The organism is Paenibacillus sp. Y930, assembly GCF_056786375.1.
In genome coordinates this window covers 576,713-634,383 of record NZ_JBXCIX010000003.1, presented here as the reverse complement: position 1 = coordinate 634,383, position 57,671 = coordinate 576,713, and the positions used below count along the sequence as shown (strand labels likewise).

The 57,671-nt window shown below is 40.4% G+C and carries 50 protein-coding genes (2 of these 50 running past the window's edge); 40 read left to right on the top strand and 10 right to left on the bottom strand.

The genetic code is table 11. The annotated features are described in order from the left end of the window. The 9 genes from AC1TO5_RS11705 to AC1TO5_RS11665 form a co-directional block, all read left to right on the top strand. A protein-coding gene (locus AC1TO5_RS11705; protein ID WP_482062978.1) for a carbohydrate ABC transporter permease crosses the window boundary here: on the top strand, window positions 1-355 show its 3' portion. 557 nt of this gene lie to the left of the window's left edge; the window shows 355 of its 912 coding nt (coding positions 558-912); its start codon lies beyond the left edge, outside the window; its stop codon occupies window positions 353-355. Window positions 356-358: 3 nt separating this feature from the next. Next, entirely contained in the window at window positions 359-1,213 is an 855-nt protein-coding gene (locus tag AC1TO5_RS11700; protein ID WP_482062977.1) for a carbohydrate ABC transporter permease, read from the top strand. 65 nt (window positions 1,214-1,278) lie between these two features. Next, window positions 1,279-2,277 (top strand): L-glyceraldehyde 3-phosphate reductase, encoded by a 999-nt coding sequence (gene mgrA / locus AC1TO5_RS11695; RefSeq protein WP_482062976.1) that lies wholly within the window; start codon window positions 1,279-1,281, stop codon window positions 2,275-2,277. Between the two features lie 5 nt (window positions 2,278-2,282). Then, window positions 2,283-3,404 carry a M24 family metallopeptidase gene (locus AC1TO5_RS11690; protein ID WP_482062975.1) on the top strand — a complete coding sequence of 374 codons (1,122 nt, stop codon included), beginning with the start codon at window positions 2,283-2,285 and terminating at the stop codon, window positions 3,402-3,404. Window positions 3,405-3,485: 81 nt separating this feature from the next. Next, complete coding sequence (locus tag AC1TO5_RS11685) at window positions 3,486-4,439, top strand: uroporphyrinogen decarboxylase family protein (protein ID WP_482062974.1); 954 nt, start codon at window positions 3,486-3,488, stop codon at window positions 4,437-4,439. A 51-nt stretch (window positions 4,440-4,490) separates the two neighbouring features. Continuing rightward, window positions 4,491-5,819 carry a Sapep family Mn(2+)-dependent dipeptidase gene (locus tag AC1TO5_RS11680; protein WP_482062973.1) on the top strand — a complete coding sequence of 443 codons (1,329 nt, stop codon included), beginning with the start codon at window positions 4,491-4,493 and terminating at the stop codon, window positions 5,817-5,819. A gap of 38 nt (window positions 5,820-5,857) precedes the next feature. Beyond that, on the top strand, window positions 5,858-7,024 hold the full coding sequence (locus AC1TO5_RS11675) for a trans-sulfuration enzyme family protein (protein ID WP_482062972.1): 1,167 nt from the start codon (window positions 5,858-5,860) through the stop codon (window positions 7,022-7,024). Between the two features lie 598 nt (window positions 7,025-7,622). Continuing rightward, entirely contained in the window at window positions 7,623-7,793 is a 171-nt protein-coding gene (locus AC1TO5_RS11670; RefSeq protein ID WP_482062971.1) for a GyrI-like domain-containing protein, read from the top strand. A gap of 187 nt (window positions 7,794-7,980) precedes the next feature. Next, window positions 7,981-8,856 carry a DMT family transporter gene (locus AC1TO5_RS11665; protein WP_482062970.1) on the top strand — a complete coding sequence of 292 codons (876 nt, stop codon included), beginning with the start codon at window positions 7,981-7,983 and terminating at the stop codon, window positions 8,854-8,856. A gap of 125 nt (window positions 8,857-8,981) precedes the next feature. Here the strand turns inward: AC1TO5_RS11665 and AC1TO5_RS11660 are convergent, their stop codons facing one another. The 4 genes from AC1TO5_RS11660 to AC1TO5_RS11645 all read right to left on the bottom strand — a co-directional run bounded on the left by AC1TO5_RS11660 (window position 8,982) and on the right by AC1TO5_RS11645 (window position 13,100). Next, the gene (locus tag AC1TO5_RS11660; protein WP_482062969.1) at window positions 8,982-10,442 is read right to left on the bottom strand and encodes an MFS transporter; all 1,461 of its coding nucleotides are present in this window, start codon (window positions 10,440-10,442) and stop codon (window positions 8,982-8,984) included. Between the two features lie 185 nt (window positions 10,443-10,627). Then, window positions 10,628-11,083 carry a DUF5412 family protein gene (locus AC1TO5_RS11655; RefSeq protein WP_482062968.1) on the bottom strand — a complete coding sequence of 152 codons (456 nt, stop codon included), beginning with the start codon at window positions 11,081-11,083 and terminating at the stop codon, window positions 10,628-10,630. Between the two features lie 274 nt (window positions 11,084-11,357). Further along, window positions 11,358-12,092 (bottom strand): SDR family oxidoreductase, encoded by a 735-nt coding sequence (locus AC1TO5_RS11650; RefSeq protein ID WP_482062967.1) that lies wholly within the window; start codon window positions 12,090-12,092, stop codon window positions 11,358-11,360. Window positions 12,093-12,212: 120 nt separating this feature from the next. Beyond that, window positions 12,213-13,100, bottom strand: coding sequence for an SMP-30/gluconolactonase/LRE family protein (locus tag AC1TO5_RS11645; protein WP_482062966.1), 888 nt, complete (start codon window positions 13,098-13,100; stop codon window positions 12,213-12,215). A 217-nt stretch (window positions 13,101-13,317) separates the two neighbouring features. On the opposite strand from AC1TO5_RS11645, the gene AC1TO5_RS11640 reads away from it, so the two are divergent. Together AC1TO5_RS11640 and AC1TO5_RS11635 are read left to right on the top strand one after the other, a co-directional pair. Next, window positions 13,318-14,352, top strand: coding sequence for a hypothetical protein (locus tag AC1TO5_RS11640; RefSeq protein ID WP_482062965.1), 1,035 nt, complete (start codon window positions 13,318-13,320; stop codon window positions 14,350-14,352). Window positions 14,353-14,431: 79 nt separating this feature from the next. Then, the gene (locus AC1TO5_RS11635) at window positions 14,432-14,992 is read left to right on the top strand and encodes a hypothetical protein (RefSeq protein WP_482062964.1); all 561 of its coding nucleotides are present in this window, start codon (window positions 14,432-14,434) and stop codon (window positions 14,990-14,992) included. A gap of 76 nt (window positions 14,993-15,068) precedes the next feature. On the opposite strand, the gene AC1TO5_RS11630 is transcribed toward AC1TO5_RS11635, so the two are convergent. Then, a complete protein-coding gene (locus AC1TO5_RS11630; protein ID WP_482062963.1) occupies window positions 15,069-15,950 on the bottom strand; it encodes a LysR family transcriptional regulator in 882 nt (293 codons plus the stop codon). A gap of 125 nt (window positions 15,951-16,075) precedes the next feature. Here AC1TO5_RS11630 and zwf point away from each other — a divergent pair, with 125 nt between their 5' ends. The 3 genes from zwf to fsa are packed head-to-tail and all read left to right on the top strand — an operon-like array spanning window position 16,076 to window position 20,284. After that, window positions 16,076-17,617 (top strand): glucose-6-phosphate dehydrogenase, encoded by a 1,542-nt coding sequence (gene zwf, locus AC1TO5_RS11625; protein WP_482062962.1) that lies wholly within the window; start codon window positions 16,076-16,078, stop codon window positions 17,615-17,617. Next, window positions 17,598-19,592, top strand: a complete 1,995-nt coding sequence (gene tkt / locus AC1TO5_RS11620; protein WP_482062961.1) for a transketolase — start codon at window positions 17,598-17,600, stop codon at window positions 19,590-19,592. Before zwf ends, tkt begins: the two co-directional genes overlap by 20 nt. Window positions 19,593-19,618: 26 nt before the next feature. Beyond that, on the top strand, window positions 19,619-20,284 hold the full coding sequence (gene fsa, locus AC1TO5_RS11615; RefSeq protein ID WP_482062960.1) for a fructose-6-phosphate aldolase: 666 nt from the start codon (window positions 19,619-19,621) through the stop codon (window positions 20,282-20,284). A gap of 68 nt (window positions 20,285-20,352) precedes the next feature. Here the strand turns inward: fsa and AC1TO5_RS11610 are convergent, their stop codons facing one another. Next, window positions 20,353-21,561, bottom strand: a complete 1,209-nt coding sequence (locus AC1TO5_RS11610; protein WP_482062959.1) for an ROK family protein — start codon at window positions 21,559-21,561, stop codon at window positions 20,353-20,355. Window positions 21,562-21,736: 175 nt separating this feature from the next. Between AC1TO5_RS11610 and AC1TO5_RS11605 the strand changes: the two genes are divergently transcribed. Beyond that, window positions 21,737-22,393, top strand: coding sequence for a chromate transporter (locus AC1TO5_RS11605; RefSeq protein WP_482062958.1), 657 nt, complete (start codon window positions 21,737-21,739; stop codon window positions 22,391-22,393). Between the two features lie 10 nt (window positions 22,394-22,403). Further along, window positions 22,404-22,952, top strand: a complete 549-nt coding sequence (locus tag AC1TO5_RS11600; RefSeq protein WP_482062957.1) for a chromate transporter — start codon at window positions 22,404-22,406, stop codon at window positions 22,950-22,952. Window positions 22,953-23,161: 209 nt separating this feature from the next. On the opposite strand, the gene AC1TO5_RS11595 is transcribed toward AC1TO5_RS11600, so the two are convergent. Then, complete coding sequence (locus AC1TO5_RS11595) at window positions 23,162-23,509, bottom strand: winged helix-turn-helix transcriptional regulator (RefSeq protein ID WP_482062956.1); 348 nt, start codon at window positions 23,507-23,509, stop codon at window positions 23,162-23,164. A 170-nt stretch (window positions 23,510-23,679) separates the two neighbouring features. Here AC1TO5_RS11595 and AC1TO5_RS11590 point away from each other — a divergent pair, with 170 nt between their 5' ends. Then, a complete protein-coding gene (locus AC1TO5_RS11590; protein ID WP_482062955.1) occupies window positions 23,680-24,309 on the top strand; it encodes a nitroreductase family protein in 630 nt (209 codons plus the stop codon). Between the two features lie 104 nt (window positions 24,310-24,413). On the opposite strand, the gene AC1TO5_RS11585 is transcribed toward AC1TO5_RS11590, so the two are convergent. Then, window positions 24,414-24,779, bottom strand: coding sequence for a PH domain-containing protein (locus AC1TO5_RS11585; protein WP_482062954.1), 366 nt, complete (start codon window positions 24,777-24,779; stop codon window positions 24,414-24,416). 215 nt (window positions 24,780-24,994) lie between these two features. Between AC1TO5_RS11585 and AC1TO5_RS11580 the strand changes: the two genes are divergently transcribed. Continuing rightward, window positions 24,995-25,333 carry a hypothetical protein gene (locus AC1TO5_RS11580; protein ID WP_482062953.1) on the top strand — a complete coding sequence of 113 codons (339 nt, stop codon included), beginning with the start codon at window positions 24,995-24,997 and terminating at the stop codon, window positions 25,331-25,333. 140 nt (window positions 25,334-25,473) lie between these two features. Further along, window positions 25,474-26,304 carry a DegV family protein gene (locus tag AC1TO5_RS11575; protein WP_482062952.1) on the top strand — a complete coding sequence of 277 codons (831 nt, stop codon included), beginning with the start codon at window positions 25,474-25,476 and terminating at the stop codon, window positions 26,302-26,304. A 116-nt stretch (window positions 26,305-26,420) separates the two neighbouring features. Here AC1TO5_RS11575 and AC1TO5_RS11570 read toward each other — a convergent pair whose 3' ends face one another. Together AC1TO5_RS11570 and AC1TO5_RS11565 are read right to left on the bottom strand one after the other, a co-directional pair. Further along, window positions 26,421-27,383 (bottom strand): YbjN domain-containing protein, encoded by a 963-nt coding sequence (locus tag AC1TO5_RS11570; protein ID WP_482062951.1) that lies wholly within the window; start codon window positions 27,381-27,383, stop codon window positions 26,421-26,423. Window positions 27,384-27,408: 25 nt separating this feature from the next. Further along, window positions 27,409-29,496: a hypothetical protein gene (locus AC1TO5_RS11565; protein WP_482062950.1), complete on the bottom strand. Its 2,088-nt coding sequence runs from the start codon at window positions 29,494-29,496 to the stop codon at window positions 27,409-27,411. 212 nt (window positions 29,497-29,708) lie between these two features. Between AC1TO5_RS11565 and AC1TO5_RS11560 the strand changes: the two genes are divergently transcribed. The 21 genes from AC1TO5_RS11560 to AC1TO5_RS11460 form a co-directional block, all read left to right on the top strand. Beyond that, window positions 29,709-31,040, top strand: a complete 1,332-nt coding sequence (locus AC1TO5_RS11560) for a hypothetical protein (protein WP_482062949.1) — start codon at window positions 29,709-29,711, stop codon at window positions 31,038-31,040. 28 nt (window positions 31,041-31,068) lie between these two features. Beyond that, window positions 31,069-34,035 carry an MFS transporter gene (locus AC1TO5_RS11555; RefSeq protein ID WP_482062948.1) on the top strand — a complete coding sequence of 989 codons (2,967 nt, stop codon included), beginning with the start codon at window positions 31,069-31,071 and terminating at the stop codon, window positions 34,033-34,035. A 191-nt stretch (window positions 34,036-34,226) separates the two neighbouring features. Beyond that, window positions 34,227-34,658, top strand: a complete 432-nt coding sequence (locus AC1TO5_RS11550) for an ATP-binding protein (protein WP_482062947.1) — start codon at window positions 34,227-34,229, stop codon at window positions 34,656-34,658. 47 nt (window positions 34,659-34,705) lie between these two features. Next, a complete protein-coding gene (locus tag AC1TO5_RS11545; protein ID WP_482062946.1) occupies window positions 34,706-35,050 on the top strand; it encodes an STAS domain-containing protein in 345 nt (114 codons plus the stop codon). Window positions 35,051-35,064: 14 nt separating this feature from the next. Further along, window positions 35,065-36,426: a PP2C family protein-serine/threonine phosphatase gene (locus tag AC1TO5_RS11540; RefSeq protein ID WP_482062945.1), complete on the top strand. Its 1,362-nt coding sequence runs from the start codon at window positions 35,065-35,067 to the stop codon at window positions 36,424-36,426. 139 nt (window positions 36,427-36,565) lie between these two features. Continuing rightward, window positions 36,566-38,794 (top strand): AAA family ATPase, encoded by a 2,229-nt coding sequence (locus AC1TO5_RS11535; RefSeq protein ID WP_482062944.1) that lies wholly within the window; start codon window positions 36,566-36,568, stop codon window positions 38,792-38,794. 5 nt (window positions 38,795-38,799) lie between these two features. Beyond that, the gene (locus AC1TO5_RS11530) at window positions 38,800-39,375 is read left to right on the top strand and encodes a Pvc16 family protein (protein WP_482062943.1); all 576 of its coding nucleotides are present in this window, start codon (window positions 38,800-38,802) and stop codon (window positions 39,373-39,375) included. A gap of 108 nt (window positions 39,376-39,483) precedes the next feature. Beyond that, window positions 39,484-41,172 carry a phage tail sheath subtilisin-like domain-containing protein gene (locus AC1TO5_RS11525; RefSeq protein WP_482062942.1) on the top strand — a complete coding sequence of 563 codons (1,689 nt, stop codon included), beginning with the start codon at window positions 39,484-39,486 and terminating at the stop codon, window positions 41,170-41,172. Window positions 41,173-41,210: 38 nt separating this feature from the next. Continuing rightward, complete coding sequence (locus AC1TO5_RS11520; protein WP_482062941.1) at window positions 41,211-41,648, top strand: phage tail protein; 438 nt, start codon at window positions 41,211-41,213, stop codon at window positions 41,646-41,648. Between the two features lie 445 nt (window positions 41,649-42,093). Continuing rightward, window positions 42,094-42,471 carry a phage tail assembly protein gene (locus tag AC1TO5_RS11515; protein WP_482062940.1) on the top strand — a complete coding sequence of 126 codons (378 nt, stop codon included), beginning with the start codon at window positions 42,094-42,096 and terminating at the stop codon, window positions 42,469-42,471. Window positions 42,472-42,491: 20 nt separating this feature from the next. Then, the gene (locus tag AC1TO5_RS11510) at window positions 42,492-42,656 is read left to right on the top strand and encodes a DUF6760 family protein (RefSeq protein WP_482062939.1); all 165 of its coding nucleotides are present in this window, start codon (window positions 42,492-42,494) and stop codon (window positions 42,654-42,656) included. Between the two features lie 30 nt (window positions 42,657-42,686). Next, the gene (locus AC1TO5_RS11505) at window positions 42,687-43,127 is read left to right on the top strand and encodes a phage tail protein (protein WP_482062938.1); all 441 of its coding nucleotides are present in this window, start codon (window positions 42,687-42,689) and stop codon (window positions 43,125-43,127) included. 69 nt (window positions 43,128-43,196) lie between these two features. Continuing rightward, entirely contained in the window at window positions 43,197-46,319 is a 3,123-nt protein-coding gene (locus AC1TO5_RS11500; RefSeq protein WP_482062937.1) for a hypothetical protein, read from the top strand. 85 nt (window positions 46,320-46,404) lie between these two features. After that, a complete protein-coding gene (locus AC1TO5_RS11495) occupies window positions 46,405-47,034 on the top strand; it encodes a CIS tube protein (RefSeq protein ID WP_482062936.1) in 630 nt (209 codons plus the stop codon). Window positions 47,035-47,052: 18 nt separating this feature from the next. After that, window positions 47,053-48,153 carry a phage late control D family protein gene (locus tag AC1TO5_RS11490; protein ID WP_482062935.1) on the top strand — a complete coding sequence of 367 codons (1,101 nt, stop codon included), beginning with the start codon at window positions 47,053-47,055 and terminating at the stop codon, window positions 48,151-48,153. Between the two features lie 2 nt (window positions 48,154-48,155). Then, window positions 48,156-48,872: a phage baseplate assembly protein V gene (locus tag AC1TO5_RS11485; RefSeq protein WP_482062934.1), complete on the top strand. Its 717-nt coding sequence runs from the start codon at window positions 48,156-48,158 to the stop codon at window positions 48,870-48,872. 20 nt (window positions 48,873-48,892) lie between these two features. Continuing rightward, the gene (locus tag AC1TO5_RS11480; protein WP_482062933.1) at window positions 48,893-49,294 is read left to right on the top strand and encodes a GPW/gp25 family protein; all 402 of its coding nucleotides are present in this window, start codon (window positions 48,893-48,895) and stop codon (window positions 49,292-49,294) included. Window positions 49,295-49,313: 19 nt separating this feature from the next. Further along, window positions 49,314-52,445 carry a baseplate J/gp47 family protein gene (locus AC1TO5_RS11475; protein ID WP_482062932.1) on the top strand — a complete coding sequence of 1,044 codons (3,132 nt, stop codon included), beginning with the start codon at window positions 49,314-49,316 and terminating at the stop codon, window positions 52,443-52,445. 15 nt (window positions 52,446-52,460) lie between these two features. Then, entirely contained in the window at window positions 52,461-54,617 is a 2,157-nt protein-coding gene (locus AC1TO5_RS11470) for a baseplate J/gp47 family protein (RefSeq protein ID WP_482062931.1), read from the top strand. A gap of 441 nt (window positions 54,618-55,058) precedes the next feature. After that, window positions 55,059-57,128 carry a phage tail protein gene (locus AC1TO5_RS11465; protein ID WP_482062930.1) on the top strand — a complete coding sequence of 690 codons (2,070 nt, stop codon included), beginning with the start codon at window positions 55,059-55,061 and terminating at the stop codon, window positions 57,126-57,128. Between the two features lie 22 nt (window positions 57,129-57,150). After that, window positions 57,151-57,671, top strand: partial view of a hypothetical protein gene (locus AC1TO5_RS11460; RefSeq protein WP_482062929.1) — the 5' portion only. It continues 1,150 nt past the right edge of the window; the window shows 521 of its 1,671 coding nt (coding positions 1-521); the start codon lies at window positions 57,151-57,153; its stop codon lies beyond the right edge, outside the window.

Genomic DNA, 57,671 nt, shown 5'->3' with positions numbered 1-57,671 from the left:
GAAGCAGGTTCCGATATCGTTGTATGAAGCTGCTGATATCGATGGAGCAGGTCGTTGGCTGAAATTCAGAAAAATAACATTGCCTCTGCTCAGTCCCGTATTATTATTTAATCTAATTATGGGCATTATTAGTGGCTTCAAAGTATTTACGGAAGGTTTGATTGTAACGGGTGGAGGACCATTCGATAAAACCTTGTTCTATGTTCTCTATTTGTATGAGAAGTCATTCAAGTATTATGAGATGGGATATGGCTCAGCGATGGCTTGGATGCTGCTCATTGCAACTGGCATACTTACAGCGATCGTCTTTCTTACTTCTCGTAACTGGGTATTCTACGAATCGGGGAGGAAATAAGCGATGTCGATTAAGTTGAAAAAGTTCAAAAAGATTCGTAGTGTTGTAGTACATTTACTCGTTTTCATGGCGGCATGCGTAATGATCTATCCGGTTCTGTGGATGCTATCGAGTTCACTCAAGGAAGGTAAAGATATTTTCGTTAATGCACATCAATTGATACCAACCGTCTTTACTTTCGATAATTATATTCAAGGATTTAAGGGGTATTCTGGCCAAAGCTTCAATGTGTTTTTCAAAAATTCGCTTATTGTAACACTATCTTCGATTGTTGGTACAGTATTATCTTGTACGGTAGTAGCGTATGGATTTGCTAGAATTCACTTCAAAGGGGCAGCATTTTGCTTCGCATGTATGATGATGACGATGATGCTGCCAGCAGAGGTATTAACTATTCCTCAGTATATTTTCTTTCAGAAGATTGGTTGGGTCAATACGTTCGCTCCGCTAATCATTCCAGCTTTCTTCGGCTCTGCGTTTTTCATATTCTTGCTTGTACAGTTTATTAGAGGGCTGCCGCATGAACTAGATGAATCGGCGAGAGTAGATGGATGCGGACATGGAGGAATTCTGCTGCGGATTATGCTTCCATTGCTTTTGCCACCGATTATTACAGTATCGATTTTCAAATTTTATTGGACATGGGATGATTTCTTTAGTCCGCTTCTATATTTGACTAAGCCAGAGACGGCGACTGTAGCCTTAGCATTGAAAAATATGTCAGACAATTCATTCGGTACGAGCTGGGGTCAAGTGTTCGCGATGTCAATTCTATCACTAGCTCCTGTATTTCTGATCTTTCTAGTCCTGCAGAAATATATCGTTGAAGGGATCAGTACGACAGGTATGAAGGGATAACAACGGTTGTAATAAGATAAGTTGCGACTTCCTACTTTACAAGAATGGAAAGGAAGAGATATATAATGACAATCTATCAAGCGAATGATCAAAGATATGAAACGATGAACTACCGTAGAAGCGGAGCATCAGGGTTAAAGCTACCGACACTATCACTAGGGCTATGGCATAACTTTGGCGATGTGAATACTGTTGAAAACTCTAGACAGATGGCTCGAAGAGCCTTTGATCTAGGTATTACTCATTTCGACTTAGCGAATAATTATGGACCGTCGGCGGGTTCGGCGGAAGAGACATTTGGTCAAATTTTAAAAAAAGATTTGCATGCTTATCGGGATGAACTCTTGATCTCGACTAAAGCGGGCTATTATATGTGGCCTGGCCCCTATGGAGAATGGGGCTCACGCAAAAGTATGCTGGCTAGCTTGGATCAGAGCTTGAAGCGGATGGGATTAGATTACGTTGATGTTTACTATTCTCATCGTCCAGATCCCAATACTCCACTAGAAGAAACGATGGGAGCACTGGATCATGCAGTCCGTCAAGGAAAAGCATTGTATGCAGGCATCTCGAATTATAGTGTAGAAGATACAAAATCTGCGATCAAAATTTTAAAATCATTGGGTACACCGCTGCTTATCCATCAAGCTTCTTATTCGATGATGAATCGTCAGATTGAAGATGGCTTATTGGATGTACTCGGCAATGGTGGTGCTGGATTCATCGCCTTTAGTCCACTAGCTCAAGGTATGCTGACTGGTCGTTATCTAGATGGCATTCCGCAGGATTCACGTGCTGCAAGTACAAGTAGTCCATTTTTGAAGACTGGTGATATTACAGAGGAAAAGCTGAATACGATTCGGGATTTGGGCAAAGTGGCATCAGATCGGGGTCAGACGCTTGCTCAGCTTGCACTTAGTTGGGTACTGCGCGATGAACGAGTGACTTCAGCTATTATTGGTGCAAGCAAAGTTAGCCAGATTGAGGAAAATATTTCAGCAGCTCAGCAGTCAGTCTTCTCAGATGAAGAGATATTGCAAATTGAACGGATATTAGGATCTTAAGCGGAATGGGTAACAATTACGGTGTTGAACATAGTAGCACGAGGCTACATGCTTTGCTGGCTGAAATGAGAAAGCGGGGTTTGATGTCAGCTTGGATTACTGCTCCGGCAAACGTATATTATATAACGGGTTGGATGTGTAATCCACATGAACGCTTCTTAGGTTTATATGTGGACGCGATAAAGCTAGAGGCAATATTGTTTGTACCTGCGTTGGATTACGAGTCAGCAGCTTATGCGGTGTCGGCAATAAGTAAAGTAGTTGCGATATCGGATGAGCAGGAGCCATTTGCAGTGATCGGGAGTGTTCTCGGTGAAGGCAGCAGCGGAATTATTGGCTTGGAGAAACGTCATGTGAATGTAGAACGCTTTGAAAGTTTCATCGCTATTCATCCGAAATCGACGTTTGTGGATATGAGTAACATTTTAATGGGTTTGAGAATGATCAAGGACTCTAGTGAAGTAAGACATCTAGAAATGGCGGTTCATATAGCAGAGAAAGCGCTGACTGCTTCACTTGGCTATATACGTGTGGGCATAACAGAGCTGGAGTTGGCAACGGAAATAACTTATCAGCTGCGTGAAGCAGGTTCTGAGAAAGTGTCTGCTCCAATGGTGCTCGCGGGTGAAAACAGCGCACTGCCACACGGTCATACCGACCATTATTGTTTACAGGAAAATGATTTTGTGATGATAGATTTTGGGGCCTATGTACAGGGTTACGGCTCTGATCTTACCCGCACATTTCTGTTAGGTGAAGGAACGAAGGAGCAAGCGAGGATCTATGAAGCCGTCCTCGAAGCTAATCAACGAGCTATTTTATCTATTGCCGTAGGCAGTCCCTATTTCGTGGTGGACTATGCGGCAAGACAATGTATTGAAGAACAGGGTTACGGAGCTTACTTCACGCATCGGACCGGTCATGGGCTAGGTATTGAGATGCACGAGGAGCCATCGATTCATGGAGCGTGTGAACAACGAATTGCGCCAGGTCATTTGTTTACAGTGGAGCCTGGTATATACGTTCCTGGGTTAGGGGGCGTAAGAATCGAGGACGATGTATATATACAAGCATCTGGCCAGGTTCGAGTGTTGTCGAATCTCTCGAAGGAGCTGCAAAGATTGTAGAGACGCTCCATTTTTTCGACTTTTGAAAGGCTACTTTTTGAACATGTACGATCAACTAAATGACAAAGGACTGTGATTACATTGGATAAAAAGAATAGAGTATTGCATGCACTCAACAATCAACCCGTAGATAAGGTCCCGGTAGGCTTTTGGTTCCATTTTTCTGATGAAGAGGCTGAAGGGCAAGCATGTATTGATGCACATGTTCAGCATTATAAAGATAGTGATATTGATTTCATCAAAATTATGTGCGATGGCTACTTTCAGTTTCCAATCTCTGTTGACATTCAAGAAGCTTCGGATTGGCGCAAGCTTAAGCCGCTGAGCAAGGATCATCCTTATATGAGAGAACAGGTAGCAAGAGCGAAAGGGATCAATGAAGGATTGAATGGTGAATGCTGCACCTTTTATAATATATTCGCTCCGTTCTCCTGCATCCGCTTTGGCAGCTCAGACGAAATTGTTATGCGTCATTTGAAGGAAGACCCTGAAGCTGTTATGTATGCTTTGAATGTTATTGCTCAAGATCAAGCGACATTGGCAGAGCTTATTATTAAGGAAGGTCAATGTACCGGTATTTATTATTGCCTGCAGGGTGGGGAAGTGGATCGCTTTACTTACGAGGAGTATAGACAATGGATTACACCAAGTGATCGCTACGTACTAGACCATGCTAATCAAATTAGCGATAACAATATGATCCATTTATGCGGCTGGGCAGGTATCAAAAATCGGATGGAATGTTGGCAGGACTACCCAGCTAAGGCGTATAATTGGGCCGTATTTATTGAAGGATTAAGTCTGAAGGATGGGATGGAATTCTTTGGAGGCAAAGCTGTTCTAGGAGGGTTTGATAATCGAGGATCTGGCGTGTTAACAAGAGGTAAGAAGGAAGAGGTTATCCAATTTACAACTGAATTAATTAAGGAAATTAACGTACCGGGACTTATTATAGGTGCTGATTGTTCGCTGTCCTCGGATATTGATAAGCAACGTATCCAATGGGTCGTAGAGGCAGTTGAAGCGTTGAAATAGTTGGGCAGGAGAAGAGATAATCAATAATCAGGTCGGGAGTGTGATAAGGGCATGCTAATTGGGGATTCGGTTCGGCAGTACAAGAATGAAATTATTCATCATATACAACGGCTTATTCAGATTGAAAGTGTGATCGATGATCCAAAGCCAGGCATGCCCTATGGCGAGGGTGTACATCGTGCTCTGCATTATATGTTGGATTTGGCTTCAGAGTTAGGATTTCAAACCAAACATGTGAATGGATATGCAGGGCATGCTGAATTTGGCTCAGGTGAGGAAATCGCCGCTGTCGTTACTCATGTTGATACTGTACCGCTCGGTGATGGTTGGAATTATCCTCCGTTAGCTGCAATGATTAGTGATGGTAAAATCTATGGTCGAGGTGCATCTGATAATAAGTACGCAGTAGTTACAGCACTTTATAGCCTCTATACGTTGAAGCAGGCAGGTATCATCCCGGAACGCAGACTTCGGGTCATCTTCGGAACGAACGAGGAGAATGGCATGTTCGATCTGGATTATTACTTTGAGCAAGAACCACTCCCAGACTTAGCATTTGTTGCAGATGGTGGATATCCGATATCGAATGCGGAAAAAGGCACGTTGACGATTACTTGGGAGCAGCAGTTTGAATCCGATGGTAATAACAATCAATTGGAGATTATAGGTGGTGGTGCTGCCAATGTAGTGCCAGATCTATGTCATGCTAGATTGCTTACAGCTGATGGCATTCAGCTTAGTACATGGGAAGAAGTCGGTAAGTCAGTACATGGCGCTTGGCCTGAGAACGGAATTAATGCGATCACATATATGATTGATAAGCTAACAAAGTCGATGCCTTCTGCTGGGCTAGTGGCAGAGCCTTTCATAAACTTTCTTCAAAGGCAGATAGGTTTGGAGCTGGATGGAGCTTCTCTAGGTATTGCCTTTGAAGAAGAGATACATGGGGCTGTTACAGTGAATTTGGCTAATATTCATCTGAATGGCGAAGGAGCTATCGTAACCTTAAATATTCGCTATCCGATATCGGTGAACGGGGATGAAATTATCGCTGCACTTACTGAAATGGCGAGCGAAGTAGCAATTAAGACGACTGTAATCAATCATATGCCCGCATTGTATATGCCCCCAGAGCATCCATTGATCGGGATGCTGAAGAGGGCCTATGAAACAGTGACGGGAGAACCAGCTTATCTTGTCTCCATGGCAGGAGGGACCTATGCGAAGAAGCTGCACAATCGTGGGGTCACATTCGGTCCTGGTTTCCCGGGTGCTCCGGACACTCGTTTTCACCAATCAGATGAAAATATCGGAATCGCTCAAGTGATGCGTCACGCCGAAGTTTGTACACAGGCATTGTATGAGCTGTCAAGGAAATAAAAACTACTTCATAAATTGACCTGAGAGGGGACATTCGAATGTACTCACAGAAGAGCCAGCTACCATATACGTTTGTTGCCCACGATGAACATGATGAGCGGCATCAAGGAGCAATAACCTTCCCAATTTATCAGAACACCTTATTCTCCTTTGCTAGGAGTGATGAGCCAGGAGCATTCAAGTATAGTCGAATGGGAAATCCAACGGTTCAAGAATTAGAAAAAAGATTAGCTGTACTGGAAAAGGGAGAGAAAGCTCAGTGCTTTGCTTCTGGTATGGCTGCGATATCGGCAGCTATATTATCTACTGTACGGGCTGGTGATCATGTCATTTGCATCGATCAGGTGTATTTTGGCACTAGAGAGTTTCTAGAGTTTTTTTTAGCTCGGTACGGTGTGGAAGTCACTTATGTAGATGGCACGTCTGTAGATACAATAAAGGAAGCTATTCGTGACAATACAACTTTAATCTATCTAGAGAGTCCGACTAGTTATTATTTTCAGCTACAGGATCTGACTGAATGTGTACGATTGGCAAGAGCACGTAATATTACAACGATTATCGATAATACATGGGCATCACCTTGCTATCAAAATCCGCTCCCAATGGGTATTGATCTAGTTGTTCACTCGTTGACGAAATATGTTGGTGGCCACAGCGATGTTCTTGGTGGTGCTATTATAGGGTCGGCAGAGCTAATTGATAACTTAAGTCGCATTGACCATCAGCTTTTGGGAGGAATAATGACACCACATACCGCTTCATTGATGCTGCGGGGAATGAGAACTCTTCCATTACGGATGGAGCGATTGAGTAAGTCAGCGAATGCAATAGCGGAATACATCGATACGATTCCTTGTATTCGCAAAGTTAATTTCCCAGGTCTGTCTACGCATCCCCAGCATGAGTTAGCCAGTTCGCAAATGAGTGGCAGCGGCAGCTTAATGTCCATTGAGTTGAAGGGTACGCTGGAACAAGCTAAAGCTTGGGTTGATCAGCTTCGTTATTTTAGAATAGGACTTAGCTTTGGGGGTTACGAAAGTCTCGTTCTAGTCGTCGGCTTAGTTCCAGATACGTTGCAAGATAATCCAGTTACCTTAATTCGATTGAATATCGGGCTAGAGGATCCGGTTGATTTGATCGAAGATTTGAGCAGTATTCATCAATTCTTTCCGCTGAATATGAGGCATGACAAATTTGGGTGATGGAGGAGGAAGTCTCAAAGTATAAGTTTCTGGGGGGAGCTGAAGGCTTCCCCTATTTAACTTTTTTGTTAGATGAGGGACGGACATATGGTACGCTAATTAGCTCAAAACGAGCATTTTGAGATGTAGGCGGACATACGATGAGCTATTGATAGTATAGGGTTGAAAATTCACTAATGAACGAGCGAATAAGGACGACTATGTCCGCGAAAACTTGATATAAGCGGAAATCGAAGGAATAACGTTTGTACGGTCCGCTAGTTTCGCGGATCGGTTCGCAACAAGCAGACTTTGATAGCGAGGTGATATAGGTAACATCGAATGCTGCTTGAAAACGACTGGAACTACACGGGTACGAGAGCTATCCCATCAGCTACTCTTTTTCATGAGTCTATTGAACAACGGCAAAGAAAGCCTGGCCCTGAGTGGTGGCCACAATATGAGGAAAAATTTTTGTTGGAGCTGCAATCTGTTGTCAAAATTAATGCGCTAAGAGAAGTGTATAAGCGATTATTAAGAGGTGAAAATCTGGTACTCGTCTGTTTTTTTTACATATCCTCGTATATCCTTTCAAGTTTCGATTAAGGGAGCTGATGAAATGAATTATAAAATTGTTGAGAAAGAAGCATTTTCTATTTTTGGAGTTGAAGCCATTGTTACTACTGAAAATGGAGAAAATCTTAAAGAGATCCCTGAAATATGGAATAGAGCCTTTGCTGAAGGTACAATTGACCGGATCCTTTGCATGTATGATGACATGAAGTTATAATGAGATACAAGGAAAAGTAGATAGTTGCTGAACCTCAGCTTAGCACTAGGCGTTCAAATATTTCGAAGTAAAGAGCTTTCGTAATATGATCGAATACAGACCGCGTACCTTGGAGCAAGGGGCGGTCTTTTTTGTGGTTTTGCAGCTGATAGAGAAATACAACTATATTTTAAGGAGGGAAATGTTGATGTTTAGAGCTTATTTATGGCTAACGTTATGCGTAATCATATGGGGAAGTAATTTCGTGTTTGGAAAGATTTTAGTAGAAGATTTCTCTCCATCTTTGTTAACATCGTTAAGACTTTTATTTATTGTCATATTTTTAATTGGATTATCGTCTTATAAGAAAGGTTTCCGACGAGTCAATAAAAAAGACTTACTTTCAATTTTATTATTAGGTGTTATCGGTGTGTTTATCAATCAATGGTCCTTTTTTGCTGGTTTACAAACTGCTGATCCGACAACATCGGCGTTAATATTAGCAACGACACCTATTTTAACAGGCTTTTTGGCAGCCGTTTTCTTGAAAGAAAAACTTACGATACGAATGCTGCTAGGCTCCATTGTTGCTATTCTAGGTATTTATTTTGTTGTAGCAAAAGGTAGCTTATCTTCTGTGCATTTGGATAAAGGGTTACTGTGGATTGTTGTAACGATGGTAACTTTTGCAATTATGATTGTTATAACGAGAGTACTGTCGCAAAGAGTGGATCCATTAACGATTACTTTATATTCGAATGTAGTAGGATTTATTGTCTCTATACCATTTGTATTTTTACTGGATACTCCTATACGAATGAGTACTGATAGTTATGATTGGGCTCTGCTAATCGGAACAGCCATAGTTGTACACGGTATAGCAGCACTTATTTGGAATAACAATATACGACATGTTGATGCCTCGAAAGCTTCGATGCTATCTAATTTAGAGCCTTTTGTAGCAATGATTATGGGATTGATCTTATTGTATAAACCAATCGCTGGAGTAGAAATATTAGGCTCCTTGTTCATTATTAGCGGAGTTGTGTTATCTACGTATCAGCGAAAAAAGCACTTCGGCTAATATTGAAGCAACGCGGGAAGCTTGATCAGCATCGAATATGAAGCAACGAGCTCTATTATAATACAAAGGGATATATATAAAGTCTAAGTAGCGACTTTGTACATATCCCTTCATTTTGTAAAGACTTAATAATTCAACGCAATATCCTTTTTCTTATTAACGATGATATATGCAGCAAATAGTAGTAGTAAAATTCCGGTAAATATAAAACCTTCGATTATAGATAAAGGCAGCCAGCCTAATACGGAAGAGCCAGCAACAACACCTAGTGAGAAAGCGGCATAGAAATAGCCGTAAGCTTTTCCGCGAAGCTCCGCTGGGGTAGCTTTAATGAGCATCGTATTAATAGATGGGAACAATAACGCAAAGCCTATGCCATATAGAGCTAATACGCCATGAAGTGCTAGCGTCGTCGTTGATTGGCTAATAAGTAGCTGACTTACCCCCATAAGGCAAATTCCAATTGCCATCGTAATAGATGGGGCAATCCGATCGAAAATTCGATTAGTCGGCAGTACAAAGATTAGTACAGCAATAATTCCGAATGTACTCAGCAATGTACCACTTAATCTTGAATCATATCCGAGTGTTTGCACATGTAATGGAAGTAAATAAGCGATTACGCCTTGTGAGAACATTAAGAAAAAAGCTCCTAAATAAGCTTTTAATACTCCTGCATTGAACATTGAGCCAGATACCTGCACACTAGTCTCAGCTTTATCTTTTTTAGTTAATTTATAATTCCGAAGAAAAATAATTGATAGTATCGCTAGTAAAAGGCCTAGTATAGCTACGCATGTAAACACGAACGGAACGGATTTTTTGCTTGCTACTATACCACTGAAAGCTGGACCGATGATGGCAGCTAGTCCGACAAATGTACCGGTAAAGGCTACTTTTTTTCCTTGTTGTCCATTGATCGCAGTATTGGCCGAGAAAGTGAACGCAGCAGGAACAATGAGACCAGCGACAAAGCCATGAATAATTCGTACAATAATTAATAATGCAGGCGAATCGACGAATTGATAAAGCAGTAAAGCAATGCTTGTTAAGAGCAAACCAATCATCATTATTTTGAAGGGACCAACTTTATCGGTCAAAACTCCAGATAAAATATTTCCGAATGTATTGGTCAAAGAGTATAGCCCTACGATAAATCCGACAAGAAACGTACTAGCGCCAACCGAGGCAGCAAAGGTACTCATGACGGGAAGCTGGGCGAACAAATCAATAAAAGAAAAGAATACAATACTATAGACGATTAACGCATAGTTGAATGGCTTTACACTATATTTTACTTGTGCTTGTTTGAGCTTCCATTCCAGTATAAAGTTAGCGAATGGTATAAAGGCTGCCACCATTGCAGCAGCAGGCCAAAGCAAGCTCCACTGCACTCGAATGACAGTCAGTAAAATAGCTAGTAAATATAATACAAAAATCCCACCGTGAATACTGCCCATAATCGTCACTGCTTGGTCTATTCCCCAAATGTATTTCAAGGGCATAGCGATACCTAATAATATAAGTAATGAAATACCGTCTAGCAGACCAGTTATACGTAAAAAGTAAATCGGATGTACTTTCACTTGATATGCTCCTAATATATATTAAACTACAACTTCTATTCTAACATTGGATGATGGCTGTAGAATAGAGAAGATTGCAGATCTTTAAGAACATACTCTGAACATAATTTGAACTTATGATGAACGATATCAATCTGTAACGTACTAGTTCAATGAAGGAATATGGGAGCGTAGACTCTATTCGTCTAATTAATCATAGGAATGTTATTAGATTTTTTACTGTAACAAGAATACTTCTTACTGATCTTATATTTGGAACATGCTTTTCCGGTCTCATCGTAGATATCTTTACCAATAGTCAGTATTATACTTCGATCCTCATCTCCGCTTACATTTTTAACATATAGCTTGTTGTTCTCTGTCCAATCGATACTGAATTTTGATTTTGCATCACTATAATATACGGTACTCTCAACATTGTTTTCAGTGTGAGAAATAATGTTTACATAAACATTTACACCACCAGCAGCTCCACCGTAATAATGAAAATATACCTGGGCAGTATAGTCTCCAGAAGGTGAGACCAACTCGGTATCTTTAATTCCTTTATCAAAATTAAACTCGTAGCTAAGATTTTTATAAACTAGAAATGAGAAAATAAAAACTAATCCGATGAAAATAACAACAACTGTCTTTTTCATTTATACCATCACCTTTCAGGAAAATTTGAATTCTTAGCTTAATAATAATATAGATTCATGAAAAAATGATAGAAAGAGCGCATGATGGTTAAACCGAAATTGTCGGTATGTTCCTTTTACAAAAATCAAAATTCAGAACTATTTTATCTCGATTCTAAAGCAGCTTATTTTGACAATATTACTTCTCAACAACCCAAAAAAAATTAACAAAGGGTTGTTGAGCTTCTTCTAGTGGAATAAGAGTTTTGTTAGACACGGCATAATGTAACAATAACTAACTGTGCTTCAAGATACGTTCTGCAAGTGCAGGGGAAATACGATTAATTATTATTAGCCATTTCACTTTGCCAATCGGAATTTCCAATCGATCTTTCTTGAAAAATGTAAGGAATTGAGCTGCAAGCTGATCTGGTGAAATTTTGTTAGATTCTCTGCCTTTTGTCATATTGGTATCGACAACAGGTGGAATAATCTCAAATACTTTTATATTCGTATGTTCTAGCTGATAACGCAATGCTTTAGTGAAGATATGCAGTCCTGCCTTCGTTGCGCAGTATATGGGGGCGGATTTTTTCGGGACGAGCGCTAATCCGGAGGTTATATTAACGACTGCGGCTTCACTCTGCGAAGCAAGTAGCGGAAGTAGCTGCGAGGTTAGTTTAATGGGAGCATTCAAATTAATAGCTATTTCTTCGTCCACTTGCTGGGAAGTATGAGTACCATCTATAGCAGCATAATTATATTGGATACCTGCATTGTTAATAATAATATTGAGCTTAGGATGGTTGTGTTGCAGTTGGTCGATGAGCAACTGCAAATCCGCCTCTATTCCAACATTACAAACATAAGTCGTGATGCTCGGATATTGTAATTGTAATTGAATCAACTTATGTTCATCTCTGCCGACTACGATAAGCTCGTTATTATATTGAATAAATTGTTCTGTTAACGCTCGCCCAATGCCAGAGGCACCACCGGTTATTAAAATAGTATGACCTGTAAGCTTCAAAAAAATCTCCCCTTTCTCTACTCAAATGTAGAGGATAGAGGAGTTTTTTTCATTAACCTATGTTAATTTTCCGAGGATTCAACTTAACGCGACAGGAGCCATTCCGAGATAGGATACGCTTTAACCTACAAACATAGTAGACGATGTACCTTTAATACCGAGCTTTATACTGAATAGCCCACCAGCATTTGGTTGTTTTATCAGTTCTTCCTCACTAAGCCCAACACGAGCGGTAGTAATATATAAAGTGTCCAGTTCAGTTCCGCCAAATGCGCAAGAAGTAACTTGGGAAGCGGGAACAGCAACAGATTGCAGTAATTGTCCGTTCAGAGGATTCCATCTTGTCACGCACCAGCCACCCCAATGTGCAACCCATAGCATTCCTTCAGCATCGATAGTCATACCGTCGGGAGAGCCAGGCTGATCTCCGATATCTACGACAACTCGTCGATTACTTATATGCCCAGTATCTAGATTATAGTCAAACGCAACTACTTTTCTCGTTGGTGTATCGATAAAGTACATTGTATTGCCTTCGGCAGACCAAGCTAGTCCATTGGAGATGCTGACATCTGTTAGCAGCGTCTCAACATTGTGTGCGCTATTCATACTATAAAGTGAACCTTTGGCTTGTTGATTAGACAGAGACATCGTACCTGCTAGATAACGACCTCTAGGGTCACATTTACCATCATTGAATCGATTATCTGTTAAATTAGCTTCCACTTCAGCTAGAAGCGTTAATTTTTTTGTTGCTAGATCATAGCTATAGAAACCATCCTGTAGCGTTAATACGATACCGCCTGATTGTCTTGGAGCAAGAGAACTGATATAGGGCTCGATCGTAATCATTTCATCATCCTGCGGCTGATCGGGATGATGGATATGTAAGCGATGTCCTAAAATATCAAGCCAATATAGCTGGTTCGTTGCTGTATTCCAAACAGGTCCTTCTCCAAGTGATGCCTTCGCATCGCATACTAAAGCAACATTCGTCGACGTGCTCATTAATAACCCCTCATTTCAATTATAAAGTTATATGTACATCCAATTGTGCAATAGATTGAATGAACATACAATACCAACCACGTTTTATGTTTATTTCAAATTATTGGAACAAAAACAAATGCTGCATCGTCTAATTTATGTATTCTGCAATAGGTTTGGCTTTCGAAGCAGCTTTGAATTGCTGGGTAATCATTTGAAAGATGTAGGAGGGATAGTTTTGCAATTATTTAGAAGTAATAAATTTTGGTGGATGCTTGCGATTTCTATTGTTTTATGTGGTTGCATAGTGTGGATCGTCATACAAAATGATCAGAGTAAATTAGTGAGCGATGAAGCTGAGCTTGGAGCAACACCGACAGTTGTTCTTACTGATAATAATGAGCAGTTGGACGAAGATGCTACTAACGGGCCAACGGAGGTAGCTGACACTACTACACCGACGCCAGCAGATGAGTTTGCAGCGCAATATTTAACAGGTCCACTTAAGGATGACCCATCTTATGATTCAGAGAAGATTGAGTCAATTACTGTACAGTATGGAAATGATCAACCGTTCACCTTACCTAGAAATAGAGAGTATGTCATCCTCCAATACTTGTATCGGCTGGATTTAGCAATTGCTAAGGCAGAGGATCAAACGATATTAGATGATAATATTATGATCCATATTAATAGCGCCGATAAAGTGATTGCCGTCCCGTACAACATTACCCAAAATACGTTCCAGCTAGGTGAGGAACTGTACTATGCTAGTGATGAAGTGGCAAAGCTGATGTATGGACAGTTCAGGCAAGATTCACAATTAGCGATGATAGATCGAATTTACGCTGTTGCGGGGGAAGAGTCTAGAGAAAGTGAAGCCAGAGTCGATGAAAGCTTTCGATATGATTTTGATCAATTAAAGATCGATAATATGGATTTCCATGGGTGGAATAAGTATTTAATGGAGACTGCTCACAATGTTAATATCGCTAACTATTATGATGATGGAACGTATACAGTTTCTAGCATTAGATATTACGAAGATATTGCAATCGTATCACAGCGTGAAGTTTTGTTTACATCAGATAGCGTAGCAACAAAGGATGGCATTAAGATTGGACTAACGAAAGAAGAGGTGCTGACAACACTCGGCAAATCGAATTTGGAACGCGAATCTAAATGGAGCTACATTATCGGCGACTATTTGAAATTCCATCTTTATTTTGAAGATAATAAAGTGGTGTTTATTGGTCTTACATTGCCGCTGTAAATTTTTTCCGAGATTAGCCGATAACATTGGTATCAATTGGAATATTACAAATGCGAAACTAATATGATGAGGTGAAACTATGTGGATCGCAAATTCAACAGAGAAGCATACGAAGCTAGACATGGTTAATGTCGTTAAAAATAAGTATACAGCAAAGGAAACAGGGAAAAGTCAAGCAGCGAGCAAGGAAAGTGGATTAGGCAGTGAAGAGGCGGCGACGCTAATTATTTCTGACGCAGCTAGAGATATTTGGAATAATGGAAAGATAGCAGATAACGATAAGCAGCCAAAAGATAGTATGGAGGCATACGCTGAGTTAGTGCAGGGGTTAAAACAAGCAAAGGAAGCGGGCGACGGAGCGGCAGATAGCTTTAAAACGATGGCGAAATGTATTGCGATTGCGATGCGTATCGTTCAGGGTGATAACGTGCCTTCAAGTGATGTACAATTCCTTGCAGAAAATGATCCTGATCTATTTTCGATGGCGATCAATATGCGCATGGTTAAGGAAGACCCAGAAGATTGGAAAAGTGTATTAGAGGATGAAGAGGAAAATTCTGAACAGATAACTACAGATGCAGGACCACCAGTACAAGCAGAAGATAACACATCTGAAGCTGGAGAACCAGAATCGACATAGGCTTGAATATTTTGTTACGAGTAGCTCCATGGACATCGTATTTACTGTCTATGGAGCATTTTTTTGTGAATGATAGTTACTTGATAAGCTCAATAAAAACACTTGCTGCACTCGAAAGTGGCAGATTACGCATAATCATTAAGCCTACTTGAGATGGAGGTAGGTGCACATCTAATTGTATCTCAAATAGTGATCCATCTTCTAGCTCCTTCGAAACGAATTCCCTCGTTACATAAGATATGCCAATTCCTTTACGGGCAAACTCGATTAAGAGATCGACACTTCCCACTTCGATCGCTGGTTTGAGCTCATAGCCGTACCCTTGCATTAATTCGGTAATCGCCATTCGTGCCCGACTATTTCGTGAAAATAGAATAAGCGGGTATTGAATAAGCTTATCTAGTGAAAGTACGACATCCTTAAGCTCAGCATAACTAGCACCCGCCACAAAGCAATCCTGTAGCTGAATCCCTTCCTTAAGCTCCAGCTGTGGATCGACGATTGGCATGCGGACAACGCCTAAGTCGATTTTTCCTTCTTTCAGAAATGCAATAATTTCTGGTGTCGTTCCATGAATCAAATGGAGCTTAATAGCAGGGTGATCACGGTGGAATTGTTCTAAATAAGCGAGTAGATAATGTTTGAACAAAGAATCACTTCCGCCAATTCTTAATTCTCCACTCTCCAAATTTTTCAGTGCAGCTAATTTTTCTTCTGCTAATGTAATTAGAATTTGAGATTGTTCAATATAAGAATAAAGGACGCTACCTTCTGAAGTCAGCGTAACCCCTTTAGAAGTTCGATAAAACAAAGTCATCCCAAAGCTATCTTCAAGCTGTTTGATTGCATGACTAACGCTAGGTTGTGTAATATATAGCAGCTTACCAGCTTTAGTAAAGCTACCTGTTTTCGCAGCCCAGTAGAAAACTTTATACAGCTCATAATTGGTCATAGACATGGTCTATAGCTCCTGTCCGATATATTGATTACTTGTATAGGTGTTATTTGTATTATAATTGAACAAATAGAGAGAAGCTAGTAGACAATGCATTTCATAGATAACGTTTGGAAGGAAAGATAATTATGGAAGCAACAACGTTTGTATTGTTTGGAGCAACAGGCGATTTAGCGAAAAGAAAAATCTACCCTGCCTTATATAATTTATATATCGATCAGAAGTTACCACAATCGTTCGCGGTTGTAGGACTTGGGCGAAGAGAATTTTCAGATGAAGTATTTCAAGCAAGTGTAGAGAAATCAGTACGTGATTTTTCGCGGCGTGAAGTGAATGACGATGCAGTGATGAATAGCTTCTTGCAAGCATTCCGCTATTCTGCGTTAGATATCGGTCATACAGAAGACTATACAAAGCTATTGCAGCTTATCGAGCAGCAGGAAATTAGCATGGGCAGCTCGCCTAACCGAATGTTCTATCTTTCTGTTGGGCCTGAGTTTTTCGAGACCATTGCCTCTAACATTAAAGAGAGTGGACTTGGAGCAACAAAAGGTTGGAAACGTCTATTGATTGAAAAGCCTTTTGGTCATGATTTGCAATCTGCTCAGCATTTGAACAAGCAGCTAAGCGCTTCATTTGCCGAGAATGAAATTTATCGAATTGACCACTATCTAGGTAAGCCAATGATTCAGAAGCTTGAAGTTTTGCAGCAGACGAATCCAGTGCTGCAAGCGCTATGGTCCAATCGCTATATTTCTAACGTACAGATTACAGCCAGTGAAACGGTTGGTGTGGAAGAACGGGCAGGCTACTACGATCATGTCGGTGCCATAAGAGATATGTTCCAAAACCATATGCTGCAAATATTAATGATGTTAACATTACATCTTCCGCAGAACAGTACTTCAGAAGTCGTGCGCTTTAAGAAGAAGACGATTATGGAGTCGCTAGAGCCTTTGTACAAAGAGAATGTCAAATCTCATGTGATTCGTGGTCAATATACGGAAGGTTCGATTGCGGGCGCACCAGTCGTTGGTTATACTGCTGAACCGGGTATTGCTGCGACATCAATGAATGATACGTTTATTGCTGCAAGACTTGAAATTGATGATTCATTCTGGCGTGGCGTTCCTTTCTATATTAGAACAGGCAAACGGATGAATGAAAAAATCACTCGGATCGTCATTGAATTTAAGGAAGCATTGCAACAAAGTACAACAGCCACAAAAGAGAAACAAGTTGCCAATTTGTTAATTTTTGAAATTAGCCCGAATGAAGGAATTACATTCCAGTTGAATTCCAGAGATCCGCAAAACAAAGAGCAATTCACACCGATTCATATTGATTTCCATTCGAGCAGTGACGATGTCCCGGAAGCTTATGAGAATTTGATTCACGATGCTTTCCACGGCGACGCTACATTTTTTGCTCATTGGGATGAAGTTGAATTGTCTTGGAAATGGGTTCAACCTATTTTGAATGCATTCCAAGAAAATCTTGTACCACTTACGTTTTATTCAGCGGGTTCTAACGGTCCAGTCGAGTCCGACGAGCTACTAGCTAGAGACGGCAATCACTGGTGGTTAGATTCCGAAGCTGAACCTATAATAAGTACTGAACCAAAAATAGAAGAAACAAAAGGAGAACAATATGTCTACACAAACCATTGATCAACTATCTATCGACACTATTCGTACTTTATCTATCGACGCGATTAACGCTGCAAACTCAGGTCACCCAGGTCTTCCGATGGGAGCTGCACCAATGGCGTACGCGCTTTGGGCCAAGCAAATGAATCACAATCCTGGTCATTCGAAATGGTTCAACCGCGATCGTTTCGTACTTTCAGCAGGTCATGGATCAGCGCTACTTTACAGCTTATTACATGTATCTGGCTACGAAGTTTCTATCGATGATTTGAAGCAATTCCGTAAAATGAACAGTAAAACTCCAGGTCACCCTGAATTCGGTCATACAGATGGGGTAGATGCTACAACTGGACCACTAGGTCAAGGTATTGCGATGGCAGTTGGTATGGCAATGGCTGAAGCTCATCTCGCTGCGAAATTCAACAAGGAACAATTCCCAGTCGTTGATCATTACACTTATGCACTAGTTGGTGATGGTTGCTTGATGGAAGGGATTTCTTACGAAGCAATGTCCATGGCAGGTCATATGAAGCTTGATAAATTAATCGTGCTATACGATTCTAACGATATTTCATTAGATGGAGATCTAAATCTTTCCTTCGGCGAAAATATGCAAAAGCGTACGGAATCAGCACAATGGCAATATTTGCGAGTAGAAGATGGTAATGATGTTGCAGCTATTACAAAAGCTATTGAAGAAGCGAAAGCTAATACAACACAACCGACATTGATCGAGGTTCGTACGATTATCGGTTATGGTAGTAAAAAAGTTCAAGGTACGAACAAAGCTCACGGTAATCCACTAGGTAAAGATGAAGCTATTGCAACGAAAGCTGTATATGGCTGGGATCATGATGAATTCACAGTACCAGCAGAAGTGAAAGCACATTATGAAGCACTGAAGCAACAAGGCGCTGTCAAAGAACAACAATGGAATGAACTATTAGCAGCTTACACAGCGCAATATGCTGAGTTAGGCCAACAGCTTTCTAAAGTTATTGATGGTAAAGTAGTTATCGATCCATCTGACATTATTACGTTTGACTCATCTCAAACGGTTTCAACTCGTATTGCAAGTGGTAAAGCAATTAATCACTTTATCCAATCTGTACCGTCAATATTTGGTGGTAGTGCCGATCTATCAGGCTCTACAATGACTGATATTAATGGTGAGCCAATCTTTGCAGTTGATTCATATGCTGGTCGTAATGTGTACTTCGGTGTTCGTGAGCATGCGATGGGTGCAGCAGGAAATGGTATGGCATTACATGGCGGAGTGAAGCCATTCGTAAGTACGTTCTTCGTATTTAGCGATTATCTACGTCCAGCTATTCGCTTGGCAGCACTACAAAAATTACCTGTAACGTATGTATTTACACATGACTCCATTGCAGTTGGTGAAGACGGTCCTACGCATGAGCCAATCGAGCAATTAGCAGCACTTCGTACCATTCCAGGACTAACTGTTATTCGTCCTTCGGATGCAAACGAAACAGCGAGTGCTTGGGCTTATGCATTACAACAACAGGATGGTCCAGTTGCGCTAATTCTTAGCCGTCAAAATCTACCTGTATATGAAGCAACAAAAGCAAATATTGCTGATGTAGCTAAAGGAGCTTATGTGCTAGCTGAAACAAATGCAACGCCTGATGTTATTCTTATTGCTACAGGCTCTGAAGTATCTCTGGCTGTAAGTGCTAAAGATGAACTAGAAGGTGCTAACGTATCTGTTCGTGTCGTTGCAATGCCAAGCAGAGAGTTATTCAATGCTCAATCTGATGCATATAAAGAATCAATTCTGCCTGCTGCAGTAACAAATCGTGTAGCTATTGAAGCCGGTATTTCTCTAGGCTGGGAGCGTTATACAGGAGCTAATGGTCGTATCATCTCCATTGATACTTTCGGTGCTTCAGGTCCTGGTACAGAAGTTATGGAATATTTCGGATTCTCAACAAGCAATGTTGTTTCTGTAGCTCAGCAATTATTGAATAAATAATAAACATTCATTGGGGGTAATTTATTATGAAATTTTTCATTGACACAGCAAACGTGGAAGACATCAAGAAGGCACATAAAATCGGAATTATCTCTGGAGTAACGACGAATCCATCGCTTGTTGCCAAAGAAGGTGTTAAATTCGAAGATCGTATCGAAGAGATTTTGCAAGCTGTACCTGATGTTGAATCTGTCTCTGCTGAAGTTACTCCTGATGCTGTTACAGCTGAAGAAATGATATCCCAAGCAAATGAATTAATCAAAATTAATAACAATGATCCAAATGTAACAATCAAGTTACCAATGACGCTTGCAGGTCTTGAAGCTTGCCGTTACTTGACGCAAAAAGGCGTGAAAACAAACGTTACTCTAGTCTTCACAGTGAACCAAGCATTATTGGCTGCTCGTGCTGGCGCTACGTATGTATCACCGTTTTTAGGCCGATTGGATGATATATCAGAGGATGGCGTGCAATTGATTGTCAAAGTTGCTGAATTATTCCGCATTCATAACTTAGATGCTCAAATCATTGCGGCATCTGTACGTCACCCAGACCATGTTACTCGTGTAGCGATGGCAGGTGCTCATATTGCGACTGTTCCATTCAGCGTGATCGAGCAAATCTCCAAACATCCGCTTACGGATCAAGGGATGGAAAAGTTCGCTGCTGACTGGAAAAACACAGTGAAGTAATAAGGTAAAACGGAGGGGCTGTTCCAAAAGTCATTGAGAAATGACGCTGGAACAGCCCCTTTTTGTCATTAAAATAGTTTATTTCTAACTAATAAGGCCGCTCCTGTGGCAACGGCGTCTTCTAACAATATCCCTTCAATAAACTGTACCTTGTAGGCAGATGAATTATACGTATATTTATGTGCTATGCTTGCTACAATATCAGAATAAGGCTTGAAAGCGGAGATAAGCGCCCCACCAATAATTACTTTATTTGGCTGAAAAGTATTAATGAGATTAGCTATACCTATACCCAAATATACTGCCGATTGATTGAATAATTCGGTTACGAGTTCATTGTTATTTCTCAGCTCTCTAATTAAGAAATCAAAATCAATATTCGATTCCGCTATAGTGTTTCGATCTTCTTGCTTAAATCCTGTTCTACCCAATCGATATTGTACTTTATACTGTTCAACTAATGCGGGAATCGATACATAGTTCTCAAGCGCTCCAGCGCGAGCCTGCTTTAAGATCGGTTGATCCCCAGCTTTAATGATCATTTCACCAAATGCACCTTCACGATCATATATACCTTGCACAAGTCTCCCACCTGAGATCATCGCCGAACGTAATCCAACCCCTGCGCTAATATAGAGCAGGTGATCTGCTTCAATATTTTGCTTGCGAAAGGAAAATTGTTCTCCGATCGCGGCACAATCTGTACCATTATCTAAAAAGGTAGGTAATCCTGTCATTTTTTCTATTAAAGTTGTAATCTCTAGTCGGTTCCAGCCCTCCGCTGGAAAATGAACAGGGTCGATAATAACTCCACTATTGCGATCAAGCGGACCGATCGAGCCAATCCCAACCCCAATAATATGATTTTTCGTAATTTGATGATCCTTGCAGTATGTAAGAATGGTTTGATAAACAGTATCAATAAATACATTGGGCTTCATGGAGCTATCCATTCTCCATCTTGTTAATGATTTGGCATTCAACGTCAAATCAAATAAACCGACCGTGGCATAAAAGCGAGAGATCTCTATACCAACGATATAACAATAGTTACTATTAACATTATATAGTAGCGGTCTACGACCACCTTTAGAAGGCCCAAAGCCTGATTGGATAATAACGCCATGTTCAATCATTTCCTGTATTAATCTACCTGCAGTAGAGCTGGAAAGATTTAATGATTGTTGAATGTCTTCTTTAGAGCTATCTAATCGTTGTGATATATAATGAAAAATACTACTTTTCACACTAGTTAAAGTAGGGTGATTCGTATCCATAAACTAACCTCAATTCACTAGTATTAATATAGGAATTATATCCTATTGTCATTATAACGAAAATCTAAAATATTAAAAATATACATTTTATGCTCTGTTCTTAATCCCAAAATAGGATAAAGGTGATATGATGTATGTAGTGACATCCTGAATGTAACATAAAGGGGTAGTGAAAATGCAAAAGACTAAGAGGATTAATTCTTTTTGGGAAAAAGAAGTAGAAAGTACGTTGTTTCAAATTTTCATAACATTTCTAAAAATTAGTCCCGTTTCCTTCGGCGGAGGTTATGCATTAATTCCTGTTATTGAAAAGGAAATAGTAGATGAAAAAAAATGGTTGAGCGCTAAGGAGATTTCAGATGTTTTTTCTTTAGCTCAATCTGCTCCCGGAGCAATCGCTCTTAACTCGGCTATTTTTATTGGTTACCGTTTAAAAGGTGGGCTGGGTGCGATTATTGCTTTACTAGGTATTCTTATCCCAACGTTTTTTATTATGATTTTATTTTCTATAGTATTTATATATATGAAGGATATTCCTAAGGTGCAGGCTGCCTTCATGTCGATTAGAACTACAGTATTGGCATTAATTGTCTATGCAGCTATGAAGATGGGGAAAGAGGCACTAGTTGATATTCCGACAATAGTTTTAGCTGCTACGACCGTAATCACCATGTACTTTTTCAACCATATGGTTCATCCCATTGTACTTATTGCTGTTGGTGGTGTGGTCGGCATAATCATCTATTTACTACAAGCATTGAAAGGTGAACACAAGCCATATCAACAAGCTAACTCGCCTTCACAAGACAATTATAGTGACTATATGATCTAACCTGAGGTGCATGATGGACGATATCATTCAATTATTTATTACTTTCTTTATTGTCGGCCTCGTTTCCTTCGGTGGCGGATATTCCATGATTCCATTAATGCAGGCAGAGATTGTTACCCGGCATCAATGGCTTACGCTAGATCAATTTACAGATGTTGTTGCAATATCTGGTATGAGTCCTGGCCCAATTGCTGTTAATATGGCGGTCTCCATTGGTTATATGCATATGGAGCTTCCAGGTGCTATTATTGCCACGATAGGCATCGTATTACCTTCACTGATTAGTGTTGTATTGCTCGCCATCTTCTATAGGGTTATGAAAAATAATAAGTATTGGAACAATGCTTTATACGGTATTCGTGCGATCGTTACTGGCTTTATTGTATTTTCTGCTATTATATTTATTAGAAATAACTCGATGATTTCGACAGATTGGTGGTATACAATAAGTCAAATCGTTATATTTGCCGGCTCCTTTGCAGCAATTGTTTATTTTAAGAAGCATCCTGTCTATGTTATTTGTATTTCGGGTCTTATTGGTGTGGCACTTTACAGCTAATGAAGGGTTGACCTGGGAGAATCGAGAAAATCATCCCAATGAAGTACAATAAGTAGATGAGCTTGAAAGGATAAGGTAGCATCGAAAACATAAGGAAAAGGGGAATTGCTGAAGTTGGCAATTCCCCTTTTCCTATTTATTGAAAAAAATATCTGTGAATAGATGAAGTTGAGAAAGAGATACTATTAAAGTGATCCAAAAATAAATGCTTATGAGGATGTCTTCTTTAATTTTTGCTCCAGTTCACAAACATCAATCCATTTATGAATGGATACAATAACATCTTTTAGGGCGTGCCCACTGGTAGTTAACTCGTATTCAACCTTTTTACAAGATGAATCAATTAAATTTTTATTTATCAATGCTGCTTTTATTAATTCATTAAGTCTCTCTGTTAATAGTCGATCTGAAATCCCAGGAATGCTGGTGAAAATTTCATTATAACGTTTGGGACCTGACATTAAGGTATATAGAATCATTCCCATCCATCTTCTACCAAGAAATTCGATAGTAGTATGAAAATCACTACATGTATGTTGACAATCAGACTGTTTCATTTGAGACCTCCCCGAACATTACTTTCATTAAGTTTAACACATATCCGCCTATGGAACATTTATAATCGCCAAATTAAGCTTAGGAATTACTTTTTTATTGACCGATTAACTTACTTATGGTAAGTTGTTATTATCAACTTACTAATAGTAAGTATAAAGGTGGAAATAACATGACTACAGGAACACAAGCGGATTTATATTCATTAATGCATGATAGAAAATCGGTAAGAGTATATGACTCTGCTGCTACTATTTCAAAAGACGAATTGTCAGAAATGATTAAAGAAGCTACGTCAGCTCCATCATCAAGCAATCTTCAGCCTTGGAGATTTCTAGTTATTCAAGATACAGCTGTGAAAAAAGAATTACGGACAATCGCTAACAACCAAGAACAAGTAGAAACAGCTTCTGCAGTGATCGCGGTATTAGGCGATATTGAAATGTATAAGAAGGTCGAGCAAATTTATACGCAAAATGTAGCAGAAGGGCATATGCCAGAGGCGAGCAAAGATGCTATGATTGCCAGCACAAATCGTTTATATCCTAATGCACCAGATGAAGTAAGAACAAATATTGCTAGCTTTGATGCAGGACTAATCTCTATGCAATTCATGTTGATTGCTAAGGAAAAGGGCTTCGACACTGTTACAATGGGCGGATTTGACAAAGTGAAGTTCGCTGAAAGATTCGAGCTACCTAGCAACATAGTTCCTATCGTGTTAATTGCGATCGGAAAAGCTGCTGGACCAGCATACGGATCATCTCGTTTGCCAATGGATGAAATTTTGAAATTCATCTAAATTATTGATGTACGAATAAATCATAGCTTGTACATTTATATAAAAAGCTGACTCACTTTGGGCAAGTTTAATTGCCCCTATGAGTCAGCTTTTTTTTTCGAATATTACATCAATAAAGCATTAGCAATAAGTTTATCGAATTTTCTAACGTCAATTCCTTTTTTCAAATTCACTTTAATTTTACTAGCCTTCGTCCAAAGTTCTACTTCTGCGTTGAAATCGAATGTTCCCGCATTTTCAGTTGACCACATAACTATTGAAGAATAAGGAAGTGAATAAATTTCAACTTTTTTGCCTGTTAAGCCTTGTGCATCTCTAACGATAAGACGTTTGTTTGTAAATATGGCAGAATCTCTAACCGTCTTATAAGCAGCAACAGCAATTTCACCATTAACTAACAAATTTCTTACATCATCTGGAATCGGACACTCTGCTACAAAAGTCCATGCTAATAATTGATTTGCTTCCAATCAAATGCACCACCTTGTTGATATTTAGGATTTAACAATGCTGTTGAGGATTACTTATGTAGATTTAATTTACCAGATAAATCTAATTTGTGCGATTGTTATTACTCTTAATCTTATTCGACTACTGAGGCAATTGATCCTGATGTTTAAATAGTAGGGCGTCGTAATGGATAATAACATATTTATGATTGCAATATGACTGTTGTTTATTAGGAGTGGTTACATTTATAGCCTCCAATAAAATTGAAATAAACTTTGATGCTGCGTATGAAGCGATTAATTCGATGAAAAAAATAGAGTTTTTGGAAGCAGATAGAACAACGATAAACGTATATATATTAGTGGATGATTTGAAGGAAATGGCGATAGTAGTTGACAGGGGTATTTATAGTACCGATGAATTTAGACATGAGAAAGCAAAGTGGCTTAGGAGATTATCGTCGATTATTTGCCCTACAAATGTACCGGAATTACTTATAGAGCTTTTGCCTTTTATGAACAATGATACGCTTGAGGAAGAAGAGATCACAGCGATCAAAAAATTAGCAAGCTAAAACATACTGTCAAATGTGTCGATATCGTTAATCTAGTTGAAAAACATCGCCTTTATTTGCAAAGATATGATAGTTGTCAATAGTATAGCAAGCGATCAACGTGCTAGTATAAGGCAATAAAGGACAGATGGAGGTTTCATATGACTTATCAAATCGTTGTAGACTCTTGTTGCGATCTAACTGATGACATTAAGCAAACGCTTAATATGAAAGTAGTACCATTGAATCTGTATCTTGGCGATAAAGAAATTATAGATGATGAAACTTTAGATATTCCCAGCTTTATTGAAGAAATGAAGGCTTGTACGGGCAAGGTTGGTTCAGCAGCACCATCACCTTCGCTCTATCATGAGCTGTACGAGCAATCACCGCAAACGTTCGTCGTGACATTATCAAGTAAATTATCTAGTTCTTATTCGAGTGCAGTATTAGGAGCAGATATGCTAGAGAAAAGTGACCGTAACGTTCATGTATTTGATTCCAAAAGTGCTGCGGCAGGAGAAATGTTAATCGCATTTCAGATTCGTGATCTTATCGAAAGTGGTGTACAAGGCGAGGAGCTTATTACACAAGTTGAGCAGTTCATCAATGAAATGAAAACGTATTTTGTACTCGATAATGTTGATAATCTGATGAAAAATGGTCGATTAAGTAAGGTAAAGGGCAAAATTATAAGCATCTTGAATATAAAGCCGTTACTAGGCTCAGATGGCGATGGTAATATTACTCAATATTCAACCTGTAAAGGTCAAACGAAAATCGTCAAAAAAATGGTTGAAACGGTCGTAGATAGTGGGAAAAACACAGCGGAGCTTCGTGCTGTTATTTCACATTGTAATAATGAACCGCTTGCGTTACGTCTACAGCAGCAGCTAGTTGAACAATTCCAATTCAAAGATATCGTCGTCGTGCCTACAGGTGGAGTAAGCTCATTATATGCTAACGATAAAGGTATTATATTGGCCTATTAATCGTCATGCTGGATAGTAAATGATTTCGATATAAAGCGGGGCTGTTCCAAGTCGTCATGTAAGAAACAATGACGACTTGGAACAGCCCCTTTGCTGCCTAGCAGTATAAAATGATGCTATATTATAGCGATTAGCTCTGGAACATATTGCTCCATAATCTGTATATGCTCATTCAATAACTGCATCATATGATGATCGTCTATTCCGTTTGGACAAAGCAATGCTGAGCGGAAACGAAGTTCTCCATCTGCAATATCCATTTCGAATGCACCATTAATAAGATCATAGTTCTCATTGATAAGTTGCAGCGCCAGCTGCTCGCGATGCTGCTCCTCAATAAGCCTAGGGAAAATCGCGTACAGTACAATTAGCTCGGCATCCTCTTCAATGCGAATCAGCTCTGTCCAGCTCACTTCATTGTTCCCATGCAGTTTAAGACGGATTAACTGCTCATTGTGAAAATCATATTTAATACTCTGCGCGACGAGAAATTTCTCTAATTGAGCTGCAAGACTGTTATTGCTGTCACGATTGTCAATAATATCCGCATCAGCTTGCTCCTGCTGTTCAGTCATATTGGTAGTAGGAGGAGTATGAAGCAGCTCTTGTCTCCATATCGTATGAAAGCCATGACGCAACTGACCTTCATGAGCGAGTTCAGGCGGTAGCGAAATGGTTTGCATTGCTTCAGCAACATACCATAATTCCGCTTGTGTCAGCGCTGGTATTGTACGCGCGGTAAATGTATCAGGAATAACAGATAGCAGAATGGCTTCGGCATCTGCTTCTTGCTTTACAATTTGCTGCGCAACGGAAGGTGCTACAATAAGTTTGAGTTCGATATTGTCCTCCGCGCCAAAGCTTACATCATTTAACATCGCATGAGATGTTACGTGAAACCATTGCTCTTGAAAAATATTTGCCATTTGCTCTGGCTCCACAATGATGGTCATCGTAATATAATGTTGTTCGTCCTGTTGCTGGTGAACAACTGAAGTAATTAGCGCTGGTAAACTGCCACCATGCCAAGCTTGAAAGGTAGCAGGTGTAGACGTAGATACGGATGAGACTAGTTTCATAGAAAAATATCTCCTTTCAATAGGTTTAGCTTTGGTAGAAGTTAACCTCATTCGCGACTTCTCCTTCTTTTCTACCGCGAGAGAGACTCATTAGTTTTCTTGATTTCTCGATCTCTAAGGAGAAAATCCCCGCTTCGATGGAGACGCTACTACTTTTCGTGATGTCGAATTCGATTTTCCAATCCCCGGCTTTACCATCATCAAAATCTAATTCAAAGCCTAAATTAAGTGTTAAACCTGAATCTTTTTCGACAAGGCTTTCCACTTCTCCTGTTTCTGGATCGACGGTTTCGGTCGCTTCACTAAGCATTGTTGTTAATTCATCCGTCTTATCCTCAAGCTGTTCCTGCAATGCTTCCATATGTTCAGTTTGAGCATTCTCCTCGCTGGTTGCTGCTGTTTTTTTGTTATTCTTAGCATCAATAAGCTGTTGAAGCTTTGCTGTCGCACTAATTGCTTGTGGTATCAATTCTTCGACGATCGTTTCCCAAGCCGAGAAGCCAGCTATTTCACCAGGAAGATCTATCGACAAGCTTGCTTCCAATTGCTCAATAGCGCCATCAAAGAAAGTGAGTGAACCTTCAGCACCGAAGCCAAGCTTTACACCTGGTAAATCTAACTCTACAGCAGCAGATGCTGATATTTTTTTATGAGTTTTCAGTTGATTCATCCGCGTAGACTTTTTCGTTAAAGCATCCAGCGTCGTTTCAGAGTTTTCTCCGAATAACAAATCAGGGATGTTCGCAAAGCTATCCTTGCTATAGTTCGTATAGCGTTGCGCCTCTAATGCAAATTCACCTGTGAATACTCCAGTTTCAACGCCGACCTCTGCAGATACGCTTTGTCCAACATTCACATAGTTTTCATCGTCTTCCATTTCCCGGGCTTCAATTGAAGCAGCCCATAGTTCGGCTTCTTCCAATTTGCTTTTGCCACTTAATCCGCCTTTGCCCCACAGTACTTGGGCAAGTGAAGGGAAGCCAGCATTCATATTACGGTACATACCATATGAGATGAGGTTCAAAGCAGATTGAACACTGGATCCATTCGCTTCAATGAACATACCTAGCTTCACGGCAGCTTCAACAATTCCAGCCGATACTCCTGCACCGATAGCGACATTAGCACCAATGGTTAGATGACCATCGTCATTTTCTGCTTCTGCGCCAAGGCCGATCGAGACGAATACACCAGAGCTAACAGGGATTTTTAACTCGAAATCGAGCGCAGCAGAATCCCCTTCATACGGAACAGCAAGACTAATAAGAGGTGCGATTTTGGTAAGACCACTGTTGACAGAATCTGCCTCAACAACTTTTTTAACCGCGTTTTCACCGATTTTATCCATGGTAACTTGACCTTGTACTTCCTTAGACATATCAGCAATTTTTGCTTGATTCGGCTGCGCGGCACCTGAGCTTTGATCACCTTTAATAATGATGCGAGCTTCATTGATCGCTGGCTCTTCGAATCGTTTTAGCAGTTCCTTTGCTTTATCTTTGGCACTGCTTGCTGCTTTCTTTGTCTTATCTTTATCTTTAAGCTTAGCATTTTTACCAGAAGAGATACTTGCCAAGGACGCTTGCTTCAATTGATTGATTGCACTGTCCTGCGGTACTAGCTTATCGAGAATCCGATCGCTTTCCTTCGCCATAATACTGTTGACGGAGACTTTTGCTGCAGAACGAGCTACCGTATTAGCGAGCGAACTATTAAGTTCCTTAGAAATTTTACTATCGCCTACAGGTGATTGTTCAGAATCAAGATGGGTAGCGATGTCATCACTAGCCTGTGCGCGTGCTGCATCCTTCATGGTTTGGCGAAAAGCATTTAATTTTTTCGAACGAAAGATAGCACTTCTGCCCACACCAAATTTATCTAAAACTTTAGCTTTCAGTGGTTTATATAAATTAGTATCATAAATCACGAAAAAATCAGAGTCGTTTAAACCATATTGTTCTTCTTCAGCAAGTCGAGCAAGCTCATGATTACCGACCGTATTTTGCATAGTTGTAAGGCTAGATGGGTTTGACTGACTGGTAGGTTGGATTGTTTTGCTAGAATTAGCTTTTTCGATATCTTTACTTGCAGATACCATAGATTTTGGTGACATTCCAAGGCCTCCTATAGGGAATGTAGTAGAGAAGGTAGATCAGATATGATTCATAGCCACAAGTAATAAAAGGGAGGTAGGGAGGATGGCTATGGATGTAGCATACGCGAATGGTAGTACTACAAAGTATTTTAGCAGGAATAGATACAATAAGGTAGAAATATTGATATAATGTAAGAAAATATTTTAAAAAGGTATCGTAGGAGGACATTATGGTATCTGGACGACAGCGGTTAGCCCGTGCTTCTAAGCAGCAGATGAACAGCAAGGAACGCGAACAACCTAATTCTGTTACCACGCCTAGTCAGAGGGAGCTACCTCCCGTATGGAAGCTACAGCAAAGTATCGGCAATATTGCATCAAGCCAATTGCTACAGCACATTACTCATACAGCACCGATGACGACAGCGACAGAGGGATTGAATGTACAGCTTAAGCAGTTAGTACTTGTGCTAGCACTTCAAGCTGAGCAAGCTGGAGAAGGCCTGATGTGGAGTCAATTCGAAGCGTTGTCTGTTGGACAACGACAATCATTGCTTATTCAGTGGTATGGAGAAAATAGTGATTTTACAGCGGCGCTGCATACATCGCCAGATTGGCAGCAGTGGCAAACGATGATTAGAACGACGAAGCAAATTACATTGCAGCCCGAGGAATCTCGAAAAGAGGCTGATGTCGCCGCATTGGGGGCAAGTGAGCCGCAATATACGATGAATAGCTCCGGCTTATTAGTTCCATATCGTGAGGCATGGCTATGGCTCAATTATAAAGGTAACAAGCAAGGACAGGCATATCTATTACACAAATTGGATGGCCTATCGATCCCGAAGAAGCAGTTATTATTGCATAAATTGAATGGTGCAGGACAATTAACACTTTATCAATTAAGTAATAATATTATGATTGAAGAGCATTTGAAGCAATGGGTAGATTGGAAACGCATTAACGATGCGCTTCATGGTATTATGAACTTGAATGATCGACAAGTTGAAAGACAGCTTGAAACGGTTCAGCAAGAGCAAACTACTAACCATATGCACCATGAATCGGGTTTGGGTGGACAAGAGCAAGAGCAAGAAGAGGATGGGGCTGGTTCATGGCTCGCTGCGCTTGGCGTTCTTGGTTTCGAGGATGAAGCGGAAGAGGAAGCTAAAGTGAATAATCAGCCGCAATCAATGGAGCAAATACTGCAAAATGCTGATAAAATGTTTCAATTGTTGTTTGGCATTCCATTTGATAATGGAAAGCAACCGATAACTATTGGCAATAGAGCCGAGCTTATCGATCGCTTTTTGGAAATTGATCATAAGCTACTACCTAAGCAACAAGAAGCGCAAAGAATGCAAAAGCTGAAGGCGCAAGGTTATACTTCCGTTAATCAGTTATATATGCTTTTGAAAATTACTATAATTGAAATACTGTATCGTTTAGGTACTACACGTAAGGATGAGAAATACATTATCATTTTGCAGAAGCTTGGACTATTACAGGGTAAGAAGGCCACTACTAAAGATCACATCGCTGCCCGAATACATTCAATTTAATTTACAGATGACAAGGTGGATATGTCTAGTGATAACAGCTATGCAAAGATATTTTCAATTAAAACCCGAAGATAATCGAAAATTAATGCTAATGGGTGTCGTATTTTTACTTGCCGGCATTTCTGAGATGATGAATTATACTTCATTCATGGCGATTTTCAATACGCGGGTTGGCATCATGATGTTACCTATTATGTATGTTGTTGAAGCCTGTCTACTTCCTATAGAAGGATGGCTACTATCGTTTTTCTCACAACGGATTGCGAAGCCGCGCTTTATGAGTAGACTGTATTTACTTTTTGTAGCTATAGGTATTATCAATGGTATTATTTTGCTTTCATTTCGTTTGTTTGAGGTAGAATGGATACCGTTTTATTTTATTATGTTTATTACGTCGAATTTTGTTATACGCCAGCAAACGCTGCTTATGTGGGCCACTGCGTTTGACTTAAGCCCAACACAACAAGCGAAGCGATTAATGCCAGTATTCGTCTTGTTAGCTATTATAGGTGGTATTATTGCAGGTCTAACCTCAACGACGCTAGCTACTTTACTTGGTTCAGAATTATTGTACCTTATAGCTGCCGTCTTATTACTGGCAGCATTTCCGAGCTTTATTCATGCGATTCGCAAATATTTAGTACCATTAACGTTCCAAGAAGAGCAAGCTCCACAAGGTGAGCGAAGCTCGTATTATTGGTCACGTCTCTTCCGATCTCCCTTCCTCCTATTAGTAGTCGGAATTATGACGGTCATGCCAGCCTTATATTTCGTGATGGAGTATCAATACTTCACAAAGGCTCAACAAGCATTTCCGAACGAAAGTGAGCTAACATCATTTTATGGAATGATGGTTGTGCTACTCTTTATAGCTGCATTTATTTTACAGCTCATATCGACCAAGTTAATGGACAAACTTGGTGCGACGAATACTATTCTATTAATCTCTCTGATCTTTGTAGCATGTTTTGGACTTACTTCGTTATTTATTGATCAATCGATGGCGCTTGTTATGGTCGCGATCGGATATAGCTTTACCTATTTGCTACTCTATTATTTTGCTGAGCCAAGCTATCAATTTTTCTTCAAAATGGTGCCCTTGCAACATCGGGATGGATACCGTTATACGGCGCAAGGAATTGCTTCCTCGGCAGGTATATTGCTTGGATCCGGCATATCATTATTGCATTCACAATGGCAAGCGAGTTTGACGCTACAAGCCATTATTGGTCTTGTGCTTGCCGCTATATTAGTTGTGATCGCATGGGCAGCCAAGTCGCTTTATATTAAGGAGTTAATTGCTAATTTGCAGCAATCTACGAAAGATTATATTGCTGAATTACTAGAATCGATGCGACATGAACGTGTGCGAAAAGCAATCGTGAAGCAACTTCAGCAAGGAGATGTACTGCTACAGCAATTTACATTGGAGTTGCTTATTCGTCAGCCTGATCCAGCGCTCTATCAAGTACTCTGGCAATATGCAGAACATGGGCGCGGCAAGCTGAAAGCTTTGGCATTATCGGCCATTCATCCACAAAGCTGGCAGCAGGTAAAGCTGGCACAGTATAAGTTATTACTACAGGATGAAGATGCCGAGGTTCGCGCTATTGGTTACCGTCAGTTGTTTCTGTCACCGCAAGTTATTTCAGGACAAATGCGTAATGAACATATTGAACATGCACGTCGTGACGTTTCTCTACTAGTGAATTATGAGGCTTGGAAAGTTATTAGTGATGTTAATGAGCTTCAGCTAGAGCTACAACAGCAGCTGCAAAAGGGCAATGAAGCAGCGGAGCTTGCTTGTCAGCTTATTGGAGAGCGACATTTGGATAGTATGATTATGGATGTCATGATGTGTATGCTTTCGGAGTCGCAAGCGGTGAAGCTTACTGCTGTTCGAGTTATCGGGCAAATAGCAGATGAAGATATGGTTACTAGTTTGATGGAATTACTTGTTGGTGCAGATATTGAATTGAATAAAGCAATTGAAGAGGCATTACTTTCACTTGGAGAATCTGCTAATGAGGAATTGCTACGTTTTGTAGCTTCACCTAACCAAGAGCAATGGAGCAAAGCGGTATCTGTGCTTTCTATGATTGGTAAAGAGCATGACGTTGAATCAATTGTTATTCCTACTTGTATGAGCAAGCTGCTGGAACTTTCTGCTAGTCATCGTATGTATGAGCAGATTGCAGCGACGAATCAGGAACAATGGATTAAGCTTGCTAGGGAACGGACAACTGATATTGTGAAGCAGCAACTTGATACCATTTGGAAGGTAATGATTCGCTATAGTGATGAACGAGCGGTAACGTTACTGCGCGAAGCTGTTGAAAGTGACCTGGAAGAGATTAGAGATCATGGCATTGAAATATTGTCTGAGGGCTTTGGTCATAACAAATTAAGTTCACAATTGCTGAACTATTATCGAGGCCGTGAGGTGGAGCAAGAAGAGAGGAAGGAAGTAACTGATCCTTGGCTTCAAGCTATTGCTATTAAGGCAGGAGCAGAGAAAGGTGAACTATTGCTTATGAATAATTGGGAGTATCTTGGTGCACTTGATAAAATTATGTTTTTGAAGCAAGCCCCGTTATTCCAAGACATTTCATTAGATGAGCTAGGAAGAATAGCGAGTATTGCACATGAGCGTAAATACGAAGAAGATGATTACTTGCTTCAGCAGGGTGAGCAAAGCACCAAATTGTTTATAGTGCTAGAGGGACATGTAGAAATTAGTGGGATGAATGAGGAAGGCGTAGAAGGAACATTAGCTATTATTGGTGAGAAGATGAGTATCGGCGAAGCGTCATTATTTGATCTATCACCGTCTCGAATATCTGCACAAGTGCTGTTCGGGCAAGTACATGTATTAGAGATAAGTGGAGATGAAGTTGTGAAATTAGTTCGCTTATACCCTGAGATCGGAGTTGGCTTATTACGCTCCATAAGTCACCGCCTACATGCATTAGAGCAAATGCTCTTGAAGATGTAGTTCAAAAAGTGGACTTTGATAACGATGATTGGCTGACATAGCGTAGTTCAAAAATGAACGCTATCGCTTCTCCACGAGCGATTAGTTCTCTCCGCTAGAGCATGGGGATGAACAAGACAAAAAGTTGCTCTAATGTGTCTAGCAAGCTGATCCATAGAGCAAACAAGTCAAAAAGATGGAGGAGGTTTTCCATGTCACAGCTTCAGCTGAGGATGACGCCGTATGTTGCGAATTGGGAAGAGTTATGTCATCTGATCGAGCAATTCTGTATAACAGAATTACTTGATAGTAAGCTAAGCTTTACGGTGCTGCTTTGTTGTGAGGAATGGTTTGTTAATATCGTTAATCATGGCTATAAAGACTACAGTGAAGCAGCACTTCAACATGAAGAAATACGATTAGAACTTAAGCATATTGCTGGTCAACAATTACGAATTGTATTTAGCGATGGAGCACCTTCCTTTAATCCATTGCATCATCATCAGCCTAATTTAGTAGAAGATGTAGTAGATCGTAGGCCTGGCGGACTTGGCATATATTTCATTAGAGAGAAAATGGATCAATGTCTATATGAATATAAGGATAAACGCAATGAGTTGACGATGATCAAACGATTAGTATAGAGATAACGATGATCAAACGATTAATTTAGAGATGAGGATGATGATGGATGAATATTCATGTCGAGCAAAAGGATGTAATAACAGTTATTTCATTAGAAGGAAGATTAGATGGCGTTACGATGCAACAGCTAGAACAACAGTTAATACAGTTACTTGATCAAGGGAATAAGCATTTTTTATTTCAAATAGAAAAATTAGATTATATTAGTAGTGCCGGGTTACGAGTGATGCTATTAGCAATTAAAAGAACGAAAGCGATTCAAGGATCAGTCGTGTTATGTATGATGCAAAGTAATGTTAGAGATATATTTGATTTATCAGGTTTCTCCTCTATCTTTACGATTTGTAATTCCGAAGAGGAAGCATGGGCATATTTGCAAGCTAATGTATAGGGGAGGCTGTTAGCATGCTGCTAGAATTGGGTGCGGGTATTGTCTCTGCTGGATGTGTTGGAAGTATGTATTATGCTCGGAAAATGCAACAACAACATCGTAGAGATGCAATTTTGCTAGACGTGAGTCTGCAGTTAAGCTCAACGATTAAGCGTAAGCAATTGCTAGAAGTTATTATGACGACAACAGCGGGGGCATTACGTGCCGAGGGCTCTTCGATTATATTGCTTGATCCAGATAGTGGCGAGCTGTACTTCGAAGTAGCTACAGGTGAAAATCATCAGCAAGTGAAAGAAATTCGGTTGCAGCCAGGTGAAGGGATCGCAGGCTGGGTAGCTATGCATGGTCAATCGTTACTTATCCCTAATACAGCTAACGATGAACGATGGTCGAGTAGAGTAGCTAAGCGATCAGCTATTGCAACACGTAATATGATATGTGTGCCCGTTCAGAGTAATGGTGCATTGCTAGGTGTATTGCAGGTCATTAACAAAAAGGGTAGACGTCCGTTCAATAAGCTCGATCTGGCATTATTGGAAAGTATGAGCGCACCTGTAGCGATGGCTATTGAGAATATGTTATTGTACGAGGCACTTGAACATTCTATGAATAGCCTACAGCAGACGACGGCTGCAAAAGAAAAGATGGAAAGCGAGATGCGCATTGCGAGAGAAATTCAAGAAAGTTTTCTCCCAGGTGATCAATACAAACTGCATCATTGTAAGCTACACGCTACATTGATGCCTGCAAGAGAAGTCGGTGGAGATTTCTATCATTTCTTTCCGCTTGATGAGGAGCATATGCTTCTATGCTTAGGTGATGTATCAGACAAGGGGATGCCAGCGGCACTTTTTATGTCAGCCGTTATGATCTGGATTAAAGCCAAGTCAACGGAATTCTCATCACCTGAGCAAATTATTACAGCAATTAATGAAGAACTAAGTACAGAGTATTCAACAATGTTTGCGACTATTTTTCTAGCTATTATGAATACTGTGACAGGTCAATTTATATACTGTGATGCGGGGCATTGTCCATCGCTACTATTGCGTAATGGCGCAGTTACTGCTCTTAGTAGTCAAAAAGGATTACCGATCGGGGTACTAGTAGAAGCTCCCTATGCTGCTCAAAGCTTACAGCTGTTACCTAATGATCGAATTATAATGTATACAGATGGCATTACAGAAGCGGAAAATGAGCAAGGGAAATGGTATGGTATGGAACGATTACAACATTATTTAACTCATCAGCAGCATTGTTCAACAGAAGATCAAGTGAAGCTTATTGTCAATGATGTACAGCGCTTTGCAGCGAGTTATCCGCAATGCGATGATATTGCAGTTATGTGTATCGACTATCATATTTCACTGGAGTAAAAACAATAATGTGACCTAGATTACACAAATCAATAAAAGATATTGCACAATGTTAGAGTACATGCAAAAATATAATTAGATGCAGTGAAATATTAATGACCTTAATCAGTAACACTATACTGGAAAAGGGTGGAATGTGATGAGCGAAGCTGTAAAAGTCCCGATTTTAATTGAGCCTTACGCGACAGCGAGTGACTATTTGCATGATCAGTTCGTCGTCTTAGATTTATTGCTTGAAGCAGAAATGAATACGATGCTACATAAAGCGGAGCATCAAACAGCACAGCGTAATCCATTTAAAGGGATGTATTTGACAGAAGCGGAAGCAAAGCAGCTACTGACTACGGAATCAACCTATATTTCGCTTGATGCTGAGCAGCTGCAACTCATCTTTCGATTAGAGCAGATGATTGCTGCGCGATTACAACGCAATCGAGAATTATCGATATCAATTCCTATTATGGACTTACAGCAACAGTTAACATTAGATGAGCTAGACATAAGATTAATTACTGTATCACTAGCGCCGCATATGTATCGTAAATACTTAAAGCTATACGGTTATGTTCAAGATGATCTCACTTGTCAATATGTAACGCTGGATCTGCTACTTCGCTTATGCTGTCGTAGTGGTGAGGAACAAGTACAAGTGTATCGACGCATGACGGATACATCAAGTAATCTAAGACGTTTGTTCACGACTATATCGACTCAAGCTATGACGAATAAAGATTCATCGTTACTCGTTGAGCCGCTTGTACTTGAGTCACGTATGATACACTATATATTACAATTGAACTGGCAATATAATGGGCTGTTAAGCTCGGTACGATATACTGAGCAGCAATATGAATCACTTCTCCCAATTGAGATTCATAAACACTTGCAGCAACAAATGGTTAACTATGTGAACGATTATCGCGATCAACCTTTAATGATATTAATGATTGGAACAACTGGTAGCGGAAAAACAATACATAGTAAGCATTTGGCACAAAAAATGGCCAGACCTACACTCGAACTAGATATTACATCCCTTTCTAACGATATACATCTTCTTGGTCAGACAATTGAACTTTTTCTTCATGAAGCAAAAATTCTTAATGCGATTCCAATCTTTGAGCATGCTGAGCAGCTTATAGCAAAGAATGAAGAAATGGAAAGAGATTTTCGGTTGCAAAAATTACAGGAGCAGCTTCAGAGCTGGAATGATATTGTCATACTCCATAGTAATAATCATTTGCCCCTTCATTCAACATATGACCAAATCGATCGTGTAATCATTACATTCCCACTTCCAACACTTGAAGAAGGCTCCGATCTTTGGAAAGCCTATACCGCTTCAAAATTAACAGTACATTCAACAGTCACCTTACAACTAGCAACGAAGTTTCAATTTACAGCAGGACAAATTGCGTCAACTGTGCAACAAGCTATAGCACTGAAGCGCTGGTCAGCGCTAGATATAAGTAGTTTGCAGCAGGAGAGAGATGATAGTTATTGGCTACATCAAGCTGCTAATGGTCTTATTCATCATGGTCTACAACAAAAATCAGTACAAATGAAGTCACAATGGGACTGGCAAGATCTTATTTTACCGCAAGAAACATTGCAGCTGCTACAGCAAGCCTGTCATCGTGTAGCGAACCGACACATTGTTATGCAAGAATGGGGTTTTGAGCGGATACTGCCATATGGTAGAGGTGTAAGTATGTTGTTCACCGGTTTTCCAGGAACAGGGAAGACGATGGCGGCGCTTGTCATGGCGAAAGCTATGCAGGCTGAATTGTATCGCGTAGATCTTACAAGGATCGTCAGCAAATACATCGGCGAGACAGAGAAAAATTTAGCTGAAATATTTGATCGTGCAAGGTTAAGTGGAGCGATACTATTTTTCGATGAAGCAGATGCTTTATTCGGTAAACGTTCAGAAGTGAAGGATGCTCATGATAAGTACGCCAATATGGAAACCTCGTATTTGCTACAGAAGATGGAAGAATATGATGGGCTAACTATTCTCGCTACTAACTTTTCACAAAATCTTGACGATGCCTTTATGCGTAGAATTCAATACATTATTAAGTTTCCCTTTCCAGATGCAGTGCAACGTGAGCAATTATGGCGTTCTATTATTCCTTCGCATATGCCGATGGAGCCATTGGATATACCGTTTCTTGCCAAAACATTTGAATTATCAGGTGGGCCTATCAAAAACATTGTACTAACAGCAGCATATCTCGTTGCACAAGATGGCACAAAGCTGAGTATGCAGCATTTCATCGAGGCAGCGATTCAAGAATATAAGAAAACAGGTAAATTGTTAATGAAGGATCGATTAGGAACATATGCACATTATTGGAAGGGGTGATGTAAGTGGCGGATTACTCTGTCATAACAGATATTGGTCTATCTCTTGTAAAGGTGCTGCGTGAAGCACTTGTACCAGAGTTGATCTCGCATCCAGATGGAGTAGGTCTTGCTAGTCCAATGGATAAGGGCGATATGAATTTGACGGTATATTTGTATGATGTTCGTGAGAATACGGAAGTTCGTAGCAATGATCTTATTGATCAGGGCGATCGAATGCGTTACCCGCCAATACCTTTGAATTTAAGCTACTTAATTACTGCACATTCATCATCTGATGTACTTACTAGAGCAATTGATGAACAGCGAATTATCGGTCGCACAATACAGCTACTGCATGATCATGCTGTACTTAAAGGAGAAGATTTGGAAGGGGCATTAACAGGTACCGATGGAACTTATCGTATTGTGAAGGCGGATATACCGCTAGAAACGATGATTAGTTTATTTCCGAATCAGCCTTACAAGCTAAGCGCAGCTTATCAACTAGGTCCAGTCTTTCTCGATTCAACTCGTACGAAATCTGTATCGAGAGTTAAAGAGCGACATCTTAAAGTACTGCATCATGAATCTCAATCGTAAAGCGAACTATGTACAACATATAATCGCTATACTATATCTAAAATCCGAAAGGAGGAACCGATCTTTATCTAATAGATTTTTTTGGAAGATAAAGGATCGGGAAAAACAATGGCTGAATATTTTTCACCTGGAGTCTATGTAGAAGAATTTGATAGTGCGGGTCAACCATTATCTGGTGTAAGCACGAGTATTGCTGGTTTTATAGGAATTGCGGAGATGGGGCCAGTTAAGGGGCTACCGACATTAGTAACGAGTTTAAATGATTTTAAACGTAATTTTGGTAGTTATCTGTCTGATAACCAGTTTGGTCAATATCGTTATTTGTCTTACGCAGTTGATCAATTTTTCACTAATGGAGGCTCGCAAGCGTATATTGTTCGCGTAGCACCTGAGGATGCAAAAGCAGCAAAGGGTAGTAATGAACAGCTTAATGTAGCGGCTAAAAATGCAGGAACATGGGGTAATGGCATTAATATTCTTATTACTCCTTCTAGCAAAGCGAAAAGCTATATTACAGCTGAAGTTGGTGAAAAGCTATATGCTGTGAAAAATAGCGCTGGCTTTAATGTTGGAGATGAAGTGAACTTTGCTGGTGAAGCTGGATCCCAGCAGGTGGTTATCGAATCTGTCCGTGATGGAGTAATTGGTCTATCAAACGCGCTTAGTGGTGATGTAGTAACGGTAGAAGGATCAATTCCTACAAAACTATTATCGACAGTTGAATTTACGATTCAACTAGGCTATGGAAATGTAGTTGAAAAGTATGAGCATGTATCTTTCAATGCGAATGCAGCGAATTACGTTGATAAAGTACTTGTAAAATCAGCTCTAGTAGAAATTACTGGAGTAGAGGCTAGTAGTGTTACGGCACTATTTGCAAGTGGCAATAAAGTAACGCTGCAGCTTACTGGTGGAGTGGATGGTACACAAGATAATGTTTCACCTGCTACATATATTGGTGTGGATGAAGGTCCTGGTAAGCGTACAGGTATTCAATCCTTTGTAGATAATGACCGTATTAGTATTATCTCAGTACCTGGTGTAACAGATGCTGCTGTACAATTAGCACTAGTTGCACATTGTGAAAATTTAGGTAGTCGCTTTGCGATTCTAGATATTCCGCGCGATAAAACATCGGTACAAGATGTACTTGAACATCGTGAGCTGTTTGATTCAAGCTATGCAGCTTTATACAATCCATGGGTACAAGTATTTGATCCATTAGAAAAACGTAATATTATGGTTCCTCCATCTGGCTCGGTAGCTGGTGTATATGCTAGAAGTGATAGCACTCGTGGGGTAGAGAAAGCGCCTGCTAATGAAGTTATTCGCGGTGTTTCTGGATTAGATGTGCAATATAACCGTGGTGAGCAAGATATTTTAAATCCGCAAGGCGTTAACCTTATCCGTAGTTTCTCTGGTCAAGGTATTCGTATCTGGGGTGCTAGAACGACAAGCTCTAATAGTTTATGGAAATATATTAATATCCGTCGTTTATTCATTTTTGTAGAAGAGTCGATTAAGCAGGGGACAAACTGGGTTGTATTTGAGCCGAATGATGAACGTCTATGGGCAAGAGTACACCGTACAATCGATGCATTCCTAACACGTGTATGGCGTGGCGGAGCATTACAAGGTTCATCGCCAAGTGAAGCATTCTACATTGATATTAGCGCCAACACAATGTCGCAAGATGATATCGATAATGGTCGCTTAATTTGTGTAATTGGTATTGCACCAGTGAAACCAGCTGAATTCGTCGTATTCCGCATTACACAGAAAACGAACGAACAATAATGAACAAAACTATTAATTACAGAAAGGGAGATTAACATATGGCAGGCGAAAGAAATGATCCATTCCGCAAGTTTCGATTCCGTGTTGAGGTTGAAGGTATAGAACAAGCGGGCTTTAGTGAGGTTTCAGGATTTGATGCATCATTGGACGTTATTGAATACAGAGAAGGTACAGATACGATAACATCTCGTAAATTACCAGGTCTCGCAAAGTATGGAAACATCTCCTTGAAATGGGGAGCTACCGATTCGTTGGATCTATTTGAATGGATTCAGGATTGTATCGTAGAAGGAACGGTAGAACGTAAAACGATTACGATTATTGCAATTAGCGAAGAAGGCGAAGATGTTGCAACATGGCAAGTGAATGAAGCGTGGCCGACTAAGTATACAGCACCTGATTTTAATGCAACAGCTTCTGAAGTTGCGATTGAGCTTCTAGAGCTTGCGCATGAAGGCATGCTGCGGACGCTTTAATAGCGACCAGGCGATAGGAACAACATTTCAAATATGTTGTTCCTTCGTCTGTTTGAGGTAGTTCAAAAAGTGGACTTTGATAACGATGAGTAGGCTAACGTAGGTTACTCGACATCGCATCTGAAGCGAACTTGGCAAGTACGGCATAAGCTTCCGATGTATGTTTCTTGCAGAAACATTGTAGGTTCGCATGTACCAACAACTTACACTTACGCTTCCGCCTTGCTCAAGTAGCGCTTCACCTGCTTGGCTTTCGAAAGCCCACTTTTTGAACCTTCATTTTAAGCTTCGAAAAGTAGATCTTGTTAACGAAGTTACGCAGTAACTTTTCATTAACTGATAACACATCAAGAAGTCATAAAAAGTTTGGTGAATGCTTACGAAGTAACTTTTCATCAACAGGAAGTATATCAAGAACATATAAAAAGTTTTAGGAGGATAAAAAATGTCATTTCGTACGGAGTTTGAATTTGAGTTGCCGAGAGGTTATGTCGATGAGAATGGTAATTTGCATCGTCGTGGCACGATGAGGCTAGCAACAGCAGCAGATGAGATCCTGCCGATGAGAGACCAGCGAGTACAACAAAATCCAGGATATTTAACAATTATATTGTTAGCTCGCGTCATTACAAAGCTTGGAGATGTTCGTGCAGTAGACACGAAAACAATTGAAAGGTTTTTTACTGCTGATCTAGCGTTTCTACAAAACTTTTATCGTGAAATTAATGAAACAGAAAAGCTTTCTGTTCGTACAATGTGTCCCAAATGCGAGCATGAGCATGAGGTTGATATTTCTTTTTTGTCCGAGATGGAAGGAGCATAAGCGTTTATCCTGAGCAACGCTTGTATGAGGAAGCGGGATTTATTGCTTACTACTTCCATTGGAAGCATGAAGACATTATGAATATGGAGCATCGAGAACGGCGGAAATGGTGCGATGAAATATCGAAGATCAATCGTAAGATGGGCGATGATAAAGATCGCAAAAATCCATTTGACGTGTTCTAAGAGAACTTTCATTAAGATGAGGTGAACAATATGTTAGAACCAGATGTACATTTTTCTAAAGTTGTTGGTAACTATCGATTCATGGTCGAAATCGAGCATCTACTCGTCGCCAGTTTTTCGGAGGTTAGTGGTCTAGTTGTCGAAACGGAGCTAGAGCAATATAACGAAGGTGGGGTCAATGAGTACGCCCATCAATTGCCGATGCGAACAAAGCATGTCCCAATTATATTAAAGCATGGCTTAACAGATTCTTACGAGCTATGGGATTGGTATAATGATGTGGTGCAAGGGAAAATTGTCCGTCGAAGTGGCTCGATCATTCTATTTGATGAACAGTTTCGTGAGTTTCGTCGCTGGACATTTAACGATGCCTTCCCTAGTAAATGGGTAGGACCTGATCTGAACGCCAGCGTTAGTGAGGTTGCAATCGAACAAATTGAGCTTGTACATAATGGCTTTAAGCTGCTGTAGTAGCAAAGGCAATGGCTACTCATTACAGCAACAGGATAACCATCATGAGAGGAAAGGAGAGATTATGCAATGTTTAGAGAAAAGTCGATAAGGAAAATACATTTAGCAGATCAACAATTCGCACATCAAATTGTTGGGAAATACGGTTGGAGAATTGACAACGGTTTTGCACGAAGTAAGCTACAGCATCGGGTAGAGTCGAAGAAGCGTGATTCTATGACATTTGCGAAATCTCCAATTATTCAATTGACGAAGGTTATTCAGCCGCTTCATATTAAGCTCATCTATGAATATCACCAGCTTAATCAAATTATCCAATATAAAAATGCACCATTACTAGTAAGTTCACCTTTGTCTAATGTAGCACTGGGGGCAACTGTAGATGTAGCATCGAATACTACTACGAAACATCCGATATCATTACTTGAAAAAGTGAAGCTAACGGCGCAGATGAAAGCTGAGCGACAACTGCTTCAGCAAGTCCAATCTCAGATTGAACGTAGAACGATACTAACTAGATCACAACATATGCAGAGTCATGAAGCAATTGTAGCTGCTAACAGTCAACAACTTAACAGCAAGCAAGCCCAAGCTACAGCGAAGCTAGTTCGTACATCATTAGTTGCGGCAGATGAGGCTAGCAATCACATACCATTAACTGCTGCTAATCGAGCTAGCCATCGAACACCATCGACAGCGTCATCATCGGCGGGGAATGCTAGTCCATCTAGTCCTTCAATCAGACAGACAGTGGACGGATTGCATCATATTGAGCACATGGAAACGACGCAGCGAGTTAGCAAAAAGCAAGTGGCAGTAGCGAAAATGATGCTTAGTCCATACATAAGAAATATTGTAAGAGAAGAGCAGGAGCGGATTACAGCCGAATTGGTTGAACGTAATACTCGCTATCGTAAGAAGGCCGTATTATATGAAACGCAATCAGATGAGACGCAAGTTGTTAAGAAACGAGAAGTATTACATGAGATGCAGGCAGTAAAGAAACGGGAAGTATTACGTGAAACGCAAGCAGTAACACATGCTGAGATACATTCTGTTGCTAGAAAAGCAATGATTAATAAATCACTATCGACGGTATTAGAACAATGGCATCGTAAGCTGACCATAGCGCAAATTACAATGCTGCGCCAACAGAAACAACAAGGTGTTCGCCTTAGAAGAAGTGAACCACAGCATGAAATATCACATACTAATTTAGAACAGCGAAATCAGACGATTGTTAATGATATGAAATATTATTTGAAAACGACAGCACATCATATTAATACGATTAAGTACCATCAAAGAACGCTTCAAGGCGTACAAAAGCTTGTATACATTCCATTCGTTAATAGGGATGCTACAACGGTCAATGAGAAAGCAACGCTGATCTATCGTAATCCACTTACACAAGTAGATTCACGAATTACTAATAATCAGCATTCACATATGCAAGAAATTATTAATAGCAAGGATTCACATAAGCATAAGGAAAGCAGCAATGCTGCATCGCTCGCTACAAGACAGATAGCAATAATTACTGGAGAAGTGACCAAGAAACAGCAACGGCGTATTGAAGCAACTGGGGGCCAAATTCGTTCGGTCACATCATTCCATCAGCAATTGATCAAGCGCAATGAGCGATTAATTTATCAGATTGAAATGGTGGAGAAGAAAAAGACACCAAGAGCCCGCAAGCTATCGCTAGTTCCTGTCGTAAAGCTCAGTTATAGAGTATTACCAGAGGAGCAACATAGAGGTTTTGTCCGTATACCTCAGGCTCAACTTGCAGTCGAGAAGGGGCAACAAGCTGAATTACCGAGTCCGTTATTATCAAAACAATCTGGGATACGCCGTCAAGCTGAGCTTATTTACACGGTGAATCGGAATAATCAATCAAGAAACAATCAGCAAATAACACAGCAAGTATCTCAACAAGCGTCACAAGCGGCATCACAGCAAGTAACGAAGCAAGTATCTCAACAAATAACACAGCAAGTATCACAGCAGATAACGCAAGAAGTATCACAGCAAGTGTCACAAGAAGTATCCCAACAAGCATCACAGCAAGTCAGAGAACAAACAACACAACATAAACAGACCAATTTGCAGCCGACCTTAGCTCGAGCTATTACATTGACCAATGAGGAGCGCATGAAGCAACGAGCAGGTTCAACTAATTTATCGAATGAGTTGATTACACAGCGCCCTCAATATACTAAATTGTCCATAACAGGTCAGCTTACTCATATAAGTAAAGTGAATAAGACGCAATTGCTGCAGGTGAAGGTATTACAAAGCAAATTGAAACAACTGCAAGCGGTCACGCTTATTGTGCCACAAACCTCGCGCATGGGAGCGACTAGTACAAACAGTGGAGCTACAAATACAAACTACACTAAAGGCCAAAGTGAGCAGTCTAGTAGCAATCGTAATGATACGCTGAGAACTACAAACGGGCACTCAACGGAGTCAGTAAGAGCGACGAGCAATGACGGCTCTTTATCTGTAATACAAACTAATTACAATGTGAACAATTCCCAATTAAAGCAGCTGTATTATCGTGTTAGTAGTAATAATAGCACGCAACAATTAGGAGCATTAATTAATGAATTACAGAAAACGAGTAGTCGTACAACTCAAAGTGCTACTAACAACGCGGCAACTATAGATACGCAAATTATTTACAAGCCGCTGTCTATGGCTTCAATAGCAATGAATAGTATTACGACGAAGCGAATTAATCTTATCCACTCCTCACAGCAACAAGGAGAGCGGTTAACGAAGCGATTGAAGCAACTTACAACACTAAGTAAGGTGAAAGACATTATAAGTACCCATTCACCTTTATCGATTGTGCAAATTAAAACAACGAATGAACAGGATTTACAACTAATTGTGAATGAACAGTCTAGTAAGAGTAAATCGCAAATGGTTGAGCAAGTGAGACATAATACGCAATCGTCGATGAATTTACATATAGCGAAGCAGCAAAGTATGCAACAGGATGATACGAAGCAACAAGAAGCGGTGAAGCAGCTTGAAGTAACTGTAAAGCGATTAGAGCAGGAGCTTTCCACAACGAAAGAAACAAAAACGCAGCCGAGTATTAATATTAGACAATTATCCGAGCAACTATTTGATCAGATTTCCAAAAAAATACGGCTGGAGCAACATCGTAATGGTCGTTAGTCGTTAGTCGCCAGCAATAGTATGCTCGATAATATAGCGTTGTAGCATTGAAGAGTAATTCGTGTAGACAAGGAGCTGAGCAGTAATGGCGTTAGAAAAAGCGATGATTATCGTCATGGCTGGACCCAAGCAGGAGCGAGTAGAGGTATTATTTAATCCAACGGAATACTCGTTGGAATCATCCAATAAATTTTCATGGCAATCGATCCCAGGTTCTTCGCAGCCGATTGCTCAATTTGTTTCTGGTGAAGCGACGACTCTATCTATGGAGTTATTTTTCGATAGCTATGAAAAATCAGAGGATGTCCGCAAATATACGATGAAAATCGTTGGACTATTGAATGTCGATAAAGATTTACATGCACCGCCATTGTGTAAATTCATCTGGGGTTCCTTATCGTTTCAAGGGGTAGTTGAAAAAATATCCCAGCGTTATACGATGTTCAATCATAGCGGGAAGCCCGTTCGTGCCAAGCTCAACGTATCATTCAAGTCTGCGAAGTCGGTGAAGGAGCAGCTGCAAGAGATACCTCGTCAATCCGCTGACCGAACGAAGCAGAGAACGGTGAAGCAAGGCGATCAATTATGGCAAATTGCTGCTGAAGAGTACGAAGATGCTGCGTTATGGCGGGCAATTGCTCGTGCTAATGGGATTGCTGATCCACGTCGCTTGGAACCAGGCACTGTAATCAAAATTCCACGATTGTACGGCTAGAAGAGTAGGAGGAGCGGGATGAGTAGTGTAAAGCTAGATAATAGTAAGACGAGTTTTGATAAGCTTGAGGAGCATTATCGTGGGTTTATCGCTCCTAGCTTCAAAATCGTTATTAATAATAAAGATATTGTAAGAGAAGGTATGGCGGTGGAATCGGTAACGGTTGATACTTCTATTACGAAAAAAGCAGATATGACCAGCTTCACGGTTACGAACGCCTACGACCTCATTAAACGGGACTTTCAGTGGACCAATTCCTTACTTATGCTAGGCAATTCAGTTGAGGTGTCGTTTGGCTATACGGATCGACTGACACCGATCTTTTTCGGCTATATATCTAATGTAGAATTTGATTTTTCGACTGATGATGTACCGTTAATCTCGATAAAAGCAATGGATATTAGTTTTTATATGATGAGGGGCGGGGAGCCGCAAGTTTGGGCTAACAAAAAAATAAGTGATGTCGTCCAAGAAATAGGTCGAAAATACGGAATAACGAGCTTTGAGATTGAAACAACACCAATAACACATCCGAAAATTGTGAAAAACGTAGAAAACGATCATATATTTTTGGAGAAACTTGCGAAGGATTTAGATTTTGATTTTTTCATTGTTGGCAAAAAATTGTATTACCGTGAGAGGACTGCTAACAAAACTCCAGTTATGAAGCTCGAATTGGGCAAACATCTCAGTAGCTTCAGACTAGAACAAGATATATCAGAGCAGGTCACGAAAGTCATTGTGAAGGCGACATCGCGGAATCAGAAGAAAACGATCACTGTGGAATCGAGTAAAGTTGATAAGATTGGCTCAAACTCGCGGACGGGACCAAATATATTAAGCAAATTAGGAAATTTTGTAGAAGTGATCCAGAAGACGGTGAACGATGAAGCAGAGGCTCGAATGATTGCGACATCGAGAATGCAGGAGCGCAGTATGGAATTAGTTAGTGCGCAAGGGAGTTGTATCGGTTTGCCAGAGCTACGAGCAGGCAGATATATTGAGCTTGGCGGCTTAGGCACTCATTTGAACACTATATATTATATTGAAAGTGCTACTCATATTATTGACGACTCGGGATATCGTTCTAACTTCAATTTACAAGGAAATGCGGTGTAGCGGTGAATAATTTATTTGATGCTTTTTCATCTGAAGATACCGATGAAGTGATGGCAGGTGTGTATACAGGGTTCGTAACCGATAATAAAGATCCTGAGAAACTCGGAAGAGTTAAAGTGAAGATTCCGATTATTGATGATCAGAAGGAATTAGATTGGTCTAGAATCGTTACATGGATGGGTGGCCAGAGTCGCGGTGCATTATTTATTCCGGAAGTTGGCGATGAGGTACTTGTCGCATTTTTACTTGGTGATATTCGCTCACCTATTGTTATTGGAAGTTTGTGGAATAATATCGAGAAGCCACCAGAAGGTAAAAACGATAACAATGATATTCGTAAGATTAGAACACGGGCGGGACATGAAATCGTATTTAATGATGAGAATAAAGCAGGTAGTATTACCATTACAACAGCTGAAGGTCATCAGCTAGAACTCGATGACAAAGGTAAGAAAGTACAATTAGCAACGAAAAACAAAGAGCAAAAGTTAACGATGGATAGCACGAGTGGCAATATAACGATAAGTAGTAGCAACACGAAAGTGACAATTACTAAGAGTGGTTCAATTAAATTAGAGGGCAGCGCTGATATTACTTTGAAAGCTATGGCAGTCAAAATTCAGGCTGATAGTAAATTAGAATTGAAAGCAAATGCTTCGATCGATATTAATAGCGGTGGCCTCATCAACATAAAAGGAGCTATGGTGAAGATTAATTAATCTACGATTGGAGGACGGAAATGTCTAAAGAATTTTTGGGTCGTGGTTGGAAATTTCCGATTGAGGTTGACGAATTAACAGGTCGTGTAAAGTCTTCCGAGTTCGAGGAAGATATAGCTGAGGCAATCAAAATTATAATATGGACATCGAAGGGCGAACGGGTAATGCGTCCTGATTATGGTAGTGGCATTGAGCAATATTTGTTCGAGAACAATGATGCGCTAACTCTGCAGCTTATTGAAAATGAAGTACTGAGCGCCATTATGAAATGGGAGCCGCGCGTGCATGAAGTAGAGGTTGAAGTAAAACCTGATACTAACGAAGACAATCGATTGAATATCCATGTTCAATATACAGTAAGAACCACTAATAATTTGTATAACCAAGTGTATCCTTTCTACTTATATGAAGGGGCAAATTAAACCATCGGAGCGATAAATCATGAATACGAGCTTAGGAATGGCTACTCAATCACCATTGATTGATACCCGTAAGCATCAACAACTCATTGAACAATTGAATATGATGGTTCCTTATTATGCGCCAGAATGGAAATTCAATGAGGATGACCCTGACTTTGGTAGCGCACTCGCATTGATGTTTCTCCATTTATTAGAAGGGAATATTCAAAGGCTCAATCAAATACCGTATAAAAGCTATTTGACATTCCTTAATCATTTCAATGTAGAGCGTGCGCATGCAACATCTGCAATTGCTCAAGTGACGTTCAAACTAGCTGAAGGAACACCTGAAGCTGTCTTTATCGATAAAGGTATCCAATTATCAGCTAACAGCATCGATAGCAGTGATCCCATCGTATTTGAAACGTCGAGACCAGCTTTACTTACAGCAGCTAAGCTACAGCAAATTGTTGCAGTCTACCCTCGTAAAGATCGCGTTATTGTACACCGCAATGATGGTATCGACAATAGCTATAGTCCATCAAACGAACAGGAAGCAACGATTGCACTGTACGGAAGTGTTGGAGTTAATATTCAAGAGCACACGGTGTATCTTGCTCATGACTTCTTATTCTTAGTTGATGAACCTGCCGCTATCGCATTGACATTCATTCATCCACAGCATGAATCTGCACTACTGGAATCGGTAGCTTTATTAGCTGAATTGGATAAAGTGGTATGGGAATATTACAGTGATGGGCAATGGGTGGAGTTCGATGCGGTTCATAGTCACGGTGTCACTATTCGGTTGCTCAAGCTATCGCGACGCAAGCTCCAGCCAACTATTGTGGAAGAGCGAGAAGGTCGCTGGATTCGTTGTCGCGCATTATCGCTTTCAGATGTAGCTGGTGGCTCAGCAATAGGTAAAGTCCAATTCGAACGAGTCATTATGAAGACAGATTACGCTGCCGCAAAAGATACAATCGGGATGGATGCAGATCGTACTTATTATAACGATATGGGTGTCAATACGGTGCAGGGTGCTGAACCATTTGGTGATTTCTTCGCTCCATATGGATTATTCTATATTGGTAGCGAAGAGACGTTATCTAAGCGCGGGGCATTAACGACAATTTCATTCCAGCTAGAGTATCATACGCATCGTTTATTTCCGAATAAGCCAAAGCCGATTAATTGGAAACCGATCATGAAGCGAGATGATCTTGATAAGGTAGACCAACCAGATATCGTAACGATTACACATGTACAGTGGGAATATTGGAACGGCCGCTCGTGGGTTCAGCTACAAGTAGCGGATGCAGCTAGTACAATGTTCAACATGGTTTGGGAAGGTAAGCAGATTTGTGAACTAAGCTTCGTATGTCCATTAGATATGGAAAGTACCGATGTTAATTCAGAATTGAATTACTGGATACGTGGACGCATTGTTTCAGTCAACAACGCCTATTCGATTGATGCCGTATATTATTCACCGTATATATCGCAGCTGCAATTGAATTATAAATATGCGGAGCCATTATTTGCTCCAGAACAATTTATAACATTAAACAACCTAGAACTGCGCGATCATTCCCCAGAAATGCGTAGTGGCGGAATGCCCTTTCGTCCGTTTCAACCATTAAGTGGCTATCAGCCTACCGTATGGTTTGGTTTCGATCAAGCCCCGACTCGTGGTCCAATTCATCTATATATCGATATGGTTACTAAAAATTGGACGAGTGAAGAAATACCGCATATTCAATGGGAATATTTGCGGAGCGTAGGTACATCAGCGATATGGACTTCCCTAGCTGTAGCCGATGAGACACAAGGCTTTACACAAAGCGGAACGATCCAATTTGTCGGTCCACAAGACTTTGCGTATAGCCGACAATTTGGTAAGCAAGCATACTGGCTGCGAGCAATTAACCGAGATACTCGTTACTACGCAAGTAATGAGCAGATGTATGAGCCTAAAGTGAAGCAAATTATGTTGAACACGTTAACGGTACTACAGCAAATGACGATAGAGGGCGAATTGCCGAGTTTCATTGATGGATATCATATTGCTCAAGATATTCATGCTAGCTATTATGCGCTATCACTAGCGCCTGTGCTTGCAGAGGAAGTGTGGGTAGATGAGACGGATAGTATTAGCACACATGAATTAAGCCAATTACAAATCGAGATTCCACATCGTTTGATGCTAATGCACGATTCTGAACAGCAATTAATGAAGGTTTGGATTCGTTATGAGCATGTTGAACAATTTCTTCGTTCTAAGCCTACAGATCGACATTATCGAATTGATCGAGCATCAGGACGGATTACGTTTGGCGATGGTAAGCAAGGTAGAACAGTGTCTGTCGTTGGCGATGACCAAGTGAAGGTTAATTATATTTGTGGCGGGGGAAGCCGTGGTAATGTAAGCAAAGGGGAAATTACTACGATGCAAAATGCGATTGCCTTTGTTGATTCGGTTTATAATGCAGAGGAAGCGGCAGGCGGTTGTAATGCAGGGACGATCCAAGAAGCGATGGAACGTGGATCGAAAGGATTTGCTCATCGGAGGAGAGCTGTCGTAGCCGAAGATTTTGAATGGATGACGAAGGAAGCACATCCGAACGTAGCAAAAGTGAAATGTTTGCCCAATCGTAATGTGAAGCTAGAAAAGGAATTAGGTGCATTAACCATTATTGTGATGCCGCAATCAGGCAGACGACAAGGTACACATTTTCAAGAGTTGAAAAAGGCTGTAGAGCATACGTTATTGCAGGCTACAGCTGCAAGTATTGCATTTCCGAATAAGCTTCAAGTCATTGAGCCTGTATATTTAGAAATTGGTGTGCGAGCTACGATTTGGGTTCGTAATATGGATGAAGTCGTGCAAGTTGAACGTGAATTATTGTTGAAATTAGAGCAGTTTTTACATCCGCTAACGGGAAATACGGACGGACGCGGCTGGGAAATTGGTGGAATGATTCATCCGTCAATGTTCTACGCACTTATGAAATCTGTAGGTCCGGTTGTTCATATTCCGCAGCTATTACTAGAGTCGTATAAGCTTGAAAATGGTGAGCGTAGCGAATGGAATCCTGATCGAATAGATGAGCTACCACACAGCATTGTTATACCTGGTCAACATCGATTGACGATTGAATTACACCAATAGAAAGGAGTCATTGTCATGTTACCAATACCAAATCTGGATGATCGTAGTTTTGAACAGCTTGTACGTGAAGCAAGAGACCTCATACCACGCATCGCACCCGATTGGACAGATGAGAATGCTCATGACCCAGGTATTACATTGCTCGAAATGCTAGCTTGGCATCTGGAAATGCAGCAATATGAGCTAGATGCTCTTTCTGTTACGCATGAACGGAAATTTCTAAAGTTACTTGGCGTGAGACCACGCGATCGTATGCCTGCTATGACATCACTAAGCTTTTCTCATGCTAATCAGCTAACCTATATACCACTTGGAACGCAATTGAAAGTAGGTCAGTTAATTTTCGAAACGGTTCGTTCGATTACAATTATTCCTAATACGAATCAATTAATTACGCTTACTCGTGTCGATGACATTACGCATTTATCGCAGGACATGACGAATGGTCGAACGGTATTTTATCCTTTTGGCGAGCATGCCCAGCAGGATGCAATGATGCAATTGAAGCTGGAACAGCCGCTACCTCGTAACACTCCTTTATCGTTATGGATCGAGCTGGATCGTCAAGAACCAACGATCCGTATTCCAGCACGATACAAAAATTTCACACCATCTGCTTACGTGGAATGGAGCTATTACGAGGAAGACGAGCATGGTGGCAGCTGGCAACCAGTTCGGATGGAACGGGATGAATCTTATTGCATCCATCAAAGTGGTCCTATTCTATTTGAAATTCCGACTGGTTCAAGTGAAGTGACATTATTACGGACCAAACTAGTTAGCGGTAGTTTTGATGATGTACCACGGATTCGCAGATTAGTATGGAATGAAGTATTTGCTACGCAAGGTCAGACGTGGTGTATGGAGCAAACCTTCGATGGATGGTCGGCGCAAGATATGATGATTGGTCAGCTAGATCCGATTCATGTCTATTTGTATCATGCATTATTTATGGAAGGTCATATTCAAGTTCAATACTTTGTTCATAATAGCTGGATTGATATAGAGAGCAGTGAGTATGAATTGGTGTATGAACCATCGCATTTACAAGTCATATTATTACCTTCGTCATGGGTACCTATAGGCGCTCATACTATCCGGATTATCGCGATGCAGCCTGAATTTATTGAGCAACAATATATGGCAGCTGGCAATGGGATTTCATATCAAAAGTATGATCTACCGATACCGTCCGTATTTACTAACCATATCCGTCTGCAGGTAGGTCATTATTCAACAAAGCTCGGTTGCATGCTATGGGAGGATTGGGAATCGGTAATAGATTTTGATGATTCCAATACGCATAGCAGACATTATATTTTATCTAATGAAGAATCGCATATTCAGTTTTCAGATGGAATACATGGGATAGCGCCATCAGCCTCTCATACTCGCAATATTAGATTTATTAGCTATCGAACGGGTGTGGGAATTGCTGGTAATGTGAAGGAAGATACGATTCGTGAAATGGTATTAAGAAAAAATGCATTGCGTCTAACCAACTTATTTCCTGCTTATGGTGGGGCAGAAGAAGAAAGCGTTAGTGAAGCATTGAATCGTATGAAGCTTGAAGTACTTGAACCGAAATGCGGTATTACTACTGTAGATATCGAACAACGTGTACTTGAAATTCCCGGAATTCGTATCGCGCGCGTAAGAGCGATCGCTGGTTACCATACAAGATTAACGAATTATCCTAATGAACGAGCGATGGGTCATATTTCAGTTGTAGTCGTTCCAGAAAGCTTACGCAGCTTTCCAATTCCGAGTGAAGGGCTTCGCTTAACAATTGCCACTCATCTTGAGCCGTATCGTTTACTTACATCACAATTTCATATTATTGCACCGGAATATATTAAAGTTACGCTTCGTGCCATTATTGTTGTTACTCCGCAATATGAAGGAAAAGAACACGACGTAATCCAAGCGTTAAATGGTTGGCTAAAGCCAGAAACCTCGGTCCAATCGGAAGGCTGGGAATTTGGTAGGGCGATCTATAAGAGTGATGTTTATGACATGATTCATACGGTCGCAGGGGTACAGTATATCCAAGATGTATGGTTAATGGCAGAAGGAAATAATGTGTATCAGGATGAAGGTGGAGATATTATTATTCCGCCTAATGGGTTGGCCTACTCAGGAGACCACGATATTGAGTTTGTAATAGGATAGTTCAAAAAGCGGACTTTGATAACGATGATTTTGCTAACGTAGCTTACTCGACATCGCATCTGAAGCGAACTTGGAAAGTACGGAATAAGCTTCCGATGTATGTTTCTTGCAGAAACATTGTAGGTTCGCATGTACTTAATGATGTACACTTGCGCTTCCGCCTTTCTCAAGTAACGCTTCACCTGCTCGGCTTGCGAAATCCTGCTTTTTGAACCTTTATTAGAAGCTTCGAACAATTGACCGCTCGTGTACTTGTACCGTACACATTGCTGGGTTTTATTGCATTGCTTGTGATCATGATGTAATACGAGCGGACATACGATGCGCTAAATCAAAAAGCCCGATATATGAACATGCACTTTAGTTTTTAGCTTCCGATGTAACCTTTCATTTACGGAAAGCTACATCGGAAGCTATGAAAAGTTTTAGGAGGATTACGTTATGAATCAACCTACTTTTTTTACATTTCGAAAGCCCTCTGATTGGAGCAGTGGGACGACGTTCCAGCTGCAAGGTGAGCTTGCGGGGTTACAGATAGCTAGAGACTATATGTACCGTCAAGTGAAGCGAACAACGATTCCTTTCATCAATGGACATGAGACGATTATAGATACGGTATTAACAGATGATGAACGTTGGTATATGCTTGACTCTAAAGGTTGCATATGGCGAACTGATCTCATTAGTCCGTTAGTAGAATTGGTTATGAGTCTTCCTTATGAGGAGAGTTATCAGCCAGCTAGAATTGCCGTGAGTCGAGAGTCGATCATTGTACTATACGATGGGGAACAGGGCAGTATGCTGCAATCGTATTTACTTGATCGGGCACAATTGAAATGGAGTACAACGGCTTGGTATAGTGATAACTTCACTGGTTATGAACTAATCAATGATGATCAAGATGGGGTCATTATTATTGGTCTATTGTCTTCTTCTGAGGATATACAGTTGCTCCGTTTTGATGCGATTGGAGAGCCGATGCTTAATGTGGAACTACCACAGCGCAAAGTATTGGCTGAAGGGCTACTACAATCTCCAACAGGGCAGGACAATTATCAATTACTGCTAGATGATCAACATAATGTACTTATTCTCGATGGCAATGAGCAACGTCTCTTGCGTTGGCAATTAAGCAATAATATGTTGTCTCTGATTATGGTGGCATTACCTATTCAAAGTGTTCGTTCTATTTGCTATCATGCGAATCATCAGTATTGGGCGCTAGTCTCGCCAACGGATGAAGATCAAGGTTGTGAGCTGATATCTTTCTCACTTGATGGAGATATTCATAAGCGAGGACAACTAGAATTAGCGCGTGGTGAGCAAGTAGAAGCAGGCCAACATAATTTATATATATGGAATGATAAGAAGCAAGAAATCTATACGGTTCATCCGATTTCTGAAACAGCCTACTGGCAAGAAAGACATGGGCATATAGGGGTATGGTGTAGCCAGAGTCTTGATAGCGGTGTTGCTGGTACAGAATGGCATAGGGTGAAGCTACAAGTACATAAGCAACAAGATACGCAATGGAATGTCAGTTATTATGCTGCTGATCAGCAGGAAATAGCGATCGGACATGAAATAATTAATTTGGACGAATTTATCCGTAATGATGCTATTCCGGTTTTAGAAAAGCTAGATGCGCTTGCTCCGTATTGGATTAGCCCTTTGAAGGATGCTGAGGATGCATTATTACATCATGCGAATGGGCGCTACTTATGGATTTTTATAGAGTTAATTGGTTCAAGCATGCATTCCCCAATTATTGAAAGTATGGAAGTATATTTCCCGCGAAGCTCTTATCTTACTTATTTGCCAAGTATTTATCAGCGAGATGCAACGTCGCAAGATTTTCTATCACGTTACTTAAGTATTTATCAAAGCTTAATCGAAGATACTGATCAGCAAATTGCTTCGGTTACGAGAAGCTTAGAGCCGAATCAAGTGTCGGGGCGATCATTGAAATGGTTACTCGGATGGCTAGGCATCGAATCCGATGATTATTGGTCAGAGGATCAATTGAGAGAGCTAATGAAGGAAGCGCCCAAATTATATAGTATGCGCGGTACAAAGTATGCGATTGAAACATTAGTACGAATTTATACGGGATTTACGCCAATCGTACTTGAATATGAGCAAGTGAAGCCATTGAAAGAGAATGTAGAGCTCGGAGATGTGGCGGATCGTTTGTATGCTGCAGATCCACACGCATTCAATGTACTTGTGAAAGCAGAGCATGTTGATACCGAGCTTAAGCGAGTGACATTGCAGCATATTGTTGAGAGCTACAAGCCTGTATTTGCAACGTTCAAATTAGTGATATTACAACCGTGGGTATATATGGATCTTCATTCCTATCTAGGGATGAATACTGTATTATCAGAGCCTATGTTACTTACATTAGATGGTCGTTCATCTATGCCACATCATACAATTACGATAGATGTCGGGCAAGACAATCGCATGGATAAACATACAAGAATAGGGTTGAATTCTCGTTTGGAATAAGATGAAGGAGAGGAATGAGCGTATGAATAAATCAAGGTATGTTCCGTTCGAACGTAATCGTTATTTCTATGGCAAGCTGCTGACGGTGCGAGATTTCATGTCTGAGCAAACGTATAATTCAGATAAACACCGGCTAAGTAATCGGCTTTTATTCGGAAGTGGAGTTGTATCGGGATTACAGGTTGTTGCTGTAGATGATAAGTCTATTTCGATGGAAACAGGAGTTGCTCTTGATAAATTAGGTAGAGAAATTGTAGTCGCATCGCCTGTTACCATTAAACTATCGAATGTAGATGGTTTTACAAACAATGATTATGCAAAAAACGTCTATCTTTGTATCGCTTATGATGAGAAGGGCAAAGAACCGGTGCATACCGTAGGAGGTGGCGTTGGCGCTAGTGAGGAAGTTAGCGAGCATAATCGTATTCTCGAAAGCTATCGCATTTATATTACAGAGCAAGCGCCTAAGCCGCAGCAACTCGAATATGATTATCTCATTGAAGATACATGGAGCTGGTACGATGATGGTCAAGTACGGATCTA

Coding starts and splice junctions, on each gene's coding strand:
- AC1TO5_RS11595 (WP_482062956.1), bottom strand. CDS start 23,509: ATGAAACAGTCTGATTGTCAACATACATGTAGTGATTTTCATACTACT.
- AC1TO5_RS11495 (WP_482062936.1), top strand. CDS start 46,405: ATGGCGTTAGAAAAAGCGATGATTATCGTCATGGCTGGACCCAAGCAG.
- AC1TO5_RS11675 (WP_482062972.1), top strand. CDS start 5,858: ATGTACTCACAGAAGAGCCAGCTACCATATACGTTTGTTGCCCACGAT.
- AC1TO5_RS11565 (WP_482062950.1), bottom strand. CDS start 29,496: ATGTCACCAAAATCTATGGTATCTGCAAGTAAAGATATCGAAAAAGCT.
- AC1TO5_RS11520 (WP_482062941.1), top strand. CDS start 41,211: ATGGCAGGCGAAAGAAATGATCCATTCCGCAAGTTTCGATTCCGTGTT.
- AC1TO5_RS11605 (WP_482062958.1), top strand. CDS start 21,737: ATGCAAAAGACTAAGAGGATTAATTCTTTTTGGGAAAAAGAAGTAGAA.
- mgrA (WP_482062976.1), top strand. CDS start 1,279: ATGACAATCTATCAAGCGAATGATCAAAGATATGAAACGATGAACTAC.
- AC1TO5_RS11665 (WP_482062970.1), top strand. CDS start 7,981: ATGTTTAGAGCTTATTTATGGCTAACGTTATGCGTAATCATATGGGGA.
- AC1TO5_RS11575 (WP_482062952.1), top strand. CDS start 25,474: ATGACTTATCAAATCGTTGTAGACTCTTGTTGCGATCTAACTGATGAC.
- AC1TO5_RS11540 (WP_482062945.1), top strand. CDS start 35,065: ATGCTGCTAGAATTGGGTGCGGGTATTGTCTCTGCTGGATGTGTTGGA.
- AC1TO5_RS11545 (WP_482062946.1), top strand. CDS start 34,706: ATGAATATTCATGTCGAGCAAAAGGATGTAATAACAGTTATTTCATTA.
- AC1TO5_RS11600 (WP_482062957.1), top strand. CDS start 22,404: ATGATGGACGATATCATTCAATTATTTATTACTTTCTTTATTGTCGGC.
- AC1TO5_RS11590 (WP_482062955.1), top strand. CDS start 23,680: ATGACTACAGGAACACAAGCGGATTTATATTCATTAATGCATGATAGA.
- AC1TO5_RS11610 (WP_482062959.1), bottom strand. CDS start 21,561: ATGGATACGAATCACCCTACTTTAACTAGTGTGAAAAGTAGTATTTTT.
- AC1TO5_RS11490 (WP_482062935.1), top strand. CDS start 47,053: ATGAGTAGTGTAAAGCTAGATAATAGTAAGACGAGTTTTGATAAGCTT.
- AC1TO5_RS11505 (WP_482062938.1), top strand. CDS start 42,687: ATGTTAGAACCAGATGTACATTTTTCTAAAGTTGTTGGTAACTATCGA.
- AC1TO5_RS11550 (WP_482062947.1), top strand. CDS start 34,227: ATGTCACAGCTTCAGCTGAGGATGACGCCGTATGTTGCGAATTGGGAA.
- AC1TO5_RS11515 (WP_482062940.1), top strand. CDS start 42,094: ATGTCATTTCGTACGGAGTTTGAATTTGAGTTGCCGAGAGGTTATGTC.
- AC1TO5_RS11480 (WP_482062933.1), top strand. CDS start 48,893: ATGTCTAAAGAATTTTTGGGTCGTGGTTGGAAATTTCCGATTGAGGTT.
- AC1TO5_RS11680 (WP_482062973.1), top strand. CDS start 4,491: ATGCTAATTGGGGATTCGGTTCGGCAGTACAAGAATGAAATTATTCAT.
- AC1TO5_RS11645 (WP_482062966.1), bottom strand. CDS start 13,100: ATGAGCACGTCGACGAATGTTGCTTTAGTATGCGATGCGAAGGCATCA.
- AC1TO5_RS11670 (WP_482062971.1), top strand. CDS start 7,623: ATGAATTATAAAATTGTTGAGAAAGAAGCATTTTCTATTTTTGGAGTT.
- AC1TO5_RS11470 (WP_482062931.1), top strand. CDS start 52,461: ATGTTACCAATACCAAATCTGGATGATCGTAGTTTTGAACAGCTTGTA.
- zwf (WP_482062962.1), top strand. CDS start 16,076: ATGGAAGCAACAACGTTTGTATTGTTTGGAGCAACAGGCGATTTAGCG.
- AC1TO5_RS11525 (WP_482062942.1), top strand. CDS start 39,484: ATGGCTGAATATTTTTCACCTGGAGTCTATGTAGAAGAATTTGATAGT.
- AC1TO5_RS11700 (WP_482062977.1), top strand. CDS start 359: ATGTCGATTAAGTTGAAAAAGTTCAAAAAGATTCGTAGTGTTGTAGTA.
- AC1TO5_RS11690 (WP_482062975.1), top strand. CDS start 2,283: ATGGGTAACAATTACGGTGTTGAACATAGTAGCACGAGGCTACATGCT.
- AC1TO5_RS11500 (WP_482062937.1), top strand. CDS start 43,197: ATGTTTAGAGAAAAGTCGATAAGGAAAATACATTTAGCAGATCAACAA.
- AC1TO5_RS11635 (WP_482062964.1), top strand. CDS start 14,432: ATGTGGATCGCAAATTCAACAGAGAAGCATACGAAGCTAGACATGGTT.
- AC1TO5_RS11560 (WP_482062949.1), top strand. CDS start 29,709: ATGGTATCTGGACGACAGCGGTTAGCCCGTGCTTCTAAGCAGCAGATG.
- AC1TO5_RS11655 (WP_482062968.1), bottom strand. CDS start 11,083: ATGAAAAAGACAGTTGTTGTTATTTTCATCGGATTAGTTTTTATTTTC.
- fsa (WP_482062960.1), top strand. CDS start 19,619: ATGAAATTTTTCATTGACACAGCAAACGTGGAAGACATCAAGAAGGCA.
- AC1TO5_RS11465 (WP_482062930.1), top strand. CDS start 55,059: ATGAATCAACCTACTTTTTTTACATTTCGAAAGCCCTCTGATTGGAGC.
- tkt (WP_482062961.1), top strand. CDS start 17,598: ATGTCTACACAAACCATTGATCAACTATCTATCGACACTATTCGTACT.
- AC1TO5_RS11570 (WP_482062951.1), bottom strand. CDS start 27,383: ATGAAACTAGTCTCATCCGTATCTACGTCTACACCTGCTACCTTTCAA.
- AC1TO5_RS11475 (WP_482062932.1), top strand. CDS start 49,314: ATGAATACGAGCTTAGGAATGGCTACTCAATCACCATTGATTGATACC.
- AC1TO5_RS11630 (WP_482062963.1), bottom strand. CDS start 15,950: ATGTCTATGACCAATTATGAGCTGTATAAAGTTTTCTACTGGGCTGCG.
- AC1TO5_RS11535 (WP_482062944.1), top strand. CDS start 36,566: ATGAGCGAAGCTGTAAAAGTCCCGATTTTAATTGAGCCTTACGCGACA.